The organism is Leifsonia xyli subsp. xyli str. CTCB07 (assembly GCF_000007665.1).
GTDB classification, from domain to species: Bacteria; Actinomycetota; Actinomycetes; order Actinomycetales; family Microbacteriaceae; genus Leifsonia; species Leifsonia xyli_C.
This window is the reverse complement of sequence record NC_006087.1, coordinates 1,023,083-1,080,753: the sequence shown is the minus strand read 5'-3', so window position 1 is coordinate 1,080,753 and position 57,671 is coordinate 1,023,083. Positions and strand designations below refer to the sequence as shown.

The window sequence follows — 57,671 nt, the reverse complement described above, 5'->3', positions numbered from 1 at the left end:
AAGGGCACGAAGGTCACGATGTCGCCGCGGGCGAGGGCGAGGGAGGCCGTAGCCGGCACGAATCCATCGTCGCTGCTGTGCAGGATGAGGGTGGGCAGGGTCAGGTCCACCGCACGGGCCACGAAATCCATGCTTTTCAGGTCGATCGGGGCACCGAGCCCGGTGACCGGCCCGGCCCAAGGGGACTCGATGAGGCGGAGCGCTCCTTGCGTGATCGCGTCCGGCAGGCGGAGCAGGGCGGCCTGGAACTCAAGCGTGTCGACCCAGTCGACCACGGGGGACTCCAGGATGAGCCCGCTGACGAGACCGAGCTCAGCGGAGCGGGTGGCCGCCTGCAGCACGACCGCGCCGCCCATCGACCAGCCCATCAGAACGATGGAGCGTGCCCCGTGGTCCGCCGCGTACCGGATCGCAGCCTCGATGTCCCGCTACTCGGTCCCGCCCAGCCCATAGCGGCGGTCGGCGCTGTCGGGGGCGTCGCCGTCGTTGCGGTAGGAGGCCAGCAGGCTGGTGTAGCCGGCGGTGTGGAAGACCGGGACGGCGCGCAGACCTTCCTGGCGGCTGGCGCCCCAGCCGTGAACCTGGATGACCCAGCGGCCGTCTCCCTGTGCGTCGCCGTCGCTGCCCGGGGCGGGGAAGAGCCAGGCGGGCGCTTCGCCGAGCTCCGTCTCGATGGCGACGCTCGCGACGGTCAGCCCCTGATCCGGGCGCGGCCCGGCTTCAGCTCGCCGAATTCGACGCGCTCGACCTCCCGGACGACACGGTCCCCCTCCGCGACCAGGACGCCGCCCACCTTCGCGTAGCCGGACTCGTCCCCGAACCACAGGCCGAACCGTCCCGGCATCGACCCGTCTGGCGTCGCACTCAGGGTCAGTGTGCCGGCGGGCTCGTCCACGGTGCGGACGGTCTCGCGCTGCGGGCGCCGCCGCACCGGTGTGATCACGGTGCGCGCGAGGCGCGCCGCCAGGAGCGCTGCCCCCGCCGCCGTGAGGAGGGCGAGCCCGCCCGCCGCCGCGGCCGTCCAGCCGAGCGCCCGTCCGACTCCCCCGCGCCGCTCGCTTCTCATGCGGCAAGCGTAGCCGCGCGTTCCGGGCCGGACCCTCAGGACATCCTCAGGCGGCGTGCCTTACCCCTCCGCACCGGCAAAGGCTTCTAGTGTTCGTAGCGTGTCGACTCCACCCTCTGCCCCGCGAACGCCCGCGGCGTTCGCTGCCGCACTGGACTCGGTCCGCGCCGTCGAGGCCCGCGCAGAGCTGGTGATCGGCGAGATCCCGGCGCCGGCGCAGCTGGCTCCGTTCGCGGTCGCACTCGCCGCCGACGTGCGGCCGGCACGGCACGGCGACGACTCGGATCTCGGCATCGGGCGGTTCATCCTCCTCTACGACCCGGACGAGCCCGAGGCCTGGGGCGGGCCCTTCCGCGTCGTCTGCTTCGCTCAGGCGCCGCTGGAGACAGAGATCGGCCTGGACCCCTTCCTCGCCGATGTCGCCTGGTCGTGGCTCGTGGACGCACTGGATGCCCGCCACGCCCGCTACACCGCGGCGAGCGGAACCGCGACCAAGATCATCTCGACCGGCTTCGGAGAGCTCGCGAAACAGGGCGACGGCGCGCAGATCGAGCTGCGCGCGTCGTGGAGCCCGCAGGAGACCGGCATGGCCGCGCACGTCGAGGGCTGGGGGGAGCTGCTGTGCATGCTCGCCGGGCTCCCGCCAACCGGCGAGGGCGTCAGCCTGCTGAGCACCCGGAGGACGCCGCGTGGCTGAGCACTCCGTCATCGACACTCGCGCCGGCTATCTGTCCGCGGTCGAGGTCATCGCCGCCGGGGACGGGCCGGTCGCCGTGGACGCGGAACGCGCCAGCGGCTTCCGTTACTCCCAGCGCGCCTACCTCATCCAGGTCTTCCGCCGCGGGGCGGGCACCTTCCTGTTCGATCCCCCGGCCATCGGCCGGTTCGACGAGCTGAACGCGGCCATTTCCGGGGACGAATGGGTGCTGCACGCCGCCACGCAAGACCTGACCTGCCTGCGGGAGGTCGGACTCGACCCGGTCACAATCTTCGACACCGAGCTGGCCGCGCGCCTCCTCGGGATGCCGCGGGTCGGACTCGGGACCGTCGTCGAAGAGCTGCTGGGCATCCACCTCACCAAGGAGCACAGCGCGGCCGACTGGTCCACCCGCCCGCTCCCCGGGCCGTGGCTCGAATACGCGGCCCTCGACGTCGAACTGCTGCCCGACCTCCGCGACGCGGTGGCCGGTCTCCTGGACGCGGCAGACAAGACCGAGATCGCCCGGCAGGAGTTCGAGGACGAGCTGACCCGCGAGCTGACGACGGTGCGCAGCGATCCGTGGCGGCGGCTCTCCGGCATCCACTCGATCCGCGGCGTCCGGAACCTAGCCACCGCACGCGAGCTCTGGCTGAGCCGGGACGCTCTGGCCCGCCAGCTGGACATCGCACCCGGACGCCTGGTTCCGGACGCCGCACTCACCGCTGCGGCGAAGGCGCTGCCCGAAAATAAGCGGGCGCTCGCGGCCCTCCGCGAGTTCACCGGCCGCGCGAGCCGCACTGAGCTGGACCGCTGGTGGGCCGCGGTGGAGGCCGGGCGGACAACGGACGATCTGCCCACGCTCCGAACCGGGGGCGACAGCCTGCCGCCGCCGCGTGCCTGGGCCGACCGGAATCCGGAGGCCGACGCCCGTCTGAAGGGCACCCGGGCCGAACTCGCCACGCTCGCCGAGGAGCGCTCCCTTCCGCTCGAGAACCTGCTGACGCCGGACACGCTACGCCGCGTCGCCTGGGCACCGCCCGTGCCGGTGACGGCCGAGTCGATCGCCGCCGCCCTCGCCTTCCACGGCGCCCGTCCCTGGCAGATCGCGGCGACCTCGCCGGTGATCATCCGCACGTTTGTGGAATCCGCCCAACACAAGAGCGGGGGCCCGGAGACCGTTTCGTAGGAAAGATCGAACGATTCTTCCGGTTCCGCGGCCCTGTCTAGAATCGAGGCGACCTGATTGGGGAGGCGCTGTGGCCGAGAGAAGCGATGTCGTGTTCGTGGACGGAGTCCGGACTCCGTTCGGGCGAGCCGGCGAAAAAGGGAAGTACTGGAACACCCGCGCGGACGACCTCGTCGTGAAAGCGATGATCGGGCTGCTGGATCGGAATCCGAACGTGCCCGGGGACAGGGTCGACGATGTCGCCATCGCGGCGACGACCCAGCAGGGCGACCAGGGCCTGACCCTCGGCCGCACGGCGGCGCTGCTCTCCGGACTGCCGAAGTCGGTCCCCGGCTTCGCCATCGACCGGATGTGCGCGGGAGCCATGACCAGCGTGACCACACTGGGCTCCGGGATCGCGTTCGGCGCGTACGACCTCGTGATCGCGGGCGGCGTCGAGCACATGGGCCGCCACCCGATGGGCTTCGGCGCGGACCCGAACCCGCGCTTCCTGTCGGAGCGCATGGTCGCCGAGGACGCTCTCAACATGGGCATGACAGCCGAGCGCATCCACGACCGCTTCCCCGCCCTCACGAAGGAGCGCTCCGACCGGTTCGCGATGGTGAGCCAGCAGAAGACCGCCGCGGCGTACGCCGCCGGCAAGCTCCAGCCCGACCTCATCCCGGTCGCCATCCGCTCGGAGTCCGGCTGGGGCCTCGCCACCCAGGACGAGGGGATGCGGCCCGAGACCACGCTGGAGGGCCTCGCCGCCCTGAAGACCCCGTTCCGCCCCCACGGTCGCGTGACCGCGGGCAACGCCTCGCCGCTCACCGACGGCGCCACCGCGAGCCTGCTGGCGAGCGCCGACGCGGTCAAGGAGCTCGGCCTCACCCCGAAGATGCGCATGGTCAGCTTCGCGTTCGCGGGCGTCGAGCCGGAGATCATGGGCCTCGGACCGGTGCCCTCGACCGAGAAGGCGTTGCGCAAGGCGGGCCTGACCATCGACGACATCGGACTGTTCGAGCTGAACGAGGCGTTCGCCATCCAGGTGCTCTCCTTCCTCGACCACTTTGGCATCGCGGACGACGACCCCCGCGTCAACCAGTGGGGCGGTTCGATCGCGATCGGCCACCCGCTCGCCGCCAGCGGCGTCCGCCTGATGATCCAGCTCGCCGCGCAGTTCGCCGAGCACCCGGAGGTTCGCTACGGTGTGACCGCGATGTGCGTCGGCCTGGGCCAGGGCGGCACGGTCATCTGGGAGAACCCCCACTTCACCGGAAAGACACTGCACGACAAGCGCGCGGCGCGGAAGGCCTGAGGACGACGTGACCGACTACAGCAAGATCGACTTCTCCCCGCTCGCCGACCTCACGGACGACGAGGTCGTCACCCACTCTTACGTCAAGGACGTGTCCCTGCCGAGCGGGAAGACCCTCGCCCTGGTCACCCTGGACAACGGCCGGGACCACACGCGCCCGAACACGATGGGACCGGCCACGCTGATCAAGCTGGGCAAGACCTTCGACACGCTGACGGAGCGCGCCGGACGCGGCGAGATCGACGCGGTCGCGGTGACCGGCAAACCGTTCATCCTGGCCGCGGGCGCCGACCTGAGCCGGGTGGGCGACATCCCGAGCGTCGAAGTCGCGAAGCTGCTCCCCCAGCTGGGCCACTACGTTCTCGGCAAGCAGGCGAGCTTCGGCGTCCCCTCGTTCGTCTTCACGAACGGGCTCGCACTCGGCGGCGGCGTGGAGATCGGCCTGAACGCCGACTACCGCACCATCGACCGGAACGCGGCGGCGTTTGCGCTGCCCGAAGTGTTCCTCGGCCTCATCCCGGGCTGGGGCGGCGCGACCATCCTCCCCAACCTGATCGGCATCGAGAACGCCCTGAAAGTGGTCATCGAGAACTCGCTCAAGCAGAACCGGATGCTGAAGCCGCAGGAGGTCTTCGACCTCGGCATCGCCGACGCGATCTTCGACTCGGCGAACTTCCTGGAGGACTCCCTCAAGTGGGCCGACCAGGTGCTGACCAAGCAGGTCGAGGTCAAGCGCCCGAACGTCCCCGGCAAGGTCGAGCGGATGGTCAAGTGGGATGCTGCCGTCGGCATCGCCCGCAAGATGCTGGAGAGCAGCATCGGCACCGTCCCGGCATCGCCGTACAAGGCACTCGACCTGCTGAAGGCTGCCAAGTCGAACGACCGTGCCGCCGGCTTCGAGCGGGAGGACGACGCGCTGGCCGAGCTCATCTCGGGCGACCAGTTCCAGGCCAGCATCTACGCCTTCAACCTCGTGCAGAAGCGGGCGAAGCGTCCCGCCGGCGCTCCCGACAAGAAGCTCGCGAAGAAGGTCACGAAGGTCGGCGTCATCGGCGCGGGCTACATGGCCAGCCAGTTCGCGCTGCTGTTCGTGCGGCGACTGCGGGTGCCGGTCGTGATCACCGATCTCGACCAGGCGCACGTGGACAAGGGCGTGGCGTCCATCCACGATGAGATCGGCAAACTGCGGGAGAAGGGGCGCATCTCCCCCGACGAAGCGAACCACTTGCGCGCTCTGGTCACGGGCACGACGGACAAGGCCGACTTCGCCGACTGCGACTGGGTCATCGAGGCCGTGTTCGAGGAGCTGAACGTCAAACAAGAGGTCTTCGCGGAGGTCGAGCAATACCTCTCCGACGAGGCTGTGCTCGCAACCAACACCTCCTCGCTCTCGGTCGAACAGATCGGCGCGAAGCTGAAGCGTCCGGAGCGCCTGGTCGGCTTCCACTTCTTCACCCCGGTCGCGGTCATGCCGCTCATCGAGGTGGTGAAGACGACCAACACCGACGACGCGACGCTCTCCACCGCGATGGTCACCGCCGCGGCGCTGAAGAAAAACGCGGTCATCACCGCCGACACCCCCGGCTTCGTAGTCAACCGTGTGCTAGCGAAGATCCTGGGCGAAGCGATGCACGCCGTGGACGACGGCACACCCTTCGAAACGGTCGACCGGGCATTCGCGCCGCTCGGCCTCCCGATGGCCCCCTCCGCCCTGCTCAACCTCGTCGGGCTGAAAGTGGGCGCACACGTCCTCGACACCCACCACACCGCCTTCCCCGACCGGTTCTACCGCAGCAAGAACCTGCACCACCTCGCCGAACACGGCACCCTGCTCGAGAAGGACGCCACAGGCAAGGTGAAAGGGCTCGACAAGGGCGCAGCCAAGATCCTCGCGGGCGGCAAGAACCCGTGGAACGAAGCGGACATCCTCCGCCGCCTCGAAGACGGCATCGCCGACGAGATCCACCGCATGCTCGTGGACGACCGCGTGGTCGAAGCGCCAGAAGACATCGACCTCTGCATGATCCTTGGCGCGGGCTTCCCGCTCCAAATGGGCGGCATCACACCCTACCTCGACCGGGCGGGCGCATCGGAGCGCGTCTTCGGCAACACCTTCCACCACCCGCCCATTGCCGGCGTCGCCTGACCTCAGCTCACGGACGACCTGGAGCACAGCAGAGAGCACAGGGAGAACTCGCCGCCGCGCTGTCCGGAACGTCCACCCCGATGCGCCTGCCGTCCGCGACGGAGACGACCGCTCAATGACGAGGTCCCCGTACGGGGACTGTCTGTTTTTCGGTGTTTCTGGGTTGGTCTGACCGAAAGGAATAGGCTGTGATGGACACGACCGCGATGATCGATCCTGTGACGGGAGAGCTCATTGACGAACAGCAGCTTGCGGAGCAGTTGCTCAAGCAAGCGAGGGAACAGGGCGTTGACCTCGTCGGCTCTGACGGGTTGCTGAACGCACTCACCAAGCGGGTGTTGGAGACTGCGCTGGAAGCGGAGTGACCGAAGGCCTCAGGCATGAGAGGCATCAGCAGGCCGAGAGTGGGGAGTATCCGCCGGTGATGGACGTCCCAGGACGAGTACGAGCTTGAGTAGCCAGCAGTAATGGTGCCGGTGACCGGCCAAGCCTGGACGCGTTGCCACGCGCCATAGATCGAATGCACAGTGTCACCTTTGGACGTAGACAGCGTGTGAATCTCTGGGAACTGTCCGATTTGGCCGGCGCACGTAACGTTGCTCAACGACTTTTCTGCCGCTTCAGCGGAAGTCGCAACCACAAGAGGCGAAAGCAGAGTCACAGTAGGGATCACCGCTGAGATTCCCCATGTCTTCTTTGACATTCGTATTCCTAACTCTTCGATCAACCTGAGACCAGATTGATATCCCCGTGACGGCCAACACAACTTGGTCATGGCTCGGATGAGAATGAATTCATCTCAAATTATAATAACAAGAGCACAAGTTTCACAGTACAAGGCCTGAAGTCTTTCAGTATACCATGAGTGCGTCTAGTATTGAAAATACTCCCAGACTGATATGGTTACCTTCTCAAGGTTACGCAGTTCCCGCATCACGGAACTGGATCACTATCTCCCCAGACGAGGCCAACCGTCTGCGCGCCCTGGTCATCGGCACGACGGAGAAGTCCGACTTCGCCGACTGCGACGGGGTGATCGAGGCTGTGTTCGAGGAGCTGGCGGTCAAGCAGAACATCTTCGCGGAGGTCGAGCAGTACGTGTCCGACGAGGCCGTTCTGGCGAGCAACACCTCCTCGCTGTCGGCGGAGCGGATCGGCGTGAAGCCGGAGCGCCCGGAGCGGCCGCTCGGATTCCGCGTCGGGGCGCGCTCCAAGTGCGAGGCGCTCTTCCCCGTCTCGGTGAGTGCAGCTAGGCGCGTCGCTTCTTGCGCTCGGGGCTCGGCTCAGTGAACTCCTCCACCGGCAGCGGCCTCGCGATCGGAACCCGGCTGCCGAGCACCTGCGCCACGAGGTCACGCGCGATCTTCTGCGGGGTGAGCCCAGCGTCGTCGAGGATCTCGTCGCGCGTCGCGTGGTCGATAAACTCGTCCGGCAGGCCCAGCTCGTCCACGGCGGTGTCGATGCCCGCCTCGCGCAGATCCTGGCGCACGCGGGTGCCGATGCCGCCCACCCGGATGCCGTCCTCCATCGTCACCACGATGCGGTGCCCGGCCGCCAAGTCGAGGACGCTCCGGGGCACCGGGACCACCCAGCGCGGGTCCACGACGGTCGCGCCGATCCCCTGCGCCGCGAGCGCCTCGGCCACCCTGAGGCCGAGGCCGGCCATCGGGCCGACCGTCACGAGCAGCACATCCTTCTGGTCGCTCTCGTGCAGCACATCGACACCGTCGTCCCGTCGGCGGACAGCCTCGATATCGGCGGGGACGCTCCCCTTCGGGAAGCGGAGAACGGTCGGCGCGTCAGCTACGGCCACCGCCTCGGCGAGCTCCTCGCGGAAACGCGTGGCATCGCGCGGGGCCGCCAGCCGGATGCCGGGGACGACCTGGAGAATGGCGAGGTCCCAGATGCCGTGGTGGCTCGGGCCGTCCGGTCCGGTGACGCCCGCACGGTCGAGCACGAACGTGACGCCCGCCTTGTGCAGGGCGACGTCCATCAGCACCTGGTCGAACGCCCGGTTCATGAACGTGGCGTAGATCGCGACGACAGGATGCAGCCCGCCGAAAGCGAGGCCCGCCGCGCTGGTGACCGCGTGCTGCTCGGCGATTCCCACATCGTACACACGGTCCGGGAAGCGCTCGGCGAACCGGTGCAGACCGGTCGGCCGGAGCATCGCGGCGGTGATCCCCACGAGCTTCGGGTTCTCCTCCGCGAGTGCGACGATCTCCTCGGCGAACACACCTGTCCAGTTCGGCTTGGCCGGGCTCCCGATCGGGTCGCCGGTCTCGGGGTCGATCTGGCCGACAGCGTGGAACTGGTCGGCGATGTCCCGCAGCGCGGGCTCGTAGCCGCGGCCCTTCTGGGTGATCGCGTGGACGATGACCGGAGCGCCGTAGTTCTTCGCCTGGCGCAGCGCTTCCTCCATCGCCCCGATATCGTGCCCGTGGACCGGCCCGATGTACTTGATGTCGAGGTTCGAGTAGAGCGCCTCATTGTCGGAGAAGCGGCTGAGGAAGCCGTGCAAGCCACCGCGGATGCCACGATACAAGGACTGCCCGGGTCCGCCCAGCTTCTCGAACGCCTTACGGCTCGTGAGGTAGAGACTGCGGTAGCTGCGGCGCGTGCGAACCGTATTGAGGAAGCGCGCCATCCCGCCGATCGTGGGCGCGTATGAGCGCCCGTTGTCGTTGACGACGATTATGAGGCGGCGGTTGTTGTCGTCGGAGATGTTGTTGAGCGCCTCCCACGTCATCCCGCCGGTCAGCGCGCCGTCGCCGACGACCGCGACGACGTGCCGGTCGTCCTGCCCGGTCATCTCGAAAGCGCGCGAGATACCGTCCGCCCAGCTGAGCGACGACGAGGCGTGCGAGCTCTCCACGATGTCGTGCTCGGACTCCGAGCGCTGCGGGTAGCCGGCGAGGCCGCCCTTCTGGCGCAGCCGCGAGAAGTCCTGCCGCCCGGTGAGCAGCTTGTGAACATAGGACTGGTGCCCGGTGTCGAACACGATGGCGTCCCGCGGGGAGTCGAAGACGCGGTGGATGGCGATGGTCGTCTCCACAACGCCGAGATTCGGCCCCAGGTGCCCGCCGGTCTTCGCGACGTTGGCGACGAGGAACGCCCGCACCTCCGCGGCGAGCTGATCGAGTTCCCGTTCCGTGAGCCGGTCAAGGTCGCGCGGCCCGTGGACGGATTCGAGAATGCTCATAAAATGAGTGTAGGACGGCAAGAACCGAAGGAGGCTCGGAACCGATCGATTCCGAACCTCCCGTAACGATCCTTCGGCTACACGAGGCTCCGCAGCACGTACTGCAGGATGCCGCCGTTGCGGTAGTAGTCCGCCTCACCGGGGGTGTCGATCCGCACCACCGCGTCGAACGCGACCGGCTGCTTGCCCGCGGGCGAGTGCTCGGTCGGCTCGGCGACCACGTGCAATGTCTTCGGGGTGCGGCCTTCGTTGAGTTCGGTCAGCCCGGTGATCGTGAACGACTCGGTGCCGTCGAGGCCCAGCGAGTCGGCGTTCTCACCGGCCGGGAACTGCAGGGGCACCACGCCCATGCCGATGAGGTTGGAGCGGTGGATGCGCTCGAAGCTCTCGGTGATGACCGCGCGCACGCCCAGCAGGCTCGTGCCCTTGGCCGCCCAGTCGCGCGAGGACCCCGATCCGTACTCCTTGCCGCCGAGGACGACGAGCGGGGTGCCCGCGGCCTGGTAGTTCTGCGAGGCGTCGTAGATGAACGACTGCGGAGCGTCGGGCTGGGTGAAGTCGCGGGTGTAGCCGCCCTCCACACCGGCGCCCTCGTTGGCGGAGCTGAGCAGCTGGTTCCGCAGGCGGATGTTCGCGAACGTGCCGCGTATCATGACCTCGTGGTTGCCTCGGCGCGAGCCGTAGGAGTTGAAGTCCTTGCGGTCGATGCCGTTCTCGGTGAGGTACTGACCGGCCGGGCTGTCCGCCTTGATGGAGCCGGCGGGCGAGATATGGTCGGTCGTGACCGAGTCGCCGAGACGGGCGAGCACGCGGGCGCCGGCGATGTCGGTCACCGGGGTGGTCTCCAGCGTCATCCCCTCGAAGTACGGGGGCTTGCGCACGTAGGTCGACTTCTCATCCCACTCGAACACCGAGCCGGTCGGGGTGGCGAGCGACTTCCAGCGCTCGTCGCCCTCGAACACCGAGGCGTACTGGGTGACGAACATCCCCTCGTTGATGGAGGAGTCGATCGTCTGCTGCACCTCGGCGGCGTCCGGCCAGATGTCCTGGAGGAACACGTCGTTGCCGTCCTGGTCGGTGCCGAGCGGGTCGACCTCGAAGTCGAAGTTCATCGACCCGGCCAGGGCGTAGGCGATGACCAGCGGCGGGCTCGCCAGGTAGTTCATCTTCACGTCGGGGTTGATGCGGCCCTCGAAGTTGCGGTTGCCCGAGAGCACAGCCGTCACGGCGAGGTCGCTGTCGTTGACCGCCTGCGAGATCTCGTCGAGCAGCGGGCCCGAGTTGCCGATGCAGGTGGTACAGCCGTAGCCGACGGTGTAGAAGCCGAGCGCCTCCAGGTCCTTGGTGAGACCGGCCTTCTCGTAGTAGTCCGTGACGACCTTGGACCCGGGGGCCAGGGTGGTCTTGACCCACGGCTTGGCCTTCAAACACTTCTTCGCCGCGTTGCGGGCGAGGAGCCCGGCAGCCAGCATCACCGACGGGTTGGAGGTGTTGGTGCAGGAGGTGATCGCTGCGATGGCGACCGCGCCGTGGTCGATCACGAAGTCCGTGCCGTCCTCCAGCTTCACCGGGGTCGGGTTCGACGCTGCCTGGGGAGCGTGGCTGTGGTGCGAGTGCTGGTGGATGCTGCGCGCGTCCTCCGGCTGGAGCTCGCCCGGGTCGGAGGCCGGGAAGGACTCCGCGACGGTCAGGTCGACCAGGTCGTGCGAGATGTCCGCGTAGTTGGTGAGGTCCTTCTCGAACTGGTCCTTCGCGGCGCTCAGCTCGATGCGGTCCTGCGGGCGCTTCGGGCCGGCGATCGAAGGCACCACCGTGGAGAGGTCGAGTTCCAGGTACTCGGAGAACACCGGCTCGCTGGCCGGGTCGTGCCATAGGCTCTGGGCCTTCGAGTACTCCTCGACCAGCGCGACCTGCTCCGCGCTGCGGCCGGTGAGGCGCAGGTAGTCGAGGGTCACATCGTCGATGGGGAACATCGCCGCGGTGGAGCCGAACTCGGGGCTCATGTTGCCGATGGTGGCGCGGTTCGCGAGCGGCACCTGGGCGACGCCCGCGCCGTAGAACTCCACGAACTTGCCGACCACGCCGTGCTGGCGCAGCATCTGGGTGATGGTGAGCACGACATCCGTCGCCGTCACACCGGTCGGGATGGCGCCGGTCAGCTTGAAGCCGACCACCTTGGGGATGAGCATGGAGACCGGCTGCCCCAGCATGGCCGCCTCGGCCTCGATGCCGCCGACGCCCCAGCCGAGCACGCCGAGGCCGTTGACCATCGTGGTGTGCGAGTCGGTGCCGACGCAGGTGTCCGGGTACGCGAGCAGCTCGCCCCGAGTCTCCGGAGTGCTGCCCTCGCGGGTCATGGTGACGCGCGCCAGGTACTCGATGTTCACCTGGTGGACGATGCCGGTTCCCGGCGGGACGACCTTAAAGTCGTCGAAGGCGGTCTGGCCCCAGCGCAGGAACTGGTAGCGCTCGCCGTTGCGCTCGTACTCGAGGTCGGTGTTGCGCTCCAGCGCATCTTCCTGGCCGAACAGGTCGGCGATGACGGAGTGGTCGATGACCATCTCGGCCGGTGCGAGCGGGTTGATCTTCTGGGGGTCGCCGCCCAGGGCGGAGACGGCCTCGCGCATGGTGGCGAGGTCGACGATGCAGGGGACGCCGGTGAAGTCCTGCATGATGACGCGGGCAGGCGTGAACTGAATCTCGGTGTCTGGCTCGGCGGCCGGGTCCCACGAGCCCAGCGCACGGATGTGGTCCGCGGTGATGTTCGCGCCGTCCTCGGTGCGGAGAAGGTTCTCCAGCAGCACCTTGAGGCTGAACGGGAGTCTCTTGTATCCGTCGACAGTGTCGATCGCGAAGATCGTATAGTCCTTGTCGCCGACGCTCAGGGTGCTCTTGGCACCTAAGCTATTGACAGCTGACACGTTGCCCTCTCCTTCTTCGGCAGGCGAAAAACGTCGCACGCCTCGTCTATTTTTGTCGTCCGTCGGAGGCTGTTCCAGCAAGGCAAGCCTAAGTCATCAGCGACGAAAATATCTTGACGTCAAGATAAATGTAGCACGTTCAGAGACGGTCGAAGACGAAGCCGCGCCGCCGGGCGAACCGGTAGAACAGCTCGATGCCAGCCGCCCCGACAGCCCCGACCGCGATCCCCCAGGCGAGCGGAGCATCCCAGGCCAGGTACATCTCGAAGAACGCCGAAGCGAACGGGAAGACACACACCAGGACGAAAGCCCCGGCCACACCCCCGAGCAGCCCCCAGCGCCAGGGGGAGAGCGGACGCGTCAAGACGCACAGTATCCACAGCGAGACGCAGAACAGCGCCACCGTCGTGACGCTCCGCGCCTCCGGCAGCGGCAGCGTCCGGTAGAACGGCGCGTACACGACCACGGCGGTCAGCCCGGCGATCAACCCGGTCGGGATCGAGTACTTCAGGATGCGCGGCAGCACGCCGGGCGTGTAGATCCGCTTGTTGGGCGCCAGCGCGAGGAAGAACGAAGGGATGCCGATGGCGAGCGAGGACACTAGCGTCAGCTGCCGCGGCAGGAAGGGGAATGGCCACAGCACCGCCGCGCTGATGAGCGCCAGGAGGATGCCGTACACGGTCTTGGCCAAGAAGATGTTCGAGACCCGCTCCACATTCGCGATCACCCGCCGCCCGGAGGCAAGCACGCCCGGCAGCCGGTCGAACCGGTTGTCGAGCAAGACCAGCCGGGAGACCGCCTTGGTCGCGGCGGTCGCCGTGCCCATCGCGATCCCGAGGCTCGCGTCCTTGATCGCCATCGCGTCGTTGACGCCGTCGCCGGTCATCGCGACCGTACGGCCCTGCTCCTTCAGGATACCGACGGCCTTTCGCTTCTGCTCGGGACTCACCCGGCCGAAGATGTCGGCACGGCCGAGCGCCTCGGCGAGCGCGACGTCGTCGGTCAGCGTCGTGGCATCCACCGCCTCGCCCTCCAGGTCGAGCGCCCCCGCGATGGCGCCGACGGTCACAGGGCTGTCACCGGAGAGGACGACGACCCGGACATCCTGTTTCCCGAAGTACCCGAGCGTCTCCGCCGCCTCCGGCCGGAGCGTCTCGCCGAGAACGACCAGGAGCGCCGGTTCGACGGGGACGCCCGTCGGCGCGGGAGGCGGGTGTGGTCCGTGCGGCAGTTCGCCGGCGACCCGCGCGAGAGCGAGGGTGCGCCGTCCCGTCGCCGCGATCGCGGTCGCGCGCGCCAGCTCGGCCTCGTGAGCGGCCAGCACGCGCTCGGGAGCTCCGAGCACCCACGAGCTGCGCTCGTCGCCGACGCGCATCTCAAGCCCAGAATACTTGGTCGCGGAGCTGAACGGGATTCGACGCTCTACCCGGAAGCGGTCGCTGACGAAGCGTGTGGCCAGGATACCGGAGGTCGCGTTCCCCGTGTCGTCCGCGCCGAAGGCGGCGAGCGCCACCTCCGCCAGCTCTCCGGGCACGCTCCCGTCCAGCGGCTCCGTGCCTTCCAGCACCAGTTCGCCGCTCGTCAGCGTCCCGGTCTTGTCCAGGCACAGCACGTCGACGCGCGCCAGCACCTCAACGGCGGCGAGCTCCTGAACCAAGACCTTGCTCGCCGCGAGCTGAATCGCCGCGACACCGAAAGCGAGGCTCGTGAGCAGCACGAGCCCCTCCGGGATCATTCCGATCACCGCGGCCACCGCGTCCAGAAGCGCCTGCCGCCAGCGCTCGTCCAGGAACAACTGCGACCAACCGCCGTACGCAAGCACCCGCCCGACGAGTGTGATCAGGATGACGGGACCGAGTATCCAGGAGAGGGCGACCAGGATGCGGTTGGTCGCGTGCCGGAGCTCCGAGTGGACAAGCGAGTGCCGCCGGATCTGGCTGGTCAGCCGGCTCGCGTACGAGTCGGCGCCGACCGCCGTGACGATCGCGTAACCGGTGCCGGTCGTCACATGCGAGCCCGACAGCAGCTGCGCGCCGGCGTCCTTGAAGACAGAGTCTGACTCACCGGTGAGCATCGACTCATCCAGCGAGAGCCCGGTGCTCTCGGCGACCACCGCGTCGGCCGGGATCTGGTCGCCGGGCCGCAGCACGAGCAGATCGTCCAGCACGACCTCGGCCAGCGGGACAGACCTCACTTCGCCGTCGCGGCGCACCCGGCTCGCGGGAGCGGCGAGCAGCGCCGCCCGGTCGAGGACGACCTTCGCCCGCACCTCCTGCACGATTCCGATGAGCGCGTTCACGACGACGACGCCGTAGAAGAAGCCGTCGCGGAGGTCACCGAGCAGCACCACCGCAACGAAACAGACGGTCAGGATGCCGTTGAAGAGCGTGAAGACGTTCTCGCGCAGGATATCGGCGATCGAACGCGAAGTCGGCTGGTGCTGAGAGTTGACCCGGCCGTCCGCGTGCCGCTCGGCGACCTGAGCGGCCGTCAGTCCGTCCCTGATCCGTACGTCGAGCATCCCTCGCGCCCTTCTTTTTTCTCTTTTCGGCTTCCCGCGTCGGCCGTTATGCCGGACGGGCCGGTTGGCGCGGGAACTGCCCCTTCACCACGAACCAGGTCACGAGCAGCAGAGGCGCGTAGAGCGGGACTCCCATCAGCAGCTTCGCGAGCCCCAGAGCGCTCGTCGCCTCGTCCGTGTGCGCCAGGTACAGGGGCACCTGCACGAGCAGCCGCGCCGCGAACAGCAGAAACCAGAGGAACGTGAGCGCCTGCATCACCCGGAACCTGCTCTTGACCGACCGCCAGGCGAGCCCGTCGCCCATCAGGTAGCCCGCGGCGAGCCCGATCAGCGGCCAGCGCACGACGATGGAGATCAGCAGAGCGGCGGCGTACGCGGCGTTCGTCCAGATCCCGAGGATGAAGTTGTCCTCACCACGCCCCGTGATGAGCGCCAGGATGGCGGACACCCCGACGCCGATCAGCCCGGCCATCGCCTGCGTCACCGGCGTCTTGCCAGCGATCCGGACGATCGTGAACACCAACGCGACGGCGACCGAGAAGCCGATCGAGAGCGGGACGTTGGCGGTGAAGGTGAACAGGACGAGGAACACCAGCCCCGGCAGGACCGTCTCGAGCAGTCCGCGCACCCCGCCCAGCGCGGCCAGCAGCGCGGTCCCGGTCGGCGTCTGGGCGTCCGCCAGCTCGCCGAGCCCCGACTTCCGGGCGGCGCGCGCGAGGGACTCGCCAAGGCTCACGGCGGCCGGGTCGGCGGCCTCAGGCGTATCGGCGTCCTTCTCCGGCTGGGCGTCCTGATGCTCGGTCATGGCCGCCTTCAGAGGGTCGTGTAGCCGTTGTCCGCGGGGCCGGTGGGCGCCGCCGGCATACGGAGCGGGATGAGATCGCGGGGAGGCATCGGCGTCGCACCGCGGACGACGACGATGCTACGGAACAGATCTTCGACGAGCGCGGCCGCCGCCGTTTTCACAGCCGCGTCGCCCGCGATCACGCCACGGAGGAACCAGCGCGGCCCGTCCACGCCTACGAAGCGCGCGATCCGGGTCTCTCCCCGGGCGCCCTGCGGGGCGGCAACCGGGATCTCCGCGATGAGCTCCGACCCGAACACGCCCTGGCGCTCGCTCACGCGACCGCCCTGGCGCTGCACCTGATCGGTGATCTGCCCCCGGATCTCATGCCACAGACCGGTCGAACGCGGTGCCGCGAACGGCTGAACTTGCAACGTCGAGTTCGCGTAGTCGAGACCGACCGCGACGACGCGCTGGGATTCCTCTTCGACCTCCAGCCGGAGGTGAAGGCCCTCCCGCGGCAGGATCTTCACCCCGCCCAGGTCAACGTAGGGACGAACCGGATTGGCTTCGCTCTCATCGAGCGGCCCCTCGGTCGCGCGGTCCTCGGGGGCGGACTTCTCCGCTTCGTCGGGCGTTTCCGGCTCGCCGGGGGTGTCGCTGCTGTCGGTCAAGCGTGTTCTCCTGCCTGGGTCACGGTGTAGCCGGACGAGCCGAAGCCGGCTGTGCCGCGATGGCTGTCCGGCAGAGTGTCGACGGGGACGAAAACGGCTCGGGTGACCGGCATGACGATCAGCTGCGCGATCCGGTCTCCGACGGCGATATCGTACGGCATCGACCTGTCGGTGTTCAGAACGGTCACCCTGATCTCACCGCGGTATCCAGCGTCCACCGTGCCCGGCGCGTTGACGATCGTGAGGCCGTGCTTCATGGCCAGCCCGCTTCGCGGGACGACGAACGCGGCGTAGCCCTCCGGCAGGGCGATCGAGACCCCGGTCGGCACGGTGTGCCGTTCGCCGGGCTCCAGCGTGACCGCCTCCGCGGCGCACAGGTCGGCGCCCGCATCGCCGGGGTGGGCGTAGACGGGGAGGCGTTTCGCGATGATCGGAATGTCAACGGTATCGGTCACGGTGTCGAGGGTAGTGTAAAAGTCTGATCGAATAGGCCCTATGGACCTATACCGAGAACGACTCTGGGCAACCCCCTGGCTCTTCGTCTCAACCCTGCTCGTCGTACCCGCGGCGATGCTCGTCTTCGCTCCGATCAACGTCACCGCCGGCGTCGTGATCGCCCTCGCCTTCTACGCGGTCATCGTCTCCGCGCTGCTCCTTTCGGCGCCGACCATCCGGGTCACGGAGACCGAGCTGGTCGCCGGGCGCGCTCGCCTTCCGCTGAAATTCGCCGGCGTCCCCGAAGCGTTCACCGGCGAGCAGGCAACGCTGGAGCGCGGCCGGCGGCTCGATGCGCGGGCCTGGCTGCTCATCCGCGGCTGGATCAAGCCCGTCGTGAAGGTGCCGCTGCTGGACACGGACGACCCAGCGCCCTACTGGCTCCTCTCGACAAGAAACCCGGACCAGCTGGTCCGGGTTCTCGAAGAGGCCCGCCAGGAGCCGTAGCCGTGCGGCCGCTCAGGCGGCGCACTCCACGCAAATCGGCCCCAGCTTGGTTTCGTGGTCGATCTGCGAACGGTGCTTCACCAGGAAGCAGTTCACGCAGGTGAACTCGTCGGCCTGAGGAGGCAAAACCACGACGTCCAGGTCGAGATCCGACAGGTCCGCACCGGGGAGTTCGTATCCGCCCGGGTTGTCCGCGTCCTCAATGTCGACAACCCCGGACATTTTATCCGGAACTCGCTCCTTGAGGGCCTCGATCGACTCGGAGTCGTCCTCGGTCTTCCGCGGTGCGTCGTAATCCGTTGCCATGCCCATCCACTTCTCGTCTGTAACGGCCGATTCTCGCAATCGGCGGCGATAGTTTGCATCAATCAGCAAGGAATAGCAAAACCATCCAGGAAGCTGTCAGCGATTGCTTGGTGGACAACTTCCGGCACGCCCAGGGCATTTCCCCGGTAGCCCCCGTTCTCGTGGCATTCTGACCGGGTACGAATGCGAGCTCGGAAGGCATCCACATGCAGGATTTGAAGGTCATCGGGGTCGAGAACGGTGCGATCGTCGCCGTCGGCGACGACGGTGAGCGGTTCCGCATCGCCGTCGACGACACCCTGCAATCCAAGATCCGTCAGGTGCGCCAGCGGGCGTCTGCGGAATCGCCAAAGCTCTCCCCCCGCGAAGTGCAGGCGCAGATCCGCGCAGGCCTGTCCGCGGAGGAGGTCGCCTCTGTCACTGGTGCGCCGCTCGACTACGTGCAGCGCTTCGAAGGGCCCATCGTCGCCGAGCGCGAGCACATCGTGGCGAACGCCCTCAGCGTCCCCGTCCGCACCTCGGCGGAGGTGGACGCGCTCGGCGACCAGGACACGTTCGGCTCCGTCATCCGCGAGCGCCTGGCCGCCCTCGGGGTCGTGGGCGAACGCTGGGCGGGCTGGAAGGACTCCGAGACGGGCTGGATCGTGAAGCTCGAGTTCACCGTGGACCAGATCGACCACGACGCCCGCTGGACCTACGACGCCCGGAAACACTCTCTGGCTCCCCTGAACTCCGAGGCGACCACCCTGTCCCAGGCGGGCGAGCTGCGCACCGGGGCACTCATCCCCCGCCTGCGCGCCGTGCTCCCGGACGAAGACGAACCGGACACCTCCCGCTTCGACAGCGGGGCCTTCGCGTTCCCCGCATCCGGCGTCGACCCGCTGAGCCCAGAGGTCGCCGCGCCCGCCGAGCCGCTCGACGCCCCGCACATCGGGCGCGCCAGCAACGCGATCGCCGTCTCGGCCATCAAACGCGCCGACGAGACGCCGCGCGACCTTCACCAGACGGCGGACCTGCTGGAAGCCCTCCGCCGTCGCCGCGGCGAGCGCGAGGGAGCCAGCTACGACAACCCGCCCGAGCCGCAGCCATCGCTGCTGGACGATCTCATCCCCAGCCCGGCCCCGCTCCGCATCGCGGAGGAGCCGAACGCGCTGACGGACGGAACGGGGTTTCCTCCGGCGGCCGGGACCGCGGAGACGTCCGCGTCGCAGACCGGTCCGGTCGGGCGAAAGAAAGGACGCGCCGCGATGCCGAGCTGGGACGAGATCGTCTTCGGCGCGCGGACAGACGACGACCTGGCCTGAGCCGTGCGGGACTCTACCCCGCCGCTCCGAAGCGCAGCAGCGGCACCCGGGTCTCCTCAGCGGTGAGCGAGCCGTGCTGGCCGATCATGCTGCGACCCGTCCGCGCGGAGTCGCGGGAGTCATAATACGCGATCCGTTTGCGGGCGGCGATCAGAACCTCCCCGATCCGGAGCTCCACCTCGGGATGCACGACCGGGCCGAACCAGCCGGCCTCGATCGCCTCGGCGCGCGTGGCGACCCACGAACGGCCGGCCTCGGCCTCACGCCAGCGCCCGGCGACGGCGGCAGGGTCGGCGCCGGGCACGATGTAAAGGTGGAGAATCCGCGGCTCCCCCGCCACCTGGGCGACGCCCGCGAGCAGTTCGGGCGCGGTGTCGTAGAGCACATGCCCGCTCACGGGGACGTCGACGATGCCATGATCGGCCGTCAGCAGCATCCCCTGTTCCGGCCCCAGCCGCCGTGCGAAGGCGCTGACGAGCGAGTCCAGCGTCTCCAGCTGCGCTGTCCACTCCGGGGACTCCCAACCGCACGTGTGCGCGACCTGGTCCAGTTCGGCGACATAGAGATAGGTGAGCCCCGGCCCCAGCCGGTCCAGGATGCCGGAGGCCGCCTCGAACCGATCGGCCATCGTCCGGCCGCCGACGAACTCGGCGCCGCGCAGGACGGCTGCGGTGAAGCCCGACGCGGCGTAGCCGGGGAGCCCGATCGCCCGTCCCGCGATCCCCTCGGCGGCCGCACGCTCGAAGACCGTGCGCGAACGCTGCCAGACCGCCGGGTCCATCCGGTCGTCCCAGCCGTGCAGCTGGTTGGTCAGCCGGCCCGCGTCGTCGCGGACGCGGTAGCCGACCATCCCGTGCTCCCCTGGCGTCGTCCCCGTCGTCAGGGTCGTGAGCGCGGCCGCCGTCGTCGTCGGGAAACCGGAGTCGATGGTGGTCGCCTTGCGGAGCCCGGCAGCGAGAGTGCGGGCGTGCCCGGACCGGGCCCGGAGCGCCGCAGCGCCAAGCCCGTCCACCAGAACCACCACGACATGCTCCAGCCGTGGAAGGCCAAGGGCGTTCTGCTCGCCACGCAGGGCCGCGAGGGAACTCGGCAGAACAGTGGCGAGGCTCGCGGTCGTGGTGAAGGCGGCCGGTAGAATAGGGGGCACCCGGCCCAGTCTGGCACAGCGCCACGGGCCGGTACCGCCCTCCGCGAGAAACGACGCATGACACCACCAGACAACCAGGCCCCCGCCACCGAGCGCATCGAAGACGTCGATGTCACGACCGAGATGCAGGGCTCGTTCCTCGAGTACGCGTACTCGGTGATCTACTCGCGGGCGCTTCCGGACGCGCGCGACGGGCTGAAGCCCGTACAGCGCCGCATCCTGTACATGATGACCGAGATGGGTCTGCGCCCCGACCGCGGTCATGTGAAGTCGGCGCGTGTCACCGGCGAGGTCATGGGCAAACTGCACCCGCACGGCGACAGCGCCATCTACGAAGCGCTGGTCCGGATGGCTCAGGACTTCACCCTCCGCGTCCCCCTGATCGACGGCCACGGCAACTTCGGCTCGCTGGACGACGGTCCCGCCGCCGCGCGCTATACCGAAGCCCGGCTCGCCGCCGCGGCCCTCGCACTGACCGGAGACTTGGACGAAGACGTGGTCGACTTCGTCCCCAACTACGACAACCAGCTCATGCAGCCGGATGTGCTGCCTGCGGCATTCCCGAATCTCCTCGTCAACGGCGCCAGCGGGATCGCGGTCGGGATGGCCACCAACATGGCCCCGCACAACCTCGTGGAAGTCGTCGGAGCCGCCCGGCACCTGCTCGACAACCCGGACGCCACGCTGGACGATCTGATGGCCTACATCCCCGGCCCCGACCTCCCGAGCGGCGGCGCCATCGCCGGCCTCTCCGGCGTCCGCGACGCCTACGCGACAGGACGAGGCAGCTTCCGGATGCGGGCCAAAGTCGGCATCGAGCCGATCACCGCCCGCAAGAACGGCCTCGTCGTGACCGAGCTGCCCTATGGGGTCGGCCCCGAGCGCGTGATCGAGAAGATCAAAGACGGCGTAAGCGCCAAGAAGCTGAAAGGCATCTCGGACGTCACCGACCTCTCCGACCGCAAACACGGCCTGCGCCTCATCATCGGCGTTAAGACCGGCTTCAGCCCGGAGGCGGTGCTGGAACAGCTCTACCGGCACACCCCGCTGGAGGAGGGCTTCTCGATCAACAGTGTCGCCCTCGTCGAGGGCGGGCCGCAGACGCTCGGCCTGCGGGAGCTCCTCAGCGTTTACCTCGGCCACCGCATCCGTGTGGTCACCCGCCGTTCGGAGTTCCGCCTCGCCCGGCGGAAAGAGCGGCTGCACCTGGTCGAGGGCCTCCTCGTCGCCATCCTGGACATCGACGAGGCCATCCAGGTCATCCGCAGTTCGGACGACACCGATCAGGCCCGCAGCCGCCTCATGCAGGTGTTCGATCTCAGCACGCTCCAGGCCGACTACATCCTCGAACTGCGCCTGCGACGCCTCACCCGGTTCTCCCGCATCGAGCTGGAGGCCGAACGCGACCAGCTCCGGGCCGAGATCGCGGAGCTGGAAGCCCTGCTCGCCAGCCGCAGCCTCATCAACGCGCTCGTCTCGGACGAGCTGGAGCAGGTCGCCGCGACATTCGGGACACCACGCCGCACACTGCTCACCGAGGCGAAGCCGTCGATCGCGAGCACGTCGCGCGGCAAAGCGGCGGCGGCACAACTGGAAGTTGCGGACGTCCCCTGCCGGGTGTTCCTCTCGACCACCGGGCGCATCCTGCGGGTGGACGCCGGAACGGAACAGGATACCGGACTCGACCGCATCCAGCCTCCGGTCCGCCGCAGCAAGCACGACGCCATCCTCTCCCGCCTGGACACCACCAGCCACAGCGAGATTGGGGCGGTCACGAACCGGGGACGGCTCCTCCGCTTCTCCCCTGTCGACCTGCCGGCCGCGCCGCCGAACTCCATTCAGCTCGGCGCCGGGGTGAAAGTGGGCGACTACCTGGCGCTCGCGGACAAAAAGGAACGCATTCTCGCCCTCGTCTCCCTCGACTCCCCGAAGCCGATCGCGCTCGGCACCCGGCAGGGCGTCGTGAAGCGGGTCGCTCCGGGCGACTGGGCCAGCAAACCCGAATTCGAGATCATCGGTCTGAAGGCTGGCGACGAGGTCGTCGGCGCCGCGCACACCGAGGACACCGACGAACTCGTCTTCGTCGCGAGCGACAGCCAGCTCCTCCGCTTCCCGGCGGCCTCCGTCCGCCCACAGGGCCGCGCCGCCGGCGGCATGGCCGGTATCGCTCTCGCGCCCGGCGCCCGCGTGATCTTCTTCGGCTCGGTCAGCGCGACGGAGAAAGACACAGCCGTCGTCGTCACCGTCGCCGTCAGCGACCAAACCCTCCCCGGCTCCGACCCCGGCAGCGGCAAGGTCAGCGACTTCGCCGAGTTCCCAGCCAAGGGCCGCGCCACCGGAGGCGTCCGCTCGCAGCGTTTCCTCAAGGGCGAGACCGAGCTCGCGCTGGCCTGGACCGGCCCCGCCCCCGCCCTCGCGGTCGCCGGAGACGGAGCCGTCCGCGCCCTCCCCGAAAGCGGCGCCCGCCGCGACGGCTCCGGCGCGCCCCTCGACACGGTCGTCAGCTCCCTCGGCCGCCAGATCTCCTGACCCCCAGACTCTTTCCGCCATCCCTCCCTTACCGGCAGGGGCGAGCGGGAACGGGAAGGGTCGCGGCTATGCGTCTATGCGGGCGCGGCTCAGATCGTCGGCTCCGGCGATGATGAACTCTTTGCGCGGGGCGACGTCGTTGCCCATGAGAAGTTCGAACACGCGGTTCGCCCCCTCGGCGTGGGAGACCCGAACACGGCGGAGAGTGCGGTGCCCGCGATCCATGGTGGTGGTGGCCAGCTGGTCCGCATCCATCTCTCCGAGCCCCTTGTAGCGCTGAATGGGCTCCTGGTACTTTTTGCCCCGCTTTTTCAGGTCGCCCAGCACAGCCTGCAACTCTGCCTCTGAGTACGTGTAGACCGTCTCATTCGGGTTCGAGCCGGGGTTCACAACGACCACCCGGTGCAGCGGGGGAACCGCGGCAAACACGCGGCCTTCCTCGATCATGGGCCGCATATAGCGGAAGAACAGCGTCAGCAGCAAGGTGCGGATATGGGCACCGTCCACATCGGCGTCCGACATGATGATGACTTTGCCGTACCGCGCGGAACCGATGTCGAAAGTCCGGCCGGAACCGGCGCCGATGACCTGGATGATGGCAGCGCACTCGGCGTTGGAGAGCATGTCCGAGACGGACGCTTTCTGCACGTTGAGGATCTTGCCGCGGATCGGCAGCAGGGCCTGGTATTCGCTGTCGCGCGCCCGCCGAGCGGTTCCGAGCGCCGAGTCGCCCTCGACGATGAACAGCTCGCTGTTCGCCACATCGCTCGAACGGCAGTCCACGAGCTTCGCCGGCAGCGATGAGGTCTCCAGCGCGTTCTTGCGGCGTTGCGTCTCCTTGTGGGCACGCGCCGAGATGCGCGACTTCATCTCCGCCACCACCTTGTCCAGCAGGAGCGCCGACTGCGTCTTGTCGTCCCGTTTGGAGGAACCGAACCGCTCGGAGAGGGACTTCTGGACGACGCCCGCGACGATCGCGCGGACGGCCGGCGTCCCGAGCACCTCCTTGGTCTGACCCTCAAACTGCGGCTCGGGCAGGCGGACGGTCAGCACGGCGGTGAGGCCGGCCATCACATCGTCCTTCTCGAGTTTGTCGGTGCCCGCCTTCAGCCGCCGGGCGTTCAGCTCCACCCGCTGACGAAGGAACTTGAGCAGCCCCTGGTCGAAGCCGGCCTGGTGGCTGCCGCCCTTGGGCGTGGCGATAATGTTCACGAAAGAGCGCATCACTGTGTCGTAGCCGGTGCCCCAGCGCAGGGCGATGTCGACGTGACACTCGCGCTTCAGCTCGGTCGTGACCATCGCGCCGCTGTCGGAGAGGACCGGAACGGTCTCGGTGAAAGTGCCCTCGCCGGTGAGCCGCCAGGTCTCGGTGATCGGGCTGTCCGGCGCGAGGAAGTCCGCGAACTCGGAAAGGCCGCCGTCGTACTTGAAGGTCGTGGACTCACCCTCGGCGCTGCGCTTGTCGTCAATCGTGATCGCGATGCCCGGCACCAGGAAGGCCGTCTGCCGCGCACGGCCGATCAGATCGTCCACCGAGAACTCAGCGCCCTTGGTGAAGATGTGCCGGTCGGCCCAGTAACGGATGCGCGTGCCAGTGACGCCCTTCGCAACCTTGCCCACGACCCGCAGCTCGCTGCCGGAGACGAACGGCGTGAAGGGCGCGTCCGGCCCGGGAACGGCCTCGCCATCCTCGAAGACGCCCGGTTCGCCGCGGTGGAACGACATCGCCCAGGTCTTTCCGTCGCGGTCGACCTCTACATCCAGCCGTTCCGACAGCGCGTTGACGACCGAAGCACCGACGCCGTGCAGACCGCCCGAAGCCGCATAGGAACCGGAGCCGAATTTGCCTCCCGCGTGCAGTTTCGTGAAGACGACTTCGACGCCGGTGAGACCGGTCTTGGGCTCCACATCCACCGGGATGCCGCGGGCCCTGTCGCGCACTTCGACGCTGTTGTCCGGATGCAGCACGACGTCGATCGACGAGCCGTGCCCGGCCAGCGCCTCATCGACCGAGTTGTCGATGATCTCCCAAAGGCAGTGCATGAGGCCGCGCGAATCGGTGGAGCCGATGTACATGCCGGGGCGTTTGCGTACCGCTTCCAGTCCCTCCAGGACCGAGAGATGTCTGGCCGAATAGTCCGAGCTCGCCACGAGCGCTCCTTGTGGTTCCGGCGCGCCCCGCGGGAACGCGGACGCCGTGCGTCTCCCAGCGTAAAGGGCGCCGGGGCCGCCGGGGCGACGACACCCGAGTCCCGCCACGCTTCGCGTTGAGCGAAATAGGGAGCGAATCGAGCCTGCCGGGCGGATTCCCGTGGTTCTATAGAGGCATCGAGTAACATCGGCCCCGACGAAAAGGAGCATCTCATGTCGACGATCACCTCGGAGAATGGTGCGGTTGATGAGATCGCACCGGGGCAACAGCTCACGGCCGCCGACCGCTGCGACAGCTGCGGGGCGCAGGCGTACATACGTGTCGAGGTCAAGAACGGCGAGCTCCTCTTTTGCGCCCACCACGGCAAGAAACACCAGGAGAAGCTGTCCCAGATCGCGCACAGCTGGCACGACGAGACGGCGCGGCTCTTCGAAGAGCAGAGCGCCTGACACGGCCCGCGGGACCCGAACCGTTCCTTGCGACGATGACACCGGCCCCCGGCGTGCGCAGGCACGCGCACATCGATCTCGACGCCATCGTCGCGAACGCGATCTCCAGCGGGCGACCACTCACCGATTCCACCGCCGACCTCCGCGTCGACGCATACGGCCACGGGCTCATTCCCGTGGCGCGTGTACTGTCGTCGGCCGGGACCGGCGGTTTTCTGGTCTCCCGGGTCGAGGACGCTGCGACGCTGGCCGACGACGGTGTGCCGGGGCGTATCCTGGTCGGCTCCACCGCGGTCGACGCCGGCGCGCTGCTGGGACCAGAGCTGTTCGGCCTCGACCCCCGGCATCCCTCCCGTCTCGCGCTGCGCCTCGTCGGGGAGATCGTCGCGGTCAAGCGGGTCGCCGCGCGCCGCGGGGTGTCCTACGGCTACACCTACCGCACCGAGCGCCCGAGCACCCTGGTCCTGGTGGCGCTCGGATATGCGGACGGCCTCCTGCGCGTCGCCTCGAACCGGGGGCCCGTGCAGGTCGGAACCGTCCGCGGGCGCGTGAGCGGACGCATCGCGATGGATCAGTTCGTGGTCGACATCGGGGACGCCGACACGCTCCCCGGCGACCCGGTCGTCGTCTTCGGCGACCCGGGCCGCGGCGAGCCCACCGTCCTCGACTGGGCGGATGCCCTGGGCGTCGCCGCCCCCGTCATCACCAGCCGGCTCGGCCGGCGCATCGAGAGACGCTACGCATGACGATCGTGGACGCCGTCGCCGAACCACTCCCCCGCGCTGTGGTCGATCTGGCCGCCCTGCGCCGCAATGTGGCGACGCTCACGCGCCTGATCGCGCCCGCCGAGACCATGCTGGCGGTCAAGGCCGACGCCTACGGGCACGGCCTGCTGCCGATCGCGGAAGCCGGAGTGCAGGCGGGCGCCACCTCGCTCGCCGTGCTGGAGATCTCCGCCGGACTAGTGCTGCGCCGGGCCGGGGTGACCGTCCCGCTGCTCGCCTGGCTGCACGGCACCGGCACCGACTGGCGCGCGGGCATCGAGAACGACATCCAGCTCGGCATCTCCGCCCGCTGGCAGCTGGAGGCCATCGCCGCCGCCGCCGCGGACCGCGCCGCGATCGTGCACCTGAAGGTGGACACCGGGCTCAGCCGCAACGGCGCCACCCGCGAGGAGTGGCCGGCGCTGGTGGATGCCGCGCTCGCGCTGCAGGAGACCGGGGTCGTGCGCCTCCGCGCCGCCTGGTCACACCTCGCCGATGCCTCGATCGCCGACGACGAGGCCGCTCTCGCGGAGTTCCGGGAAGCGGTCGCCGAGGCCGAAGCCCGTGGCGCCCGCTTCGAGATGCTGCACCTCGCCGCGAGCTCGGCGGGCATCCGGATGCCGGAGGCCCGGTTCGCTCTGGTCCGCTTCGGCATCGCCGCCTACGGGCTCTCCCCCTTCGACGACACCACCGGCGCCGAGCTCGGCCTGCGGCCGGTCATGCGGCTGGAGGCGCCGGTCATCGCTGTGCATGTCGACGGCACCACGCACGTCCGCCTCGGCATCGGCTTCGCGGACGGCGTCCCCACTCTCGGCCTCGCCCGGACCTCGGTCCTGCTGGGGGGACGGCGCTGCCCCGTGATCGCCGTGGAGGCGGACGCAATGCTGGTGGATGCCGGAGCCCAGCGCGTCGAGCGGGGCGACACCGCCGTGCTCTTCGGCCCGGGCGACAGCGGCGAGGCCACGGCCGAGGAGTATGCGGAATGGGCCGGGACGATCGCCGACGAGATGGTCACCGGCGTCGCGGCGCGGGTTCCGCGGGTCTACGTGGGCGACGACGAGGGCGCGGGGCTCACCGGCACGCGCGGGTAAGCGGCCGGCTCCAGACCGCAGCGGGCCGCCCTCCCGCCCCCAGGCTCAGGCCGTGCCGAACGCGTTGTCGATGACGAAGCGCCAGCCGTGTTCGGGATCGAGCCGCGCGACATCCGAGGCGCTTCCCGCCATGCTCACGCTCGCGCCGTCCGCACGCGTGCCGTCGAGCCGCCGGTCACGGTCACGCCGGGAGCGGTGAGGCCGAGCTCGCCGACCTGCGCCGTGTGCCGGACGGTCACTCGTACCGGGACGCTGAGGTCGATGAACTCCTGCAGGGCGTCGCCGAGCCCCGTGCCGGTGACGGGGACGCCCGGCTGCGGGAGGAACACCGCGTCGCTCTCGTAGAGGGCCAGCATCCCGGGCAGGTCGGCGGCGTTGAAACGCTCGGCCCAGGCCGGGTGGAGAGCGGCGAGATCGGTCACAGTGCTGGCCACGGTGTGGGCTCCTTGCGTGGTTCGGCCGAATCGCACGCACGGCAACGCCGGACTCGGCAGGTCAAGGCGTCGGCGGGCTCACCGACACTGTGTACTCGACCCGCTCCGCGTCCCGGTTGAGATACCGGTGCGGGAGGGTCGAGTCGATCGTGATGGCCTCGCGGGCCCGGACGGGGATCGCCTCCCCGCCGACCTCCGCGGTCAGGGTGCCGCTGAGGACGAAGACGCACTCGATCGCCTGGTGCGACCAGGCTTCGTCGCTGGACACCTCGCCCGGCTGGAGAACGCCGAGCAGCACCTCCAACTGGCCGTTGCTCGCCGCGAGACGCTCGTATTGGACTTTCCCCACCGGCGAGGTGATCCGGGAGCGGTTCCCGGGAACCGAAACCTGGGCGACGACGGGGACCAGATCGTCGAAGAGGGTGGAGACCGAGGTGCCGAAGACCCCTGCGAGCGCGCGGAGCGTTCGCAGGCTGGGGTCTGAGAGCCCCCGCTCGATCTGACTGAGCAGCGTGGCGGAGACCCCCGTCTCGCGCGCCAGCGCCCGGACGCTCCTCCCTCGCTCCACCCGCAGCTGGTGCAGTCTCTCCCCGATCACGCGACAACTGTACGTCACTGTGTGGTCCAGCGCCGGGCGCGCGCGCCGGGCTTCCGCTGGTCCGGCGGGACCGTGCGAAGCGGGTTCCCCGGCCGGATGAGCTATACCCCTGTTTGCAAAGACGAGACATTGTGTGCAACCATACTGCACACTCGTTCGATCTGATCTCACGCACACCGCCGTGACCGTGAGGAGAGGTGCATCATGACGCACACCACCCCCGAACTCGTCTTCCGCGGAGGACGCTTGCTGGCGTTCCTCCCCGTCGCCGGATTCCTTGCCTTCTGCCTGCTGTTCTTCGTGGTGTTCAAGGCGTTCGACATGAGCACGCTGGCGATGGGCGGATTCCTCTCCCTGCTGGTCGGCGCCCTGTTCGCCAAGCCCTACGCCTCCTACTGGAATGCGGTTCTCGCGGGCATCGGAAGCCCCACCTCGGTCTCGATCGTGATGATCCTGTTCAGCGTCGGGATGGTCTCGGCGATGATCAAAGCGACGAACGTCTCCAGCGGCTTCGTCTGGATGGCCCAGCAGCTCGGTGTGGGCGGTGGCACCTTCACCCTCTTCGCGTTCGTCGCCGTCTGCGTGATCTCGATGTCCACGGCCTCCTCCATCGGCACGATGTTCACCGCCTTCCCGATCTTCTATCCGGCGGGCGTGCCGCTCGGCGCCGACCCGGCGTTCCTGGCCGGCGCGATCATCTCGGGCGCGATCTTCGGGGACAATGTCGCCCCGATCTCGGACACGACGGTCATCTCCTCCTCCACCCAGCGCTTCCGCCGGAAGGACGGCACCTCCGACATTGCCGGGGTCGTGCGCAGCCGCGCCCGCTTCGCCTTCCTCACGGCCGGGATCGCCGCAATCGGGTTCTTCTTCCTCGGGAACGCCGGGGCCGGCGGCGCTGCCACCGGCGCAGAGGCGCTGGGAGCCGACGCCTCCCCTCTGGCCTTGGTCATGCTCATCCCCGTCGGGCTCATTCTCACTACCGCCCTGCTCACCCGCGACATCTTCAAGGCCGTCACCGTGGGTCTGTCCACCGGCATCGTCACCGGTCTGCTCTCCGGACTGCTGCATCCGGCCGAGATCATCGGGGTCAAAGACGATGTCCCGACCGGGTTCCTGCTCAGCGGAGTGACGGACATGCTCCCGACGATCGCGCTCGTGATCTCGGTGTTCGGCATCATGGGCGTGCTCACCCAGGCCGGCATCCTCGATGCACTGCTCGACGCGCGCGGCCGCAGCCGGTTCTCGCGCACTCCGCGCGGTGCGGAGGCGGCGATCGGCATCGGCATCTCGGTCACGACGCTGCTCTTCGGCGGCGTCAACTCCGCCGCCCTGCTGACCTTCGGGCCGGTCGCCGACGAACTCGGCGCCCGGGTGGGGCTGCACCCCTACCGGCGCGCGGTCGTCATGGACTGCTTCGCCATGAGCATCGCCTGCGTGGTCCCGGTGCTCAGCGCCTACCTCTTCATCTGCGCCGCCCTCACCTCCGGCCACGAGGGGGTCCCCACTCTCGCGAGGACGCAGATCTTCGTCGCGATGCTGTACCCCATGATCCTCACCGTCGTCATGATCGCCTCGGTCGCGACGGGATGGGGCCGACGCTTCGAGGGCGAGGGCGGCGCCGTGTCGCGGACGCCCGTCGCCGAGCTCGCGACAACGCCCGAGCCCGCGCGCTGAGCGCCGCAGAGACCCACCCCGAGAAACACAGAAAGAGAAGGACCGCGTGGACAGGAACACCGTCGACTGGCACGGCTACATCCCCGCCATCACCACCCCGTTCACCCGCGAGGGGGCCCTCGACCTGACCGCGCTGGACGCACAGCTCGACTGGCTGGCGGCGGAGGGGATGCACGGCGTGATCCTCGCCGGCACCAGCGGCGAATGGTTCAGCATGACCGCCGCCGAACGCGCCGACCTCTTCCGTGCCGGCGGCGCGCACCGCAGCCCCGCGTTCCGCGTCATCGGCGCGTGCAACACCTTCACCGCCCCGGAGGCCATCGAGCACGCCCGCGCCGCCGAGCGGGCGGGCCTCGACGGCATCCTACTCACTCCCCCGCCCTATGTGGTCCCGAACCGGCGCGAGATCGTCGCGTTCTACGAGCAGGTCTCGGCCGCCACCGACATCCCGATGACCGTGTACAACTGGCCGCTCGGCTGGATCGTCGACCTCGACCTGGACACCCTCACCGAGCTGGCCCAGGTGGAGAACGTCGTGTCGATCAAGAACTCCACGGGAGATTTCGCCGCCTTCCTCGCGGGGATGTACGCGCTGGAGGACAGCGTCCGCTACTTCGGGCTGCCCACCAGCGGGCTCGGGGCCGACCTCGCCCTGCTCGGCCATGGCGACGGCCTGATGGGCTCGGACGGGGTGCTCGGAGCGGACCATCCCGGGTTCTGGAACACCATCGCCGCGGGCGACCGGGAGACGGCCGTCGCCCTGGGCGCCCGGGATCGGGTCATCATGGATGCCTGGTTCCGTCCCGACTACGGCGTGCAGTTCGGCAACCAGCAGGCCATCATGAAGACCGCCCTACGGCTGCGCGGCGTGCCGGCAGGGTTCGTGCGCTCCCCACTTCTGGAGCTGACCGCCGACGAGACCGCACGGGTGGAGCAGCCCCTCCGCTCGCTCGGCATCGAGACCGTTCCCCTGTCATAACCGAGTCCTTCGACGCCGTCGTGATCGGTGGCGGGCTGCTCGGCTGCGCGACGGCATGGATGCTGGCCCGAGACGGCGCGTCCGTGCTGCTGGTCGAGCGGGATCAGCTCAACGCGGGAGCCTCGGGCCAGAACGCCGGGAGCCTGCACTTCCAGCTCGAATACCGCATGGTCGAGCGCGGGCTGAAGGCCGCCCGCACCGCGGCGGAGGCGATGCCGCTGCACCTGGAGGCGGCCCGGCTCTGGGCGGGGCTGTCGGCGGAGGCCGGCGAACCGCTCGACGTCGTCCAGAACGGCGGCCTGATGCTGGCGGAGACCGCGGAGCAGGCGGCGGTGCTGGAGACGAAATTCAGAGTTGGAGCGCTCCTGGGGGGCTGGATGTGCGCCTGCTCGACGGCGACCAGGCTCGCGCGCTCGCGCCGTACCTGTCCGCATCCGTCGTCGCCGCCGCGCACTGCCCCGCCGAGGGCAAGGCGGACACCCGCACGGCCGCACCCGCGCTCGCCCGGGCCGCCCTGCGGCTGGGCGCGCTGGTGCAGACCAGAACGGCGGTAACCGCGATGCGGCGACTCGCGACCGGCTGGGAGCTGACCCTGACCGGCAGCGGAGCCGACGCGTCGAACCGCACCGTCCGGACGGACGCCGTGGTGATCGCGGCCGGAGTCTGGACGACTGAGCTGGGCGAGCTGATCGACGTGTCGCTGCCGACCATCCCGCTCGCGCTGACGATGACGGTGACCGCCAAGACGGCCGCGTTCATCCCGCACCTCGTGCAGCACGCCGGGGCCCGGCTCTCGCTGAAGCAGTCGCACGACGGCACCGTGCTGATCGGCGGCGGCTGGCCCGCACGGCTGATGCGGGATGCCGCCGGGCGGCCGGACTTCACCGGCGTCCCGAACTGCTGCGGGAGTCCCTCGGCGGCAATGCCCGCGCAGCGCACCGGGTGGCCCCGGCCGTCGGGAGCCTCCCGGTGATGCGCACCTGGGCCGGGACGACGACGGTGACGCCGGACCAGCTGCCCCTGGTCGGCCCGGTTCCCGGCGCCCCCGGCGTGTTCGTGGCGACCGGAGGCTCCGCTTTCAACCTCGGTCCGGCGATCGCCCGCGTTCTCGCGGAGCTCATCGCGGGCCGTCCGCCGAGCATCGACCTGACCCCCTACGCCCCCGAACGCTACCGAGGAGCATCCTGTGTCGTCTGACGAGCCCCCCGTCTCCCCGCCTTCCCCCGGCGCCCGGGCAAGCGTCCGCCTGCCCGTCGAGCGCGGCGATGCGGTCGAGATCGAGCTGGACGGCGAACGCCTCGCGTGCTTCGGCGGCGAGACGGTCGCTGCGGCGCTGCTCGCCGCCGGGGTGTACCGCTTCGGGACCACCAGGGACGGCGAACCGCGGCAGCCGTTCTGCAACATGGGAACCTGCTTCGACTGCGCCGTCACCATCGACGGCCGGGCGCTCACCCGCTCCTGCCTGACCACGGTGCGCGACGGGATGCGCGTCGAGACCACGAGAGGACACTGATATGCCCGAGGATGCGGACCGGCACGAGGGCACGCTCGACCTCGCCCTCGTCGGGGCCGGCCCAGCCGGAATGGCCGCCGCTCTCGCGGCCGCCGACGCCGGACTGAGCGTCGTCGTCCTGGACGAGCAGCCGCGCGCCGGCGGCCAGATCTTCCGCCAGGCTCCCCGCGAGTTCCCGAACGCGCCGCTGACGCCGACCGCGGGCTACGGCTGTGCCCCCGAGCTGATCGCACGCTTCGAGCGGCACGAGCGCCTCGACCGCCGGTTCTCCAGCACTGTCCTGGGGGTGCTCCGCGATCGCGACGAAAACGGGATGCGCCTCACGCTGGCGGTCGACGGGCCGGGCGCCAGCGTGGTCGCGGCCCGTCGCATCCTGCTGGCGACCGGCACCTACGACCTGCCGGTGGCGTTCCCGGGCTGGACGCTCCCCGGCGTGATGACCGCGGGGGCGGTGCAGAGCCTGCTCAAGAGCCAGAAGATCCGCGCGGGCGACGAGCTGGTGCTCGCCGGCGCCCACCCGCTCCTGCTCATCGTCGCGGACCAGCTGGTCGCGGCGGGCGGGCGGGTGGCCGAAGTGGCCTTCGCCCGCGGCCTGCCGACGCCGGCCGAGATGGCCGGGGCGCTCGGCGCGGTGCCGGGACACCTGGGGATGCTGGTGGAGACCGGAGCCATCGTCGCCCGGCTGCTGGCGCGCGGAGTGCGCATCAGCACGCGGACCATCGTCACCCGGGCGTGCGGCTCCGACGCGCTCACCTCCGTCGAGCTGACCCGGGTGGACGCGCACTGGCGTCCCGCCGGCTCTCCCCGGGTCTGCGCCGCCGACACGCTGGTGCTCGGCTACGGCTTCTCCCCGTCCACCGAGCTCGCCCGCCAGGCCGGCTGCGAGCTCGACTGGGACTCCCCGCGGGGCGGCTGGGTGGTCCGGCACGACGAACGGATGGCCACCACCGCCGAGGGGATCTTCGTGGCCGGCGAGCCCACGGGCGTTGCCGGGGCCGACCAGTCACGCGCCGAGGGAACTCTCGCCGGTCTCGCAGTCGCGCAGGAGCTTCGTCCCGCCTCCGCTCTCGGAGACGCGCTCGCTCGGGCGACGCGGCAGGTCGAGGCCGCCTCGCGCTTCTCGACGGTCGTGCAGCGCGTGTTCGAACCGGACCGCGCCGGGCTCGCCAGACTGGCCGAACCGGAGACGACCGTGTGCCGCTGCGAGCTGGTGACGCGCGGGCGACTGACCGACGCCCTCCAGGCCAATCCGTTCCTCTCCACGGCGAACGCGGCGAAGCTGGAATGCCGGTCGGGCATGGGCCCCTGCCAGGGCCGCTACTGCGAAGGAACCGTCGCAGCGATCGTGGCCGCCGAGCGCGATCAGCCGATCCGGGAGTCCGGCCGTTTCGCGGCGCAGTTCCCCATCAAGCCGGTGCCGCTGACCGTGCTGGAGACGCTGGACGGAGACGGCTGAGACCTCGTTCCTGGGCCGTCGACCTAGAGCGCTGCCCCCAGCCGGTCCGCGATGGCCCGGCGGGCATTGGCGGCGTAGCGGTCGACGCGCTCGGTCTCCGCGACCGGGGGCAGCTCGGCGTGCAGAGCCGTCGCCAGCATCCGATCGGCCAGCACCGGGTTCATCGGCAGCACCGGACCGTGCAGGTGCGTGCCCATCGCCGCGCCGAACACGACACCCTCGGCGCCGTCGCCATTGCCCACGCATCCGACGATCCCGCCGAGCGGCTCGCCGCCCTCCAAGGTCGTCGCCGCGGAATGGTTCTCGAAACCGGCCAGCGTGCCGCTTGCGTTCGTGCGCACGAGGACCTCTGCAACGTGCCGTTGCGAACTCAGCACGGCGCGCGTCGGGAACACCTCCGCACCGGCGAGGACCTCGCCGTCCGGCGTGACCAGCTCGCGGCCGAGCAGCTGCCAGCCACCGGCGATCGCCAGGATGGGGACCCCGGCATCACGCCACTGCCGCAGCCGCGGCGCGATGCGCAGGACGTCCTCATGCACGGCGCGCTGAGACGACAGCGGACCCGAGCCGATGTGGATGAGGTCCACGCTTCCCGGCAGCTCGCCGCCGGGGGCATGGCCCACCACCTCGGCGTCGACACCACGCCACCGGGCGCGCTCCGCCAGGGCGTGTACATTGCCCGCGTCCCCGTTGATGCCGAGTTCGCGCGGATACAGGTGCAGGATGCGCAGAAGGCTCACTTCTCGCCGCCCTCCAGGTCGAGGAAGCCGAGCTGCTTGCGGATCAGCATCATCTGCTCGTAGTTGACGATCATGGTCTTGGTGCCGCGGGCCGGCTTCGGGAGGGCCAGGAACGCCTGCAGCGCCGGTTTCAGCTCCGGAAGCACCTGGTCGACCTCGATGCCCGCGTAGGCGAACCGAGTGGCGAACTGCCACGCCTTCGTGCCGGAGACGATGTCGACGTGCCCCAGCTTGGAGAGGTCGATGTCGTAGACCCAGGACGGATCGGGCGTGCCCTCGTCGACCGCGACGAACACCTGCTCCGGGGTGTCGCTGAGATAGTCGAGATTCAGCTGCAGACTCGGCGGGTTCTTCATCATGATGATCTCGATGTCCTCGTCGCCGACCCGCAGCGTCTCGCCGCGGCCGTAGACCGTGCGCAGGGCGCCCATCGCGGCGGCGACGGCGGCGGGACGGAACTGCGCGCCGAGGAGTCGCCGTGCCATCGCCGTCGCACCCACCGCGTCCACCGCGTAGTGGAGGCCGCGGGCGGGCAGGCCGATCTGCACGGACTCGTCGCCGATGGTCAGCTGCGCGCTCTGCTGCTCCAGCGTGCTGACGAAGACGCTCGGGACGGGCAGCGCACCGGCGTCGTCGCCCGAGAAGTCCCGGACATTGGCCAGGCCGTTCGGGGAGGACTCGATGATCGCCGGGGCGACGGCGAAGGTGGACACATCGCTTCCCGCGGCCACCAGCTCCGCGCCGATGCGCGCCAGGCTGTCATCGTCGGCGTTCACGACGACGAACTCGCGGGAGCGATCGGCGATCGTGCGCAGCATCCCGATCACGCGGGTCGGCTCGAAGAAGCGGTTCAGCTGGTCGATCTGCACGTTCAGCAGCAGGGAGGCGCGCGGCTTCAGCACGGTCGCGAGGTCGACGCCGTAGGCCTCATCCACCTCGATCACGCCCACATCGCCGCGCACATAGCCGTCGAGAGGAACCTCCGCCAGAAGCGCGGAGGCGATCCCCTGCGGCAGATTGCCGCCGGAGGGGTTGGTGAAGACGCTCAGCCCGTGCTCTCGCAGGATGCCGGTGAGCATGTTCGTCGTGGTCGATTTGCCGTTGGACCCCGAGACGAACACGACGCCGAGCGGAAGCCGGCTGACGGCGCGTTCCAGGAACCTCGGCGCGATCGCGAGCGCGACACGCCCCGGCACCGCGGAGCCGCCTCCCCGCAGGCGCAGCAGCCAGCGGGCGAGTCGGCCAGCGATGACCGCCAGTCGATAGCGCACCGGTTTACTCGAGGTAGTCGCGCAGCGACTGCGAGCGGGACGGATGGCGCAGCTTCGCCATCGTCTTCGACTCGATCTGGCGGATGCGCTCGCGCGTCACGCCGAAGGTGTCACCGATCTGATCCAGCGTCTTGGGCATGCCGTCGCCCAGCCCGAAGCGCATCCGGATGACACCGGCCTCGCGCTCGGACAGGGAGTCGAGCAGGCTCTCCAGCTGCTTCTGCAGCATCGTGAAGCCCACCGCGTCCGCCGGGACCACAGCCTCGATGTCCTCGATCAGGTCGCCGAACTCGCTGTCGCCGTCCTCACCCAGCGGGGTGTGCAGCGAAATGGGCTCGCGACCGTACTTCTGCACCTCGACGACCTTCTCGGGCGTCATGTCGAGCTCCTTCGAGAGCTCTTCGGGAGTGGGTTCGCGGCCGAGGTCCTGCAGCATCTGGCGCTGGACGCGGGCGAGCTTGTTGATGACCTCCACCATGTGCACCGGGATGCGGATGGTGCGGGCCTGGTCGGCCATCGCGCGGGTGATCGCCTGGCGGATCCACCACGTCGCGTAGGTCGAGAACTTGAAGCCCTTGGTGTAGTCGAACTTCTCCACGGCGCGGATGAGTCCGAGGTTACCCTCCTGGATCAGGTCCAGGAACTGCATACCGCGACCGGTATAGCGCTTCGCCAGCGAGACCACGAGTCGCAGGTTGGCGCCGAGCAGGTGGCTCTTGGCACGCTGGCCGTCGCGGGCGACCCAGCGCAGCTCGCGCTCGAGCTCGCGGGGCATGTTGGGCGTGTTCGCCAGTCTGTCCTCGGCGAAGAGGCCGGCCTCGATGCGCATGGCGAGTTCGACCTCCTCCGCCGCGTTGAGCAGCGGAACCTTGCCGATCTGTTTGAGGTAGTCCTTCACCGGGTCGGCGGTCGCGCCGGTGATCGTGGTCGAGTAGACGGGGATGTCGTCGTCTTCGTCGACCGCGCGCAGCACGATCGCATCGGTCGGCAGCGGCGCATCGGCCGCGGCCTTCACAGCCGCTGCCTCGCCGGCAGCGGCTGAGGGGGCGTCATCGTGCGCCTCCTCAGCGGCGGCGTCCACCTCCTCGGCCTCATCGCCCTCGACCGCGTCGTCCGTCTCAGTGTCCGTGGGCTCGTCCTCGTCGATGTCGACCGCGGCGTCCTCGTCGATGGCGTTCTCGTGCTCAGCGCGGCCTTTGGGCTTGGCCGCGGCCTTCTTCGCCGTCTTCTTGGCGGCGGGCTTGGTCGCTGTGGAGGCGGCGGCCTCTTCGGCCACGTCCCCCTCAGGCTTCGTAGCTGCACGGGTTGCCATGTGAACACCTTTCATACCGAGCGGAGGACCGATGGTGCGCCGGTCACGGCTGGCTGAGGTCGCGCGCGGACATTACTAAGACCCATGTCAAGTTCTGAGGCTTCATGACGGGCACCATCAAGTGCTCCAGCCCACAGAACGTGAACGGGTCCAGTTACCAATTATTGCACGTTCTCGGCAAGCCCTTGACCACCGGCCGTCATTTCTGGCTAAGCGTCGCGGCCGCCCCTCCGCCGCCGCACATTCACCAGTGCAACCCACAGCGGCCCCACTTCTATTCCCTCCTCACTTCTGCAGCCGCCGCCGAGTGCGGCGGCGAGCGTGCAGCAAGAACCCCACGCCGACACCGACGATCAGATACTGGACGGCGAACGCCCACCGGAACGAGTCGAGGGCGTAGAGCCCGTCCGGCGTGCGCGTGTGGTTCTGCGCGTCCAAGACGAGCCCGATCAGGAACATCATCACGAAACTCGCGAGGAATCCGCCCACATTGACGATGCCGTTCGCCGAGCCGAGGCTGCGCAGCGGATTGGAGGTCCGCGCGAAGTCGAAGCCGATCAGCGACCCCGGCCCGCCGATCCCGAGCGCGATCAGCACGAGGAGGAGCGTCCAGGTGGGCGGCACACCCGGCCACAGCAGGAACACACCCCACGCCGCCGCTGTCATCGCGACGATGCCGAGCACGAGGTTGCTGCGCCGCAGCGGGAACCGTGCCGTGAGCAGACCGAGCAGCGGACCGGCGATCAGGCCGGCGACGACCGGGACGATCAGGAGCCCGGACGCCTCGGCCCGGTCGATGCCGAGCGCGAAGACCATGAACGGCAGGCCCCACATCAGGCTGAACACGGTGCCGGGCGACTGGGTCGCGAAGTGCGACCAGAATCCCAGCTGGGTCCCCGGGCGCGCGAGGCTGATCCGGAGCTGGCGGAGCGAGTCCGCCCAGCTCGCCGGGCGCGGCCCCTCGCTGGACCCGACCGGCCGGTCCGCGATCGCGACCAGGATGCCGATGAGCGCGATCACGGAGAGGGAAGCCGCGGACAGGAACGCCGTCGTCCACCCCGACTGGTGCAGCAGCAGCGCGAACGGGATGGCCGAGAGCACCTGCCCCAGCTGGCCGATATTCCCGCTCCACTGCGAGAGCTGAGGCACGATCCGGCCCCGGAACCACGAAGTGACCAGCCGTATGAGGGAGGTGAAGATGGTGGCGTCGCCCGCCCCCACCAGGATGCGCCCCAGGATCGCGACGGCGATCGACGGAGCGAGGGCGACCGTGACCTGGCCGGCGACCATCAGAGCCGTTCCGGCCAGCATGAGCGAGCGGGACCCCACCCGGTCGATGAGCACGCCGACGGGGATCTGCATCGCCGCGTAGACGATGAGCTGCACGACAGCGAGCGTGGAGAGCACCGCCGCGGAGACCTGGAAGCGCTCGGTGGCGGAGACGCCGGCGACGCCGATGCTCGTACGCTGCGTCACCGCGATCAGATAAGCCAAGACACCGACCCCGAAGATGAGCCAGGACCGATGGGAATTCACCGGACGATCATAATGCCCCGAGACGTGGCCGCCCGGCTAACGGTCGCCGCGCGAATTGTCCTCGTCGCCGTGCCTGCGGAAGGCGAGGAAATTCTCCAGCTCAGCGGCGATCTCGTCCGCGCTCGGCAGTTCGCCGTCGCGGTCGGTCAGCGGCGAGCGCGGCTGGTTGTCCTCCATGTAGCTGTCGTGCCGGTTCTCCAGTGTGCCAACGAGCCGGCCGAGTTCGGCGTTCCCAGCGACCTGCTCGTTGATGTTCGCGACGAACTGGCGGTCGTCCTCGCGCAGCCGGTCGGTCGGGAAGATCAGCCCGGTCGCGGCGCTGATGCTCTCCAGCCCCGTGATCGCGGCGGCCGGGTATTCGGCGTCGGCCAGATAGTGCGGGATGAGGAGCACGAAACCGGCGATCGGGTAGGAGAGCGGCTGCAGCCGGAACTCCAGAAGGTGCAGGGCATTCGCCGGCACCTGGGTCTGCGGTTTCCAGATCGACATCGCCTCGATCAACTCGGCGCGGTTGCCGCTCACCGTCACACCGATCGGCCGCGTGTGCGGAACCGGCATCGGGATGGCATGCACCCAGGTGACGCTCTTCACGCGGAATCGCTCCATCAGACCGAGAACGGCCTCCGTGAACGCCTCCCAGCGGAAGTCCGGCTCGAAGCCGGAGAGCAGCAGAAACGGCTGGCGCAGCTCGTCATAGACGAGGTAGAGCTTGAGCGTCGAAGGCTGGTAGCCGTCCAGGTGGTCCTGGTCGAAGTAGATGATCGGACGGCGCGCCCGGTAGTCGAGCAGGATGTCCGCGTCAAAGGTCGCGACGACCTCGCTGTGCAGGGTCGCGAGCAGATACGTGCCGAGCTGACTCACGCCCGAGCCGGCGTCCGCGAAGCCGGTGAGGCCCGCCACCAGGGGCAGCCCGTCCGGCACCTCGAGGGCGGAGGTGAGCTCGAACAGTTCGCCAGGGTCTCGCATGTCTCAACTCTAAAGCGCACCGTCGGCCCAGGTGCTGCGCACAGCGCTGTCCCAGCACGCCCACAGTGAACAGCACCCGCAGCTGACGGGCTAGTGTCATGGCATGACCCCTCCCTCGCTCTCGCTCACCGCCTCCGCGCCCTCCTCCTCTGCCTCCAGCGATGTCCTCGTGCTCGGCGCCCGCTCGGACGACGAGGGGGTGATCGTTCTCTCCGCCGGCGCGCGCGATGGCCTGGCGGCGGAGCTCGCGGCCGTTGGGTTCTCCGGCGGCAAGGACGAGCTGGTCCGGCTGCCCGGCGCCGAGGGCGGTCCCGCACTCGCGGTCGTGGGGATGCCGGACGAACGGGACGAGGACGCGTTCCGCTACGCCGCCGGAACCGCGGTCCGGCAGCTGGCGGGCGTGCAGCGCGTCGCGCTGGCACTCCCAACGGAGACCGACGCGCAGCTCGGGGCGACTCTGGAGGGCGCCGCGCTCGGCGCCTACGCCTTCACGGAGTACCGGGAGAAGACCAAGGCGGGCGTCAAGGAGCCGGTCGCGGAGATCCAGGTGGTCGGGCGCAGCGACGAAGGGGACGCACTGATCGCCCGGGCCGCCACCGTCGCGGAGGCCGCCGGGCTGGTCAAGGATCTCGTGAACGCCCCGCCCCTCGACCTCTACCCCGCCACCTTCGCCGAGCGTGTCGAAGCGCTCGCGGCGGACCTGCCCGTGTCGGTGGAGGTGTGGGACGAGACCCGCCTCGCCGCGGACGGCTTCGGCGGCATCCTGGGCGTGGGCCAGGGCTCGGCCCGCCCTCCGCGGCTGGTCAAAGTCGTGTACTCCCCCGACAGCGCGACCCGTCACCTCGCCCTCGTCGGCAAGGGCATCACCTTCGATTCGGGCGGTCTCTCCCTGAAACCCGCCTCGGGCATGGTCGGCATGAAGTACGACATGACCGGCGCGGCCGCTGTCCTCGCCGCGGCGCTGGCCGCCGCGAAGCTGCGCCTCCCCGTGCGCGTGACCGCGTGGCTGTGCCTCGCCGAGAACATGCCGTCGGGAAGCGCCATCCGCCCGAACGATGTGCTGCGCATCCGCGGCGGCCGCACAGTCGAGGTCCTGAACACCGACGCCGAGGGCCGGCTCGTGCTCGCCGACGGCCTGGTCGCCGCCGGCGAAGAGCGCCCGGACGCCATCGTGGACGTCGCCACCCTCACCGGTGCCGCGGAGGTCGCGCTGGGCACGCGCTACGCCGCCGTCATGGGCTCCGACGACCTCGTCGCTGACGTCATCGCCGCAGCGAAGGCGTCGGGCGAACTCCTGTGGCCGATGCCGCTCGCGGGCGAGCTGCGCGCCACAATCGCCTCCGATGTCGCCGACATCGCGAACGCCAACCCCGGGAACACCGCGGGCGGGATGCTGCTCGCGGGCGTCTTCCTACAGGAATTCATCGGCCGCAGCGGCGACGCCGAGGACTCTCCGCGCATCCCCTGGGCCCACCTCGACATCGCCGGTCCGGCCAAGGGCCCGAGCGCTCCGTACGGCTTCACCGGCAAAGGCCCGTCGGCGGTGAGCGTGCGCGCGCTCATCCGATTGGCCGAGGACTTTTCCGGGAGGTAGTAGGGTCGTAGGCGCAGGAAAATCCTGCCAATGCAACGCCTGCCACGAGTCACCCCTCCTGGCAGGATCGTGTCACGAATCCTGATGCGCGAGGGAGTAGCTGGATGTCTGAGCAGAACTTTGACATTGTGGTGCTCGGCGGTGGGAGTGGAGGCTACGCAGCGGCGCTGCGTGCGGTCGAACTCGGTTTCACCGTCGGCATGATCGAGAAGGACAAGGTCGGCGGCACCTGCCTGCACCGCGGCTGCGTTCCGACGAAAGCGCTGCTCCACGCAGCCGAGGTCGCCGACTACTCCCGGGAGTCGGGCAAATACGGCATCGTCACGCAGATGCAGGGCGTCGACATCAACGGCGTCACCGAATACCGCCAGGGCATCGTCACGAAGAAGTACAAGGGCTTGCAGGGACTGGTGAAGGCCCGCGGCATCACGGTCATCGAGGGCGAAGGCCGCCTGGTCTCCCCGACCACCGTGCAGGTCGGCGAGGACACGATCGTCGGCAAGAACATCATCCTGGCCACCGGGTCCTTCTCGCGCAGCCTCCCCGGCCTCGAGATCGGCGGCCGTGTGATCACCAGCGAGCAGGCCCTCGAATTGGACTTCGTCCCCCAGAAGGTCGCCGTCCTCGGCGGCGGCGTCATCGGCGTCGAGTTCGCGAGCGTCTGGAAGTCCTTCGGCGCCGATGTCACCGTGATCGAGGCCCTCCCCCACCTGGTCCCCAACGAGGACGAGTCGATCAGCAAGTCACTGGAACGCGCGTTCCGCCGCCGCGGGATCGACTACCGCCTGGGCGTCCGCTTCGCGGGCGTCAGCCAGCACGAGAACGGCGTCGTCGTCTCGCTCGAGGACGGCAGCACCGTCGAGGAGGAACTGCTGCTCGTCGCCGTCGGCCGCGGCCCGCTCACACAGGGCCTCGGCTTCGAGGAAGCCGGCATCACCCTCGACCGCGGCTTCGTCATCACCGATGAGCGCCTGCGGACCAGCGTCCCGGGCGTCTACGCCGTCGGAGACATCGTCCCCGGCCTCCAGCTCGCGCACCGCGGCTTCCAGCAGGGCATCTTCGTGGCCGAGGAGATCGCGGGCCTGAACCCCGTCGTCATCCCGGATGTCAACATCCCGAAGGTCACCTACTGCGACCCCGAAGTCGCCTCCATCGGCCTCACCGAGATCAAAGCGGTCGAACAGTACGGCGCAGACCGCGTCACCAGCTACGACTACAGCCTCGCCGGCAACGCGAAGAGCGAGATCATCGGAACGAACGGCAGCGTCAAGGTCGTCCGCGTGAACGACGGCCCCGTGGTCGGCGTCCACATGATCGGCGCCCGTGTCGGCGAACTCATCGGCGAAGCCCAGCTCGCGGTCAACTGGGAGGCCTACCCTGAGGACATCGCCCCGCTGATCCACGCACACCCCACTCAGAATGAGTCGCTCGGCGAGGCGTTCCTGTACCTCTCGGGCAAGCCGCTCCACACCCTCTAATCCATCCGCCGCCCCCGTCTCCCAACCGGACGAGGGCGCGGCTGCAATAATCTACCGAACACTCAGGTTTTGAAGGAGAAAAGCTCATGAGCGAATCCGTCAGCCTCCCGGCGCTGGGCGAAAGCGTCACGGAAGGCACGGTCACCCGCTGGCTGAAGAACGTCGGCGACCATGTCGACGTGGACGAGCCCCTGCTCGAGGTCTCGACCGACAAGGTCGACACCGAGATCCCGTCCCCCGTCTCCGGCGTCATCGAAGCGATCCTGGTGCAGGAGGACAAGACCGTCGAGGTGGGAACCGCTCTCGTCACCATCGGCGACGGCTCAGGCGCGGGCGAGCCCCCGGCTGCGCCCGCCGCTGAGACGACGGCCCCGGCCGCTGAAGCCGCACCCGCGTCCCCCGGTCCCGCCGCGCAGGAGACCGCCGCTGCTGCGGCCGTGCTGTCCGCACCGACTGTGGACGCCACCCCGGCTCCCGCTCAGCAGGCCACGGTGGCTCCGGCCGTGGCCGCCCCCACCGTGGAGGCCGCCCTGGCTCCCGCTCAACAGGCCGCGCCGGCAGCCGCTCCCGCCCCGGCGCCGGGTGGGGCACACACCGGCAACGTCGGCTACGTCACCCCGATCGTCCGTATGCTCGCGAACCAGCAGGGCGTCGACCTGTCCGCCGTCACCGGAACCGGTGTCGGCGGCCGTATCCGCAAAGAAGACATCCTCTCGGCTGCCGCTCCCGCCGCCACGGGCCTGGCTGCGGCGGCCGTTCCGGCGCCCGCCGCCGAGGTGTCGCCGCTGCGCGGCACCACCCAGCCGATGTCACGTCTGCGCAAGGTCGTCGCCGAACGCGCCGTCGTGTCGATGCAGTCGACCGCTCAGCTCACCTCGGTGGTCGAGGTCGATGTGACCAAGGTCGCTGCCCTGCGCGACCGCGTCAAGTCCGATTTCCTCGCCAAGACCGGAGTCAAGCTCTCCTTCCTGCCGTTCTTCGCTCTGGCCGCAGCCGAGGCGCTGAAGACCTACCCGGTCATCAATGCGACGGTGGACGGTGACAACATCGTGTATCCGAACCAGGAGAACATGTCGATCGCTGTGGACACCGAGCGGGGTCTGCTCACTCCGGTCGTCCGCAACGCCTCTGAGCTGGATCTCGCCGGCCTCGCCAAGGAAATCTCGGACCTCGCCGAGCGTACCCGCGACAACCGCCTCAAGCCGGACGAACTGGCCGGTGGCACGTTCACGCTCACCAACACCGGTTCGCGCGGCGCGCTGTTCGACACCCCGGTCGTCTTCCTGCCGCAGGTCGCAATCCTGGGAACCGGGATCGTCACCAAGAAGCCGGTGGTAGTCTCGGCCGACGGGACGGACTCGATCGCGATCCGCTCCACGATCTACCTCGCTCTCTCGTACGACCACCGCATCGTCGACGGTGCGGACGCAGCCCGCTTCCTCGTCGCGGTGAAAAACCGTCTCGAGGGCGCCGACTTCGAGAGAAGCCTCGGGCTCTAGCCGCCCACATCAGGCGAACACCGCCCAGCGCCAGCCGGCCCCGCTCCTCACCAGCAGGAGCGGGGCCGGTTCGCTTTCCAGGGCGAACCGGCCTCAGCGATGGAGCCGGACTCGGCAGAGTGGCACTCGCAGACGGGCTGCGACTCGCAGACGGAGGGGATCGGGAGGTCGCCGCTGGGCGCGTTGGCCGAGGCAGGAACGATCGCCCCCGACATCGCCCGGGGCCGGTCACGAAAGCCCGGGCCGACAGGGGCTGAGGCGTGGACTGGGGCGGCGGCGGTGACCCGGTTTTCGCCCATCACAGCGCCGAGCGGCCGGAGCGTGTCTGCGCCGTTTTCCGGTTCGGCCGCAGGCGGCAGAGCGATCGGCAAAACCACGGCCGCCACCAGGGGCACCGCCCCGACAGCCAGGAGCCGGGGACGGGCGCGGAACCACGTCCACGCGAATGCCCACACCCGGGATGCCGGGCGGTCGTCCAGGGCGTGCAGCACACGCCGCAGGAACGGAAAGGCCGTTTCGCGGCGGCGCGTGGCCGGGCGAATGCGGTCGGGAAGCACCGGGACATTCGCCGGAGCGGCGAGGGGCGAGGGGTCCGAAAGCAGGACAGGGGCCGGCTGGGCGGCCGCGAGGACGGCGGCGGAGACGCGTTCCCAGCCGGGGTGAGCGAGCGCTCCTTCGACCGCCGCGAACAGGCCGGCGGCTGCGGCGCGGGGAACGGCCAGGAAGATCGAGCGGGCAAGCGCGCGGACAGCTCGGCGGTCGGCGAGTTCGGCGGCTGCGTCGGTGGGGCGAACACCGTCCAGGCGGGTGAGGACCGGACAGCCATCCGCGCGGAATCCCACGAAGTCGCTGGTCGGGGCGGCACCGGCCCAGCCGGCCGCGCGGAGGTCGGCGAGGGCACGGGCGACACCGACGAGAATGGTCGCAGCGGCACCGGCCGAAAGTGCTGGGCACTCTTCGAGAAGGGCTCGGAGCGTCCCGCGCGAGGCGTTCTGGACGAGGACAGCCGTGACGGTCCGCCCGCGGGAGCGGTGAGGCGGGAACTCACCGAGGACACCAGCGATGTGTTCGGAACGGGCCTCACGGCGGGCACGGACGTCGGCGAACGCAATGCCGGCGTCTCCGAGAGCGCGGTCATCCGACAGCGGCCCGGCATCCTGCGCCCGGACCCGAAGCACAGCAGGCTCCGCGAGGTCATCGCCGATCACGAGGACCGAACGCTCGCCCGGAGGGTCGTCGGGAAGCTTCCGGCCCGGCGGGAGCCCGAGCAGGGCCCACCCATGCCGCTCCGCGACGAGTCTGGTCTGGCGTGCGAGGTCGACCGGGCGCCGGCCGGCCGTTCGGGATCGCCGCGCCTGCTGTGGCCGTGGTGACGGGTTCGCCGCTGTCTGGTGCTCATGGAGACATCCCACCGGCCCTCGCCTGACGATGATCGCGCGAGCTCGAATCTGTGGAGAGTCCGGCTCCGGCCGCACACTGTGGAGAACCGCCGACCGCCGTGGTTTGCAATTAATGGACTCGGTCCACATAGACTCTCACCATGATGCAGTTCGATCGGTCCGGGCTCGACGGCAGCCCCGTAGACTACGAAACCGCGCTGCAATTGCAGCGCCGCCTTCACGGCGAGGTGGCGACGGGCACGACCGCCGAGACCATGCTCCTCCTCGAGCACGCGCCCGTCTACACCGCCGGAAAACGGACGACAGACGACGAACGCCCCACGGACGGCACGCCCGTCGTCGATGTCGACCGTGGGGGCAAAATCACCTGGCACGGTCCAGGGCAGCTGGTCGGCTACCCGATTCTGCGACTGCGGGAGCCGGTGGATGTCGTCGGGTACGTGCGGCGGCTGGAATCGGCGTTGATCCGGGTGCTCGGAGAGCTCGGAATCGCGGGCGAACGAATCGAAGGCCGTTCGGGCGTGTGGCTGCCGGGAGACGGAACAGCACCCGACCGGAAGCTCGCCGCGATCGGCATCCGCGTCGCCGAGGGCGTTACGATGCACGGTTTCGCGCTCAACTGCTCCAACTCGCTGGAGGCCTACGACCGCATCGTCGCGTGCGGAATCCGGGATGCGGGGGTCAGCACGATCACCGAGGCGCTCGGCCGCACCGTCACACCGCAGGACGCCGCGCCGATGGTGGTCGCCGCGCTGCAGGCGGAATTCGGCCGCGAGGCCGCCCCGCGCGCCGCACAGACCGAGACTGCCGCGTGAGCGCCGAACCGGAGGGCCGCCGGATGCTGCGGCTCGAGGTCCGGAACGCGCAGACACCGATCGAGCGCAAGCCGGAGTGGATCAAGACCCGCGCCACAATGGGGCCCGAATACCGGCAGCTGCATTCCCTGGTGAAGTCCGAAGGTCTGCACACGGTCTGCCAGGAGGCTGGCTGCCCGAACATCTACGAGTGCTGGGAGGACCGGGAGGCGACCTTCCTCATCGGCGGGTCACAGTGTACGCGACGCTGCGATTTCTGCCAGATCGACACGGGGAAGCCGGCCGAGTTTGACCGCGACGAACCGCGGCGGGTCGCCGAGTCGGTCGCGCGGATGGGGCTGCGCTATTCGACGGTCACAGGGGTCGCGCGGGACGACCTGGAGGACGAGGGCGCGTGGCTGTACGCGGAGACGATCCGGGAGATCCACCGGCAGAGCCCCGGCACCGGGGTCGAAATCCTGGTGCCCGACTTCTCGGGAGACCCCGAACTCCTCGGCGAGGTGTTCGGAGCGCGACCAGAGGTCTTCGCACACAACGTCGAGACCGTGCCGCGCATCTTCAAGCGCATCCGCCCGGCTTTCCGCTACGAACGTTCCCTCGACGTGATCGCGCAGGGGCGCGCCGCCGGGCTCATCACGAAGTCCAACCTGATTCTCGGGATGGGCGAGGAACGCCAGGAGATCAGCCAGGCGCTGCAGGATCTGCACGACGCGGGCACCGACATCATCACAATCACGCAGTACCTGCGCCCGAGCCCGCGGCACCTCCCGGTCGCACGCTGGGTTCGTCCCGACGAGTTCGTGGAGCTGAGGGACGAGGCCGAGGCGATCGGCTTCCTGGGGGTGCTGGCCGGGCCGCTCGTGCGCTCCTCGTACCGCGCGGGACGCCTCTGGGCGCAGTCGATGCGCGCGAAGGGACGCACTGTCCCGGAGGAGCTGCGGCACCTGGCGGATGCGTCGCTGGGGTTCGCTCAGGCGGTGTCCTGAGCGGCAGCTTCCTCTCGGAGCGCGCAGACGCTCCAACCGCCGCGAACCCGTCGGCTGAAGCGGTCCCGAGCCGGTATCCTTGGGTCTATGGCACGCAAGGACAAGTCCACCAAGGAGCCCGGTCGGCTGAAGCAGATGTGGCAGGTCTTCCAGATGACCCGCCGCTACGACGACCGCGCGGTGCTGTACATCGGCCTGGGCTTCATCCTGCCGATTCTCGCGGGCGTCACGCTCGCGGTGTTCCTGTCCGGCGGCAACGTCTTCACGATGGTGCTCTGGACCGTGGCGGGCGTGCTCGCGGGCGTGCTGATCGCCCTCATCGTCCTGGGCCGCCGCGCCGAACGCGCCGCCTACTCGCAGATCGAGGGACAGCCGGGAGCGGTCGGCGCGGTGCTGCGCAGCTCGCTGAAGCGCAGCTGGCGGGGCTCGGAGATGCCGGTCGCCGTCAACGGCAAGACGCAGGATGCGGTCTACCGCGCCACCGGCCGGGGCGGTGTCGTGCTCATCAGCGAGGGGCCGCGCAGCCGCACACAGCGGATGGTGGACGAAGAACGCCGCAAGGTCACCCGCGTGCTGCCGAATGTGCCGGTCACGACCATCGTGGTCGGCCCGGACGCGGATGCCGTGCCGCTGCACAAGATCCCGCGCACGCTCTCGAAGATCAAGCCCACGCTGACCAAGGCGGAGGTGCTGGCGATCAGTAACCGTCTCCAGTCGCTGGAGGGCTCCATGCCGATCCCGAAGGGCATCGACCCCTTGAAGGTGCGCGCCCAGCGCGCGCGCTGACGCTCCACCGGATCTCACACGTCGGGCGGAGACCTTCTGGACTCGACACGAGAAACGCTTCGGAGTCTCGTTTCGGAACGTTGTTCCTGTGCTTGGCGCGGGGCTCCGCCGCGTTCAGCCGCGGATGAGGACGGTTCCCGCGACCTTGTCGTGGAAGCCGCGCTGGTCGGAGTCCCAGACCAGCGCGGGGATGACGACGCAGAGCAGCAGCGTACGCACGATCGGCCGCCAGAGACCGATCCAACCACCGGGCAGCGCGACGACGCGCAGGCCGACGAGGCGGTGGCCGACGCTGCCGCCGATGGTCGGGATGAAAACGATCTGCATGAGCGCGAAGAGACCGATGTTCGCCCACGAGTCGTAGCGGAAGAAGGCGAACGAGATGACGGATGCGAAAGCCCAGTCGATGACGATGGCGCCCAGACGCCTCCCGGTCCGCCCGACAGAGCGCGGACCCACCTCGGGGAGGCCGAGCCGTTCGCCGGGGAACCGGCTGGGAGCGAGGTCGCCGAAACGGGAGGGCTGAGCGTTCTGAGGCACCTCAGCAGCTTACCGGGACACCGAAAAGCGGCCGTCACGTGACAGAGAGCCAGCTGAGGCGACGATCCGGCGCTTGGGATGCTGGACAAGATGCGGTTACCGATGCCCGGCGATCCGGGCATAGCCTCACAGTGTCGACACTGGCCGAAGCTGACCACTACGAGGTGCGACAGCGAAGACGGCCAGGACAAGCGCCCACACGGGCGTCGTAGCGACGGGGCAGGATGCCGATTGCTGTAGGTGGGACTGCCTGATTAACGGGCGTCTTCGACGAGCGAGGGCGGATATGGTCGGCGACTGCCAGCCGGCGAGCTTGCGACTGACGAGGGCGATCATCGACGCGAGGTAGCGGGGTTTGGCCCCTCTACCTCGCGTCGAGGAGATCCCGCTGATCTTTATCTTTCGACCAGTGGGACCGGAGTTGATCTAATCACGCCAAAAAACAAAAGTAAGGACGGTAAACAGAGATGAAGATAGTCATACTCTGATGTGTACTTATAAATCTTATTCACAACCAACGACGGGCGCGGGTCATCGATATGGCCGACTCCGCAGAGGACCCCGGTCGGCAACGCCTCCTCTTCATTGAGCCGAAAGCGACACCCGAGCTGGCGCTGCCGCCCGCGACGGGAGGATCAGGGCCGAACTCGATGGCGTCACAGCCCCGGCCGCGCTCTCGACCGACTCGTTCACCGTCGCAAGGCCGAACACTCATCACACCGAGCGGCGACCTGAGCATTCCATCGTGGAGCCTGGCATCCGGGCCCACACGAGCCGTCGCCCGCCGGGACGACGGCGTGCCATCGCGCCGCGCCCGCGCTACCCGACCGGAGTACACGTAACACGCTGGAAACACTTGCGTCACGGCGGGGAAACGGCCTCCCCCTAGCGTGAGTCTTGGGCTGCACGCGCAGTCCGGCCGCCTCAAGCCGTTGGGAGTCCCTTCGTATGTTCCGCGATTCTTCTGAGGTGCTCAAGTACATCAAGGAGACCGACGTCAAGTTCCTTGACATCCGCTTCACCGATTTGCCGGGTGTTCAGCAGCACTTCAACATCCCCGCCGCGACCGTCGATGAGGAATTCTTCTCGGTCGGCCAGCTCTTCGATGGCTCATCCATCCGGGGATTCGCGTCGATCCACGAATCCGACATGCAGTTGATCCCGGATGTGTCGACCGCCTACATCGACCCGTTCCGGCACGAGCGCACGCTCATCATGGTTTTCGACATTTACAATCCACGCAACGGCGATATCTACGCGAAGGACCCACGCCAGGTCGCCAAGAAGGCCGAGAAGTACCTGGCCACGGCCGGTATCGCCGACACCGCGTTCTTCGCCCCCGAAGCCGAGTTCTACATCTTCGACGATGTGCGCTACGAGGTGAAGCAGAACGCGATCTTCTACGCGGTGGACTCCAGCGAGGGCGCGTGGAACTCCGGCCGCGAGGAGGAGGGCGGCAACCTCGCCAACAAGACCCCGTACAAGGGCGGCTACTTCCCGGTCTCACCGGTGGACCAGCACGCCGATCTGCGCGACGACATCGTCCTCAAGCTGGTCGAGGCAGGGCTTGAGGTCGAGCGCTCGCACCACGAGGTCGGCACGGCCGGCCAGGGCGAGATCAACTACAAGTTCGACACCATGGTGTCGGCCGCCGACGACATCCTCAAGTTCAAATACATCGTGAAGAACACCGCTAACGAGTGGGGAAAGACGGCGACGTTCATGCCCAAGCCGCTCTTCGGCGACAACGGCTCCGGGATGCACACCCACCAGTCCCTGTGGAACGACGGCAAGCCGCTGTTCTACGACGAGGCCGGCTACGGCGCGCTCTCCAACATCGCGCGCTGGTACATCGGCGGTCTGCTCAAGCACGCCCCGGCCGTGCTCGCCTTCACGAACCCGACGGTGAACTCGTTCCACCGGCTCGTGCCCGGCTTCGAGGCCCCGGTCAACCTGGTCTACTCGGCCGGCAACCGCTCGGCGTCCATCCGCATCCCGATCACCGGCTCCAACCCGAAGGCCAAGCGCATCGAGTTCCGCGCGCCGGACGCTTCGGGCAACCCCTACCTCGCCTTCGCTGCGCAGCTCATGGCCGGCATCGATGGCATCAAGAACCGCATCGAACCGCACGAACCGGTCGACAAGGACCTCTACGAGCTGCCGCCCGAGGAGGCGCGCAACATCCCGCAGGTCCCGGCTTCGCTCGGTGAGGCGCTCGACGCGCTGGAAGCCGACCACGACTTCCTCACAGCGGGCGGCGTGTTCACCCCCGAGCTGATCGAGACGTGGATCGAGTACAAGCGCGAGAAAGAGATCAAACCGCTGGCGCAGCGCCCGCACCCGTTCGAGTACGAGCTGTACTACGGGGTGTGAGTCGCAAAGATGCTCCGTGGGGAGGGGCCGCACCAGGTGGGCGGATTCCAGTGGTTGTTGCAACACGACGATTAGCTGGCGAGTAGTTTAGCGAGGCGTTCGGCTGGGGTTTCCCAGCCGAGCGTTTTGCGTGGGCGGGTGTTGAGCTCGTGGGCGACGTTCGTCAGGTCGGTTGCGGTGAATCGGGCGAGGTCTGTTCCCTTTCCCTTGGGGAAGTATTGGCGAAGGAGTCCGTTGGTGTTCTCGTTGCTGCCGCGTTGCCAGGGACTCGCGGGGTCGCAGAAGTAGACCGGGATGTCGGTGGCTATCGTGAACGACTTGTGAGCTGCCATTTCCGAGCCCTGGTCCCAGGTGATCGAGCGACGGAGTTCGCGTGGGAGTGTCTTGACGGCGCTGATCAGTCCGTCCCGGACGGATTCTGCGGTGCGATCGATGGGGAGATGGATCAGCATCACGAACCGGGTGGAGCGTTCCACGAGGGTGCCGATGGCGCTGTTGCGGTGTCCGCCGATGATGAGGTCGCCTTCCCAATGTCCGGGAACGGCGCGGTCCTCGATTTCGGCGGGACGGTCGGAGATCATTACCATCGGATCCGCGAAACGATGTCTGCGAGCGGCGCCAGAACGATGCGGTTTCCGCTTGGCCCGGCCGGTCCGCAGCACCATCGTGAGCTCGCGGCGGAGTTGTCCACGGCCCTGCACGTAGAAGGCTTGATAGATCGTCTCGTGCGCCACGCGCATCTCCGCATCGCCGGGGAACTCGCGGATCAGCGACCGGCTGATCTGCTCCGGCGACCAACGTAGCGTCAGCTTCCGTTGAACGTAACTGCGCAGCTGCGGATTGCGGACCAGCCTCGTGGCTTTCGGTCGCGGTCGGCGGCTGGCCGCTTTCCGATGCGCCACGTATGGATGGTAGCCGCCCTCTCCAGGAAGCTGATTCCGGCGAATCTCTCGACTGATCGTCGACACCGAGCGACCAAGCTTGGCCGCGACCCGACACAACGAAAGGCCGGCCCTGGTCAGGTCCCGGATCAGCTCACGCTCCTGCAGGGAGAGGAATCGTGGGTGGAGTGCGGCTTCGAGCGAACGCATCGACGCCCGCTGAACAGGATCAACAACGACAGGCACCCTGTCTTTGTAATCGACCACGCGACCATCTGGATAAATGCGTCGCCCGTTCGACTGTCCCAGAGGTATCCCGTGTTCGGGCTGATTCCGACTCGTCCCACCGCTTCGCGGCGCGAGAGCCCGCTGCTCCGCAGCTCCAGGTACTCGTCCTTGCATGGGTGCGCGCTCATGCCGCCGCCGGTGTAGCCGTGACTAGCCAGGCCCGCCTTGCGAACCCATTGCGCGCACGTCGCGGGGTTGAACCCTAGCTCCCTCGCCGCGATCGTCGTACTCCTGGACTCCTTGAAAATGACGAAGAAGGCTTCACGCTCCGCCTGGGTGTACTTCCTCTTCCCCGCACTGCGCCTTAAACGGGACACGGTCCTTGCAACTCCTAGAAACTCCAGATGTTGCAACAACCGCTAGAACCCAAGATGAGGCCGGCCCCTCCCCACGTTTGACCTGCCGTTCGATCGCTCCCCAGCGGTCCGGCACGGGCGGTGCTCACCCGCTCCGGCCGGTGCGCTTCTCTGAGCGGTGAAGCGTCATTCTTCGTAGCAGCGGACGCCGCTGCCCCCGCTGAGTAGCGTGAAATTCATGAGTCCGACTTCCTCGTCTACCCGCAAACCCGTCCATCACCGCGGCCCGCGCTGGCTGCGGTCCTTCGGATTCCAAGTCACCGTGGCGCTGGCGCTCGGGATCGCCGTCGGCGTCGTCGCCCGGCAGTTGGGACCCTCCGGCGCCGAGCCGAACGGGCTCACCGCGACGCTGGACACGATCGGCGGGGCGTATGTGTCGCTGCTGAAGGCGGCGGTCATCCCGCTGGTGTTCCTGGCGATCGTGTCGAGCATCGGCAACCTGCGGCGCGTCACGAACGCGGCCCGGCTCGCCGGGCAGACGCTCCTGTGGTTCGGGATCACCGCGCTGATCGCGGTGAGCATCGGCATCGCGCTCGGCGTGATCATCCAGCCGGGCAAGCGGACCACGGCGCCCTGTCGGCGTCCGATCCCGGGGTGACCGCGACCTGGTGGAACTTCCTCGTCGGGCTGATTCCAGCGAACTTCGCGGGCGCGCAGGTGAAAACCCACGTCGATGTACTGAACGGCGCAGCGAATGCGACCTCCACCGTGAGCTTCAATGTGCTGCAGGTGATCGTGGTCGCCACAGCGATCGGGGTCGCAGCCCTGAAGGCCAAAGCCAAGGCGGAGCCGTTTTTGGCGTTCGCCGACTCGGCACTGACGATCGTGCAGCGGGTGCTGTGGTGGATCATCCGGCTGGCGCCGCTCGGGACGTTCGCGCTGATCGCCGATGCGGTGGCGATCTATGGCTGGACGACGATCGGCTCGCTCGCCTGGTTCGTGACAGCGATCTACCTCGGACTGGCGCTAGTGCTGTTCGTGGTCTACCCCGTCCTCGTCAAATCCAACGGTCTGTCGATCCGACAGTACTTCTCGGGGGTATGGCCCGCGGTACAGCTCGGATTCGTGAGCCGCTCCTCGATCGGGACGCTGCCGCTGACACAGCGGGTGGTGGAACGGAACCTCGGTGTGCCGCGGTCGTACGCCTCGTTCGCGGCGCCGCTGGGGGCGACGAAAATGGACGGCTGCGCGGCGATCTACCCGGCGGTCGCGGCGATCTTCGTGGCACAGTTCTACGGGATCTCCCTCGACATCTGGCAGTACATCCTGATCGTCGTCGTGTCGGTGGTCAGCTCGGCCGCGACAGCCGGGACGACGGGCGCGATCGTCATGCTGACACTGACCTCTCCACGCTGGGGTTGCCGCTCGACGGTGTGGGGCTGCTGCTCGCGGTGGACGCGATCCTCGATATGGGGCGCACCGCGGTGAACGTCGCGGGGCAGGCCCTGGTGCCGACGATCGTGGCGAAACGGGAAGGCATCCTCGACCTCGACCTCGACCTGTACAACGCGCCACGGACCGGAGACGCTTTCCGGAATGACGAGGACGATCGGGACGGCGGCACGAGCGAGCACGACAACGCGGAGTCCGCGGCGGGCGCGCGGCCGTGACGCAGCTGTGAGGCGTCCGGAAGAGGCGGGACACCCGGGAGGTGCCGTCCCGCCTCAGGCCGTGGTCGCCGGTCGCTGCGGCGGGCCATAGAATTCGCGCTCGAACACCGCCCGCGCCCGGCGGGTCACGGCGAGGTAGTCCTCCTCCATCCGGCTCGCCGCCCCCGGCGGGTACTCCAGGAGCCGGGCGACGCCGTCGAGCACGACACGGTCGAAAGGCAGAACGTCGGCGGTCTTGTTCGTCCAGAGAGTCATGGCCGAGCGCGCGCGGGAGGCGAAGACCCAGGCCGCTCGGAGTCTGGCGGCGTCCTCGCCGGACACGAAGCCTTCCCCGGCGGCCACGGCCAGGGCGTCCAGCGTGGACGGGGTGCGGAGCGCGGGATGCGCGGCGGCGTGCTGCAACTGCACAAGCTGGACGAACCACTCGACATCGCTGAGCGACCCGCGACCGAGCTTCAGGTGGCGGGCGGGGTCGGCTCCCTGTGGCAACCGCTCGTTCTCGATGCGGGCCTTGATGCGCTTGACCTCGCGGACGGCCTGCTCGCCGATGCTCGCCGGATAACGGACCTCGTCGGCGAGAGTCTCGAAGTCGCCGATGAGCGCAGAATCGCCCGCGACGCCGCGGGCGCGCAGCAGGGCCTGCGCCTCCCAGGCGAGCGACCACCGGGCGTAGTAGGCGCGGTACGAGTCGAGCGAGCGGACAGACGGGCCGTTCTTGCCCTCCGGGCGGAGGCCGATGTCGAGGTCGACCGGAAGGGCGCTGTCCTCGGTGAGACGGTTGAGATCGGCCACGATGGCGGTGGCGGCGCGGTGTGCGGCATCCTGTCCGGCGGCGAGGGGGCGGAACACATACATGATGTCGGCGTCAGAGCCGAAGCCGAGCTCCCGGCCGCCGAAGCGGCCCATCCCGATGATGGCGAACTCGAGCGCGGCGGCGTCATCGCGTGCAGCGCGGATGGCTCCGAGCACACCGGTCAGCAGGTTTTCGGTGACGGCGCTGAGTCCGCGCGCGAGCTCCTCAATCGTACTAAAGCCGAGAATGCCGGAGAACGCCAGACGCAGCACCTCCCGGCGGCGCACCGCGCGCAGTGCCGCAGCCGCGGTCTCGGCAGACTCGTGCCGGGCCAGGATGGCTGCTGTCTCCTCGCGCAACAGCTCGGGCGCGCGCGGCCGCAGCTCCTCCTCCGATTCGAGCCAGGCAACAGACTCCGGGATGCGACCGAGCAATTCGGCCACGAAACGCGACCCGGAGAGCACCCGCGTCAGCCGCTCGGCGGCGCCGGAGGAGTCACGAAGCATCCGGAGGTACCAGTGCGTGCCACCGAGATCGTCGCTGAGGCGGCGGAAGGACAGCAGACCGTAGTCGGGGTCCGCGCCCGCGCTGAACCACTGCAGCATGACCGGAAGCAGATGGCGCTGAATGGTCGCGCGCCGGGAGACGCCGGCGGTGAGGGCGGCGATGTGAGCGAGCGCACCCCTCGGGTCGCGGAAGCCGATCGCGGCGAGGCGCGCCTGCGCCTGTTCGCTGGTCAGTCCGGCCTCGCCGGAGAGGCGCGCATCTTCGTTCGGCATCGCCGCCACGGCGCTGAGCAGCGGACGGTAGAACAACCGCTCGTGCAGACCGCGGACGCGGTGCTTGATCTCGTTCCACTGCGTCAGCAGCTGACCGGCGCTGGCCGCGAGTCCGGTGGCCCGGGCCAAGATGCGCACCTCAACCTCGTCCCGCGGCATGAGGTGGGTCCGGCGCAGGTGGCGCAGTTGCAGGCGATGCTCCAGGAGGCGCAGCGTGCGGTAGTCGTGCGAGAACGCCGCCGCCTCTTCGCGACCGATGTAGCTCTGCCCGGCGAGGGCCGCGAGCGCGGAGAGAGTGTCGCGCTGACGCACGAGACCATCGGTCTGGCCGTGGACAAGCTGGAGGAGCTGCACGGTGAACTCGACATCGCGCAGGCCACCGGGGCCGAGTTTGAGCTGGTAGTGAAGGTCGCCGTCCGGGATGTTGTCGGTGACCCGCTCGCGCATGCGCTGCACGGACTCGACGAAGTTCTCCCGTGAGGCGCTCGACCACACCCGGGGGGCGAGCGCGGTGACGTAGCGCTCCCCCAGCTCCCAGTCCCCGGCCAGGGAGCGGGCCTTGAGGAGCGCCTGGAACTCCCATCCCTTGGCCCAGCGGTCGTAGTACGCGAGGTGGGAATCGAGCGTGCGGACCAGCGCACCGTCCCTGCCCTCCGGTCGCAGATTGGAGTCGACTTCCCACAGCCCCGGCTCGAGGGCGGGGTCCTGAATCCCGCGCTGCGTGAGCACGGCGAGCCGCGTGGCGATGTCCACGGCCCGCCCCGGTGGGACGCCCGCGTCCTCCGCGCCATCGGTGACGTAGATGACGTCCACATCGCTGACATAGTTGAGCTCGCGAGCGCCCGCTTTGCCCATGCCGATGATCGCGAACCGGGTGGCACGCACCTCCGCCTCGGGGAAGCGCCCAGGTCCGCTGCCGCTCGCCTGGCGGCGGGCGACGGCGAGGGACGCGTCGAGGGCCGCCCCGGCGAGGTCGGAGAGCGCGGCGGCGACACCGTCGAAACCAGCGACCGGGTCGTCCTGTTCCAGGTCGAAGCTGGCGAGCTGAACGAGGCGGCGGCGGTAGCGGACCCGGAGGGCCGTCCAGGCTTCTTCTTCGGCGACACTCGCGAAACCGCCGACCGCGCCCACGGCGTCCAGCAGGTCTTCCCGGAGTTCGGCCGCCGTCGGCAGCGCGGTGACCGGCCGGTGGAGGCTGGCCAGCTCGACCGGCTGGCGGAGGAAGAACTCGGCTGCCCCCTCGGAGGCGCCGATGACGCGCAGCAGGCGGCGGGCGTCCTTCCACGACCGGAGAAACCAGGCGGCCTGATCGGGCGCGCGGCGAAGGAGGCGCAGAGCAAGCCGGAGCGCGGTGTCCGGGTCGGCCGCGGCCAACAGCGCGGGCAGGAGGTCATCTACCGGGAACCCGGTGAGCGTCGCCAGCTCCTCCAGCTCGGCACGAACGGAACTCAGCCCCACGAACCCGGCACGCGCGAGGACGGTGAGGGAGAGCTGCTCGCGTGTCACGACTCGGTCAGAGGACGCAGGTCAGCGGATCTCAGGGGGTCAGAGAATCTCAAGGTTGGACCGCAGCTCGAACGGCGTGACCTGGGCCCGGTACTGCGCCCACTCCCTGCGCTTGTTGAGCAGGGCGTAGTTAAAAACCTGCTCGCCCAGCGTCTCCGCCACCAGTTCCGAGCCCTCCATCAGCGCGATCGCATGATCGAGGCTCGCTGGCAGCTGACTGTAGCCGAGCGCACGGCGTTCGGCGTCGGAGAGCGCCCAGACATTGTCCTCGGCCTCCGGCGGCAACTCGTAACCGCCCTCGATGCCCGCGAGCCCGGCGGCCAG

Annotated in this window: 47 protein-coding genes and 3 pseudogenes (2 of these 50 running past the window's edge); 26 read left to right on the top strand and 24 right to left on the bottom strand. The window is 68.9% G+C overall.

Annotation, left to right across the window (positions count from 1 at the left end):
- Both LXX_RS15490 and LXX_RS15485 read right to left on the bottom strand, forming a co-directional pair.
- Nucleotides 1-368, bottom strand: partial view of an alpha/beta hydrolase family protein gene (locus LXX_RS15490; RefSeq protein WP_256030715.1) — the 5' portion only. Its footprint begins 85 nt before the window's first position; the window shows 368 of its 453 coding nt (coding positions 1-368); its start codon is at nucleotides 366-368; its stop codon lies beyond the left edge, outside the window.
- A gap of 323 nt (nucleotides 369-691) precedes the next feature.
- Complete coding sequence (locus LXX_RS15485) at nucleotides 692-1,066, bottom strand: hypothetical protein (protein ID WP_223227730.1); 375 nt, start codon at nucleotides 1,064-1,066, stop codon at nucleotides 692-694.
- A gap of 100 nt (nucleotides 1,067-1,166) precedes the next feature.
- Between LXX_RS15485 and LXX_RS05200 the strand changes: the two genes are divergently transcribed.
- From LXX_RS05200 to LXX_RS15480, 6 genes and pseudogenes are all read left to right on the top strand, one after another.
- A complete protein-coding gene (locus LXX_RS05200; RefSeq protein ID WP_011185910.1) occupies nucleotides 1,167-1,763 on the top strand; it encodes a DUF3000 domain-containing protein in 597 nt (198 codons plus the stop codon).
- Nucleotides 1,756-2,952, top strand: coding sequence for an HRDC domain-containing protein (locus tag LXX_RS05195; RefSeq protein ID WP_011185909.1), 1,197 nt, complete (start codon nucleotides 1,756-1,758; stop codon nucleotides 2,950-2,952). Before LXX_RS05200 ends, LXX_RS05195 begins: the two co-directional genes overlap by 8 nt.
- Nucleotides 2,953-3,022: 70 nt before the next feature.
- Entirely contained in the window at nucleotides 3,023-4,249 is a 1,227-nt protein-coding gene (locus LXX_RS05190; RefSeq protein WP_011185908.1) for a thiolase family protein, read from the top strand.
- A 7-nt stretch (nucleotides 4,250-4,256) separates the two neighbouring features.
- Nucleotides 4,257-6,395 (top strand): 3-hydroxyacyl-CoA dehydrogenase NAD-binding domain-containing protein, encoded by a 2,139-nt coding sequence (locus LXX_RS05185; RefSeq protein ID WP_011185907.1) that lies wholly within the window; start codon nucleotides 4,257-4,259, stop codon nucleotides 6,393-6,395.
- A gap of 188 nt (nucleotides 6,396-6,583) precedes the next feature.
- Nucleotides 6,584-6,760: a hypothetical protein gene (locus tag LXX_RS05180; protein WP_223227729.1), complete on the top strand. Its 177-nt coding sequence runs from the start codon at nucleotides 6,584-6,586 to the stop codon at nucleotides 6,758-6,760.
- A 586-nt stretch (nucleotides 6,761-7,346) separates the two neighbouring features.
- Nucleotides 7,347-7,589 (top strand): annotated as a pseudogene (locus LXX_RS15480) (3-hydroxyacyl-CoA dehydrogenase NAD-binding domain-containing protein); the annotation flags it as partial.
- Nucleotides 7,590-7,644: 55 nt separating this feature from the next.
- Here the strand turns inward: LXX_RS15480 and dxs are convergent.
- From dxs to dut, 6 genes are all read right to left on the bottom strand, one after another.
- The gene (gene dxs, locus LXX_RS05170; RefSeq protein ID WP_011185906.1) at nucleotides 7,645-9,597 is read right to left on the bottom strand and encodes a 1-deoxy-D-xylulose-5-phosphate synthase; all 1,953 of its coding nucleotides are present in this window, start codon (nucleotides 9,595-9,597) and stop codon (nucleotides 7,645-7,647) included.
- A 77-nt stretch (nucleotides 9,598-9,674) separates the two neighbouring features.
- Entirely contained in the window at nucleotides 9,675-12,518 is a 2,844-nt protein-coding gene (acnA, locus tag LXX_RS05165) for an aconitate hydratase AcnA (protein WP_041767429.1), read from the bottom strand.
- Between the two features lie 139 nt (nucleotides 12,519-12,657).
- On the bottom strand, nucleotides 12,658-15,039 hold the full coding sequence (locus tag LXX_RS05160) for a cation-translocating P-type ATPase (RefSeq protein ID WP_011185904.1): 2,382 nt from the start codon (nucleotides 15,037-15,039) through the stop codon (nucleotides 12,658-12,660).
- A 46-nt stretch (nucleotides 15,040-15,085) separates the two neighbouring features.
- Nucleotides 15,086-15,844, bottom strand: coding sequence for a DUF3159 domain-containing protein (locus tag LXX_RS05155; protein ID WP_011185903.1), 759 nt, complete (start codon nucleotides 15,842-15,844; stop codon nucleotides 15,086-15,088).
- Nucleotides 15,845-15,852: 8 nt separating this feature from the next.
- On the bottom strand, nucleotides 15,853-16,497 hold the full coding sequence (locus LXX_RS05150; protein ID WP_041767427.1) for a DUF3710 domain-containing protein: 645 nt from the start codon (nucleotides 16,495-16,497) through the stop codon (nucleotides 15,853-15,855).
- The gene (gene dut, locus LXX_RS05145) at nucleotides 16,494-16,952 is read right to left on the bottom strand and encodes a dUTP diphosphatase (RefSeq protein WP_011185901.1); all 459 of its coding nucleotides are present in this window, start codon (nucleotides 16,950-16,952) and stop codon (nucleotides 16,494-16,496) included. The genes LXX_RS05150 and dut overlap by 4 nt, the downstream gene beginning before the upstream one ends.
- A 40-nt stretch (nucleotides 16,953-16,992) precedes the next feature.
- On the opposite strand from dut, the gene LXX_RS05140 reads away from it, so the two are divergent.
- Entirely contained in the window at nucleotides 16,993-17,439 is a 447-nt protein-coding gene (locus LXX_RS05140; RefSeq protein ID WP_011185900.1) for a DUF3093 domain-containing protein, read from the top strand.
- Nucleotides 17,440-17,451: 12 nt separating this feature from the next.
- Here LXX_RS05140 and LXX_RS05135 read toward each other — a convergent pair whose 3' ends face one another.
- Nucleotides 17,452-17,745 carry a DUF4193 domain-containing protein gene (locus tag LXX_RS05135; RefSeq protein WP_041768237.1) on the bottom strand — a complete coding sequence of 98 codons (294 nt, stop codon included), beginning with the start codon at nucleotides 17,743-17,745 and terminating at the stop codon, nucleotides 17,452-17,454.
- 206 nt (nucleotides 17,746-17,951) lie between these two features.
- Here LXX_RS05135 and sepH point away from each other — a divergent pair, with 206 nt between their 5' ends.
- A complete protein-coding gene (gene sepH / locus LXX_RS05130) occupies nucleotides 17,952-19,049 on the top strand; it encodes a septation protein SepH (RefSeq protein WP_011185898.1) in 1,098 nt (365 codons plus the stop codon).
- A 13-nt stretch (nucleotides 19,050-19,062) separates the two neighbouring features.
- On the opposite strand, the gene LXX_RS05125 is transcribed toward sepH, so the two are convergent.
- The gene (locus LXX_RS05125; protein WP_011185897.1) at nucleotides 19,063-20,196 is read right to left on the bottom strand and encodes an alkaline phosphatase family protein; all 1,134 of its coding nucleotides are present in this window, start codon (nucleotides 20,194-20,196) and stop codon (nucleotides 19,063-19,065) included.
- Between the two features lie 57 nt (nucleotides 20,197-20,253).
- On the opposite strand from LXX_RS05125, the gene LXX_RS05120 reads away from it, so the two are divergent.
- Nucleotides 20,254-22,725, top strand: a complete 2,472-nt coding sequence (locus LXX_RS05120; protein WP_011185896.1) for a DNA gyrase/topoisomerase IV subunit A — start codon at nucleotides 20,254-20,256, stop codon at nucleotides 22,723-22,725.
- 66 nt (nucleotides 22,726-22,791) lie between these two features.
- Here the strand turns inward: LXX_RS05120 and LXX_RS05115 are convergent, their stop codons facing one another.
- Nucleotides 22,792-24,876 (bottom strand): DNA gyrase/topoisomerase IV subunit B, encoded by a 2,085-nt coding sequence (locus tag LXX_RS05115; RefSeq protein WP_011185895.1) that lies wholly within the window; start codon nucleotides 24,874-24,876, stop codon nucleotides 22,792-22,794.
- Between the two features lie 213 nt (nucleotides 24,877-25,089).
- On the opposite strand from LXX_RS05115, the gene LXX_RS05110 reads away from it, so the two are divergent.
- Genes LXX_RS05110 through LXX_RS05100 form a run of 3 tightly spaced genes read left to right on the top strand, consistent with a single transcriptional unit; the run spans nucleotide 25,090 to nucleotide 27,181 of the window.
- Nucleotides 25,090-25,326: a DUF7455 domain-containing protein gene (locus tag LXX_RS05110; protein ID WP_011185894.1), complete on the top strand. Its 237-nt coding sequence runs from the start codon at nucleotides 25,090-25,092 to the stop codon at nucleotides 25,324-25,326.
- 35 nt (nucleotides 25,327-25,361) lie between these two features.
- On the top strand, nucleotides 25,362-26,072 hold the full coding sequence (locus LXX_RS05105) for an alanine racemase C-terminal domain-containing protein (RefSeq protein WP_011185893.1): 711 nt from the start codon (nucleotides 25,362-25,364) through the stop codon (nucleotides 26,070-26,072).
- Nucleotides 26,069-27,181 carry an alanine racemase gene (locus LXX_RS05100; RefSeq protein WP_011185892.1) on the top strand — a complete coding sequence of 371 codons (1,113 nt, stop codon included), beginning with the start codon at nucleotides 26,069-26,071 and terminating at the stop codon, nucleotides 27,179-27,181. Before LXX_RS05105 ends, LXX_RS05100 begins: the two co-directional genes overlap by 4 nt.
- 134 nt (nucleotides 27,182-27,315) lie before the next feature.
- Here LXX_RS05100 and LXX_RS05095 read toward each other — a convergent pair whose 3' ends face one another.
- Together LXX_RS05095 and LXX_RS05090 are read right to left on the bottom strand one after the other, a co-directional pair.
- Nucleotides 27,316-27,615, bottom strand: a complete 300-nt coding sequence (locus tag LXX_RS05095) for a nuclear transport factor 2 family protein (RefSeq protein WP_050737853.1) — start codon at nucleotides 27,613-27,615, stop codon at nucleotides 27,316-27,318.
- Between the two features lie 61 nt (nucleotides 27,616-27,676).
- Nucleotides 27,677-28,213, bottom strand: a complete 537-nt coding sequence (locus LXX_RS05090) for a helix-turn-helix domain-containing protein (protein WP_041767423.1) — start codon at nucleotides 28,211-28,213, stop codon at nucleotides 27,677-27,679.
- Nucleotides 28,214-28,417: 204 nt separating this feature from the next.
- Between LXX_RS05090 and LXX_RS05085 the strand changes: the two genes are divergently transcribed.
- The 6 genes and pseudogenes from LXX_RS05085 (at nucleotide 28,418) to LXX_RS05065 (ending at nucleotide 33,838) form a co-directional block, all read left to right on the top strand.
- The gene (locus LXX_RS05085) at nucleotides 28,418-29,890 is read left to right on the top strand and encodes a Na+/H+ antiporter NhaC family protein (RefSeq protein WP_011185888.1); all 1,473 of its coding nucleotides are present in this window, start codon (nucleotides 28,418-28,420) and stop codon (nucleotides 29,888-29,890) included.
- 46 nt (nucleotides 29,891-29,936) lie between these two features.
- Entirely contained in the window at nucleotides 29,937-30,869 is a 933-nt protein-coding gene (locus LXX_RS05080; protein ID WP_011185887.1) for a dihydrodipicolinate synthase family protein, read from the top strand.
- Between the two features lie 20 nt (nucleotides 30,870-30,889).
- A pseudogene (locus tag LXX_RS16650) lies at nucleotides 30,890-31,842 on the top strand (NAD(P)/FAD-dependent oxidoreductase).
- A complete protein-coding gene (locus LXX_RS15475) occupies nucleotides 31,812-32,066 on the top strand; it encodes an NAD(P)/FAD-dependent oxidoreductase (RefSeq protein WP_256030705.1) in 255 nt (84 codons plus the stop codon). Before LXX_RS16650 ends, LXX_RS15475 begins: the two are co-directional and overlap by 31 nt.
- On the top strand, nucleotides 32,056-32,382 hold the full coding sequence (locus tag LXX_RS05070; RefSeq protein ID WP_011185886.1) for a (2Fe-2S)-binding protein: 327 nt from the start codon (nucleotides 32,056-32,058) through the stop codon (nucleotides 32,380-32,382). Before LXX_RS15475 ends, LXX_RS05070 begins: the two co-directional genes overlap by 11 nt.
- 1 nt (nucleotide 32,383) lies before the next feature.
- Nucleotides 32,384-33,838, top strand: coding sequence for an NAD(P)/FAD-dependent oxidoreductase (locus LXX_RS05065; protein ID WP_011185885.1), 1,455 nt, complete (start codon nucleotides 32,384-32,386; stop codon nucleotides 33,836-33,838).
- A 23-nt stretch (nucleotides 33,839-33,861) separates the two neighbouring features.
- On the opposite strand, the gene LXX_RS05060 is transcribed toward LXX_RS05065, so the two are convergent.
- The 5 genes from LXX_RS05060 to LXX_RS05040 form a co-directional block, all read right to left on the bottom strand.
- Nucleotides 33,862-34,578: a type 1 glutamine amidotransferase gene (locus LXX_RS05060; RefSeq protein ID WP_011185884.1), complete on the bottom strand. Its 717-nt coding sequence runs from the start codon at nucleotides 34,576-34,578 to the stop codon at nucleotides 33,862-33,864.
- A complete protein-coding gene (locus tag LXX_RS05055; protein ID WP_011185883.1) occupies nucleotides 34,575-35,849 on the bottom strand; it encodes a MurT ligase domain-containing protein in 1,275 nt (424 codons plus the stop codon). The genes LXX_RS05060 and LXX_RS05055 overlap by 4 nt, the downstream gene beginning before the upstream one ends.
- Before the next feature lie 4 nt (nucleotides 35,850-35,853).
- Nucleotides 35,854-37,176 carry an RNA polymerase sigma factor gene (locus tag LXX_RS05050; protein WP_011185882.1) on the bottom strand — a complete coding sequence of 441 codons (1,323 nt, stop codon included), beginning with the start codon at nucleotides 37,174-37,176 and terminating at the stop codon, nucleotides 35,854-35,856.
- Between the two features lie 270 nt (nucleotides 37,177-37,446).
- Complete coding sequence (locus tag LXX_RS05045) at nucleotides 37,447-38,697, bottom strand: MFS transporter (RefSeq protein WP_011185881.1); 1,251 nt, start codon at nucleotides 38,695-38,697, stop codon at nucleotides 37,447-37,449.
- 36 nt (nucleotides 38,698-38,733) lie between these two features.
- Nucleotides 38,734-39,663: a proteasome assembly chaperone family protein gene (locus LXX_RS05040; RefSeq protein WP_011185880.1), complete on the bottom strand. Its 930-nt coding sequence runs from the start codon at nucleotides 39,661-39,663 to the stop codon at nucleotides 38,734-38,736.
- Nucleotides 39,664-39,766: 103 nt separating this feature from the next.
- On the opposite strand from LXX_RS05040, the gene LXX_RS05035 reads away from it, so the two are divergent.
- From LXX_RS05035 to sucB, 3 genes are all read left to right on the top strand, one after another.
- Entirely contained in the window at nucleotides 39,767-41,257 is a 1,491-nt protein-coding gene (locus LXX_RS05035; protein WP_011185879.1) for a leucyl aminopeptidase, read from the top strand.
- Between the two features lie 104 nt (nucleotides 41,258-41,361).
- On the top strand, nucleotides 41,362-42,735 hold the full coding sequence (lpdA, locus tag LXX_RS05030) for a dihydrolipoyl dehydrogenase (protein WP_011185878.1): 1,374 nt from the start codon (nucleotides 41,362-41,364) through the stop codon (nucleotides 42,733-42,735).
- Nucleotides 42,736-42,821: 86 nt separating this feature from the next.
- Nucleotides 42,822-44,234, top strand: coding sequence for a 2-oxoglutarate dehydrogenase, E2 component, dihydrolipoamide succinyltransferase (gene sucB, locus LXX_RS05025; RefSeq protein WP_011185877.1), 1,413 nt, complete (start codon nucleotides 42,822-42,824; stop codon nucleotides 44,232-44,234).
- A gap of 47 nt (nucleotides 44,235-44,281) precedes the next feature.
- On the opposite strand, the gene LXX_RS05020 is transcribed toward sucB, so the two are convergent.
- On the bottom strand, nucleotides 44,282-45,646 hold the full coding sequence (locus tag LXX_RS05020; protein WP_041767418.1) for a hypothetical protein: 1,365 nt from the start codon (nucleotides 45,644-45,646) through the stop codon (nucleotides 44,282-44,284).
- Between the two features lie 128 nt (nucleotides 45,647-45,774).
- Here LXX_RS05020 and lipB point away from each other — a divergent pair, with 128 nt between their 5' ends.
- The 3 genes from lipB to LXX_RS05005 all read left to right on the top strand — a co-directional run bounded on the left by lipB (nucleotide 45,775) and on the right by LXX_RS05005 (nucleotide 48,221).
- A complete protein-coding gene (lipB, locus tag LXX_RS05015) occupies nucleotides 45,775-46,449 on the top strand; it encodes a lipoyl(octanoyl) transferase LipB (RefSeq protein WP_011185875.1) in 675 nt (224 codons plus the stop codon).
- A complete protein-coding gene (lipA, locus tag LXX_RS05010) occupies nucleotides 46,446-47,435 on the top strand; it encodes a lipoyl synthase (RefSeq protein WP_011185874.1) in 990 nt (329 codons plus the stop codon). Before lipB ends, lipA begins: the two co-directional genes overlap by 4 nt.
- An 87-nt stretch (nucleotides 47,436-47,522) precedes the next feature.
- A complete protein-coding gene (locus LXX_RS05005; protein WP_011185873.1) occupies nucleotides 47,523-48,221 on the top strand; it encodes a DUF4191 domain-containing protein in 699 nt (232 codons plus the stop codon).
- Nucleotides 48,222-48,335: 114 nt separating this feature from the next.
- On the opposite strand, the gene LXX_RS05000 is transcribed toward LXX_RS05005, so the two are convergent.
- The gene (locus tag LXX_RS05000) at nucleotides 48,336-48,761 is read right to left on the bottom strand and encodes an RDD family protein (RefSeq protein ID WP_011185872.1); all 426 of its coding nucleotides are present in this window, start codon (nucleotides 48,759-48,761) and stop codon (nucleotides 48,336-48,338) included.
- Between the two features lie 948 nt (nucleotides 48,762-49,709).
- Here LXX_RS05000 and glnA point away from each other — a divergent pair.
- The gene (gene glnA, locus LXX_RS04995; protein ID WP_011185871.1) at nucleotides 49,710-51,134 is read left to right on the top strand and encodes a type I glutamate--ammonia ligase; all 1,425 of its coding nucleotides are present in this window, start codon (nucleotides 49,710-49,712) and stop codon (nucleotides 51,132-51,134) included.
- Between the two features lie 71 nt (nucleotides 51,135-51,205).
- Here the strand turns inward: glnA and LXX_RS04990 are convergent, their stop codons facing one another.
- Nucleotides 51,206-52,225, bottom strand: coding sequence for an IS30 family transposase (locus tag LXX_RS04990; RefSeq protein WP_223227743.1), 1,020 nt, complete (start codon nucleotides 52,223-52,225; stop codon nucleotides 51,206-51,208).
- Nucleotides 52,165-52,620: a transposase gene (locus LXX_RS16645; protein ID WP_223227607.1), complete on the bottom strand. Its 456-nt coding sequence runs from the start codon at nucleotides 52,618-52,620 to the stop codon at nucleotides 52,165-52,167. Before LXX_RS16645 ends, LXX_RS04990 begins: the two co-directional genes overlap by 61 nt.
- Nucleotides 52,621-52,837: 217 nt before the next feature.
- Between LXX_RS16645 and LXX_RS04985 the strand changes: the two are divergent.
- Nucleotides 52,838-54,269, top strand: a pseudogene (locus LXX_RS04985) (dicarboxylate/amino acid:cation symporter).
- A gap of 54 nt (nucleotides 54,270-54,323) precedes the next feature.
- Here the strand turns inward: LXX_RS04985 and LXX_RS04980 are convergent.
- Entirely contained in the window at nucleotides 54,324-57,347 is a 3,024-nt protein-coding gene (locus LXX_RS04980) for a bifunctional [glutamine synthetase] adenylyltransferase/[glutamine synthetase]-adenylyl-L-tyrosine phosphorylase (RefSeq protein WP_011185870.1), read from the bottom strand.
- Between the two features lie 39 nt (nucleotides 57,348-57,386).
- A protein-coding gene (locus LXX_RS04975) for a glutamine synthetase family protein (RefSeq protein ID WP_011185869.1) crosses the window boundary here: on the bottom strand, nucleotides 57,387-57,671 show its end. Its footprint extends 1,053 nt past the window's final position; 285 of the gene's 1,338 nt are visible here — the last part of the coding sequence; its start codon lies off the right edge, out of view; the stop codon is at nucleotides 57,387-57,389.

What these genes read in the sequence shown, in the direction of transcription:
- LXX_RS15485 (WP_223227730.1), bottom strand. Translation starts at nt 1,066, where the DNA reads ATGAGAAGCGAGCGGCGCGGGGGAGTCGGACGGGCGCTCGGCTGGACG.
- dxs (WP_011185906.1), bottom strand. Translation starts at nt 9,597, where the DNA reads ATGAGCATTCTCGAATCCGTCCACGGGCCGCGCGACCTTGACCGGCTC.
- LXX_RS05160 (WP_011185904.1), bottom strand. Translation starts at nt 15,039, where the DNA reads ATGCTCGACGTACGGATCAGGGACGGACTGACGGCCGCTCAGGTCGCC.
- LXX_RS05155 (WP_011185903.1), bottom strand. Translation starts at nt 15,844, where the DNA reads ATGACCGAGCATCAGGACGCCCAGCCGGAGAAGGACGCCGATACGCCT.
- LXX_RS05140 (WP_011185900.1), top strand. Translation starts at nt 16,993, where the DNA reads ATGGACCTATACCGAGAACGACTCTGGGCAACCCCCTGGCTCTTCGTC.
- LXX_RS05135 (WP_041768237.1), bottom strand. Translation starts at nt 17,745, where the DNA reads ATGGCAACGGATTACGACGCACCGCGGAAGACCGAGGACGACTCCGAG.
- sepH (WP_011185898.1), top strand. Translation starts at nt 17,952, where the DNA reads ATGCAGGATTTGAAGGTCATCGGGGTCGAGAACGGTGCGATCGTCGCC.
- LXX_RS05120 (WP_011185896.1), top strand. Translation starts at nt 20,254, where the DNA reads ATGACACCACCAGACAACCAGGCCCCCGCCACCGAGCGCATCGAAGAC.
- LXX_RS05110 (WP_011185894.1), top strand. Translation starts at nt 25,090, where the DNA reads ATGTCGACGATCACCTCGGAGAATGGTGCGGTTGATGAGATCGCACCG.
- LXX_RS05105 (WP_011185893.1), top strand. Translation starts at nt 25,362, where the DNA reads ATGACACCGGCCCCCGGCGTGCGCAGGCACGCGCACATCGATCTCGAC.
- LXX_RS05100 (WP_011185892.1), top strand. Translation starts at nt 26,069, where the DNA reads ATGACGATCGTGGACGCCGTCGCCGAACCACTCCCCCGCGCTGTGGTC.
- LXX_RS05085 (WP_011185888.1), top strand. Translation starts at nt 28,418, where the DNA reads ATGACGCACACCACCCCCGAACTCGTCTTCCGCGGAGGACGCTTGCTG.
- LXX_RS05065 (WP_011185885.1), top strand. Translation starts at nt 32,384, where the DNA reads ATGCCCGAGGATGCGGACCGGCACGAGGGCACGCTCGACCTCGCCCTC.
- LXX_RS05050 (WP_011185882.1), bottom strand. Translation starts at nt 37,176, where the DNA reads ATGAAAGGTGTTCACATGGCAACCCGTGCAGCTACGAAGCCTGAGGGG.
- LXX_RS05040 (WP_011185880.1), bottom strand. Translation starts at nt 39,663, where the DNA reads ATGCGAGACCCTGGCGAACTGTTCGAGCTCACCTCCGCCCTCGAGGTG.
- LXX_RS05035 (WP_011185879.1), top strand. Translation starts at nt 39,767, where the DNA reads ATGACCCCTCCCTCGCTCTCGCTCACCGCCTCCGCGCCCTCCTCCTCT.
- lpdA (WP_011185878.1), top strand. Translation starts at nt 41,362, where the DNA reads ATGTCTGAGCAGAACTTTGACATTGTGGTGCTCGGCGGTGGGAGTGGA.
- sucB (WP_011185877.1), top strand. Translation starts at nt 42,822, where the DNA reads ATGAGCGAATCCGTCAGCCTCCCGGCGCTGGGCGAAAGCGTCACGGAA.
- lipB (WP_011185875.1), top strand. Translation starts at nt 45,775, where the DNA reads ATGATGCAGTTCGATCGGTCCGGGCTCGACGGCAGCCCCGTAGACTAC.
- LXX_RS05005 (WP_011185873.1), top strand. Translation starts at nt 47,523, where the DNA reads ATGGCACGCAAGGACAAGTCCACCAAGGAGCCCGGTCGGCTGAAGCAG.
- glnA (WP_011185871.1), top strand. Translation starts at nt 49,710, where the DNA reads ATGTTCCGCGATTCTTCTGAGGTGCTCAAGTACATCAAGGAGACCGAC.
- LXX_RS04990 (WP_223227743.1), bottom strand. Translation starts at nt 52,225, where the DNA reads ATGCGTTCGCTCGAAGCCGCACTCCACCCACGATTCCTCTCCCTGCAG.